At 71.5% G+C, this 54,412-nt stretch carries 54 protein-coding genes (1 of these 54 cut by a window edge); 23 read left to right on the top strand and 31 right to left on the bottom strand.

Features of this window, described 5'->3' with window-relative positions; translation table 11 throughout:
- Window positions 1-2,447: the 3' portion of a heparinase II/III domain-containing protein gene (locus ASG63_RS06320; RefSeq protein ID WP_056213216.1), read on the top strand. It extends 295 nt beyond the left edge of the window; 2,447 of the gene's 2,742 nt are visible here — the last part of the coding sequence; its start codon lies beyond the left edge, outside the window; it ends in the stop codon at window positions 2,445-2,447.
- 63 nt (window positions 2,448-2,510) lie between these two features.
- Here the strand turns inward: ASG63_RS06320 and ASG63_RS06315 are convergent, their stop codons facing one another.
- The 6 genes from ASG63_RS06315 to flhA form a co-directional block, all read right to left on the bottom strand.
- Complete coding sequence (locus tag ASG63_RS06315; protein ID WP_056213214.1) at window positions 2,511-2,957, bottom strand: hypothetical protein; 447 nt, start codon at window positions 2,955-2,957, stop codon at window positions 2,511-2,513.
- Between the two features lie 15 nt (window positions 2,958-2,972).
- Window positions 2,973-3,302, bottom strand: coding sequence for a hypothetical protein (locus tag ASG63_RS06310; protein ID WP_056213212.1), 330 nt, complete (start codon window positions 3,300-3,302; stop codon window positions 2,973-2,975).
- Window positions 3,303-3,308: 6 nt separating this feature from the next.
- On the bottom strand, window positions 3,309-3,800 hold the full coding sequence (locus ASG63_RS06305) for a rod-binding protein (RefSeq protein WP_056213211.1): 492 nt from the start codon (window positions 3,798-3,800) through the stop codon (window positions 3,309-3,311).
- A gap of 87 nt (window positions 3,801-3,887) precedes the next feature.
- A complete protein-coding gene (locus ASG63_RS06300; RefSeq protein WP_056213209.1) occupies window positions 3,888-4,289 on the bottom strand; it encodes a hypothetical protein in 402 nt (133 codons plus the stop codon).
- A 4-nt stretch (window positions 4,290-4,293) separates the two neighbouring features.
- Window positions 4,294-5,064: a flagellar biosynthesis protein FliR gene (fliR, locus tag ASG63_RS06295; RefSeq protein ID WP_056213207.1), complete on the bottom strand. Its 771-nt coding sequence runs from the start codon at window positions 5,062-5,064 to the stop codon at window positions 4,294-4,296.
- The gene (gene flhA / locus ASG63_RS06290; protein WP_056213205.1) at window positions 5,061-7,142 is read right to left on the bottom strand and encodes a flagellar biosynthesis protein FlhA; all 2,082 of its coding nucleotides are present in this window, start codon (window positions 7,140-7,142) and stop codon (window positions 5,061-5,063) included. Before flhA ends, fliR begins: the two co-directional genes overlap by 4 nt.
- A gap of 247 nt (window positions 7,143-7,389) precedes the next feature.
- Between flhA and ASG63_RS06285 the strand changes: the two genes are divergently transcribed.
- From ASG63_RS06285 to ASG63_RS06270, 4 genes are read left to right on the top strand one after another with little or no spacing between them, the layout of a single operon-like run.
- On the top strand, window positions 7,390-7,641 hold the full coding sequence (locus tag ASG63_RS06285) for a hypothetical protein (protein WP_056213202.1): 252 nt from the start codon (window positions 7,390-7,392) through the stop codon (window positions 7,639-7,641).
- A gap of 48 nt (window positions 7,642-7,689) precedes the next feature.
- Window positions 7,690-8,451 (top strand): 5-oxoprolinase subunit B family protein, encoded by a 762-nt coding sequence (locus ASG63_RS06280; protein WP_056213199.1) that lies wholly within the window; start codon window positions 7,690-7,692, stop codon window positions 8,449-8,451.
- A complete protein-coding gene (locus ASG63_RS06275; RefSeq protein WP_082559197.1) occupies window positions 8,451-9,521 on the top strand; it encodes a biotin-dependent carboxyltransferase family protein in 1,071 nt (356 codons plus the stop codon). The genes ASG63_RS06280 and ASG63_RS06275 overlap by 1 nt, the downstream gene beginning before the upstream one ends.
- Window positions 9,522-9,570: 49 nt before the next feature.
- Complete coding sequence (locus ASG63_RS06270; RefSeq protein WP_082487887.1) at window positions 9,571-10,353, top strand: 5-oxoprolinase subunit PxpA; 783 nt, start codon at window positions 9,571-9,573, stop codon at window positions 10,351-10,353.
- On the opposite strand, the gene ASG63_RS06265 is transcribed toward ASG63_RS06270, so the two are convergent.
- The 11 genes from ASG63_RS06265 to ASG63_RS06215 all read right to left on the bottom strand — a co-directional run bounded on the left by ASG63_RS06265 (window position 10,326) and on the right by ASG63_RS06215 (window position 20,092).
- Window positions 10,326-10,592, bottom strand: coding sequence for a flagellar biosynthetic protein FliQ (locus tag ASG63_RS06265; RefSeq protein WP_056181443.1), 267 nt, complete (start codon window positions 10,590-10,592; stop codon window positions 10,326-10,328). The genes ASG63_RS06270 and ASG63_RS06265 overlap by 28 nt on opposite strands.
- A 55-nt stretch (window positions 10,593-10,647) precedes the next feature.
- The gene (flgD, locus tag ASG63_RS06260; protein ID WP_056213421.1) at window positions 10,648-11,067 is read right to left on the bottom strand and encodes a flagellar hook assembly protein FlgD; all 420 of its coding nucleotides are present in this window, start codon (window positions 11,065-11,067) and stop codon (window positions 10,648-10,650) included.
- A 28-nt stretch (window positions 11,068-11,095) separates the two neighbouring features.
- Window positions 11,096-11,569 (bottom strand): flagellar biosynthesis repressor FlbT, encoded by a 474-nt coding sequence (flbT, locus tag ASG63_RS06255; RefSeq protein WP_056274198.1) that lies wholly within the window; start codon window positions 11,567-11,569, stop codon window positions 11,096-11,098.
- Window positions 11,570-11,577: 8 nt separating this feature from the next.
- Window positions 11,578-11,925, bottom strand: a complete 348-nt coding sequence (gene flaF / locus ASG63_RS06250; RefSeq protein WP_056213195.1) for a flagellar biosynthesis regulator FlaF — start codon at window positions 11,923-11,925, stop codon at window positions 11,578-11,580.
- A 143-nt stretch (window positions 11,926-12,068) separates the two neighbouring features.
- Window positions 12,069-13,118, bottom strand: coding sequence for a flagellar hook-associated family protein (locus tag ASG63_RS06245; RefSeq protein WP_056213193.1), 1,050 nt, complete (start codon window positions 13,116-13,118; stop codon window positions 12,069-12,071).
- A gap of 5 nt (window positions 13,119-13,123) precedes the next feature.
- Entirely contained in the window at window positions 13,124-15,019 is a 1,896-nt protein-coding gene (gene flgK / locus ASG63_RS26360) for a flagellar hook-associated protein FlgK (RefSeq protein WP_056213191.1), read from the bottom strand.
- Window positions 15,020-15,151: 132 nt separating this feature from the next.
- Entirely contained in the window at window positions 15,152-16,390 is a 1,239-nt protein-coding gene (locus ASG63_RS06235; protein WP_056213189.1) for a flagellar hook protein FlgE, read from the bottom strand.
- Between the two features lie 142 nt (window positions 16,391-16,532).
- Window positions 16,533-17,858: a flagellar protein export ATPase FliI gene (fliI, locus tag ASG63_RS06230; protein WP_056213188.1), complete on the bottom strand. Its 1,326-nt coding sequence runs from the start codon at window positions 17,856-17,858 to the stop codon at window positions 16,533-16,535.
- Between the two features lie 4 nt (window positions 17,859-17,862).
- Entirely contained in the window at window positions 17,863-18,588 is a 726-nt protein-coding gene (flgF, locus tag ASG63_RS06225) for a flagellar basal-body rod protein FlgF (protein ID WP_056213184.1), read from the bottom strand.
- Between the two features lie 6 nt (window positions 18,589-18,594).
- Entirely contained in the window at window positions 18,595-19,371 is a 777-nt protein-coding gene (locus ASG63_RS06220; protein WP_056213182.1) for a DUF1217 domain-containing protein, read from the bottom strand.
- Window positions 19,372-19,540: 169 nt separating this feature from the next.
- Entirely contained in the window at window positions 19,541-20,092 is a 552-nt protein-coding gene (locus tag ASG63_RS06215; RefSeq protein ID WP_056213179.1) for a hypothetical protein, read from the bottom strand.
- Window positions 20,093-20,232: 140 nt separating this feature from the next.
- Here ASG63_RS06215 and ASG63_RS06210 point away from each other — a divergent pair, with 140 nt between their 5' ends.
- Together ASG63_RS06210 and ASG63_RS06205 are read left to right on the top strand one after the other, a co-directional pair.
- Window positions 20,233-20,526 carry a PilZ domain-containing protein gene (locus ASG63_RS06210; RefSeq protein ID WP_056213176.1) on the top strand — a complete coding sequence of 98 codons (294 nt, stop codon included), beginning with the start codon at window positions 20,233-20,235 and terminating at the stop codon, window positions 20,524-20,526.
- Window positions 20,527-20,859: 333 nt separating this feature from the next.
- Window positions 20,860-22,263 carry a flagellin N-terminal helical domain-containing protein gene (locus ASG63_RS06205; protein WP_056213173.1) on the top strand — a complete coding sequence of 468 codons (1,404 nt, stop codon included), beginning with the start codon at window positions 20,860-20,862 and terminating at the stop codon, window positions 22,261-22,263.
- 118 nt (window positions 22,264-22,381) lie between these two features.
- On the opposite strand, the gene ASG63_RS06200 is transcribed toward ASG63_RS06205, so the two are convergent.
- From ASG63_RS06200 to ASG63_RS06185, 4 genes are all read right to left on the bottom strand, one after another.
- Window positions 22,382-23,056 carry a response regulator transcription factor gene (locus tag ASG63_RS06200; RefSeq protein ID WP_056213171.1) on the bottom strand — a complete coding sequence of 225 codons (675 nt, stop codon included), beginning with the start codon at window positions 23,054-23,056 and terminating at the stop codon, window positions 22,382-22,384.
- Window positions 23,057-23,449: 393 nt separating this feature from the next.
- Window positions 23,450-25,687, bottom strand: coding sequence for an FUSC family protein (locus tag ASG63_RS06195; RefSeq protein ID WP_082559196.1), 2,238 nt, complete (start codon window positions 25,685-25,687; stop codon window positions 23,450-23,452).
- A 155-nt stretch (window positions 25,688-25,842) separates the two neighbouring features.
- Window positions 25,843-26,583 carry an aquaporin Z gene (aqpZ, locus tag ASG63_RS06190; RefSeq protein WP_056213419.1) on the bottom strand — a complete coding sequence of 247 codons (741 nt, stop codon included), beginning with the start codon at window positions 26,581-26,583 and terminating at the stop codon, window positions 25,843-25,845.
- 539 nt (window positions 26,584-27,122) lie between these two features.
- Complete coding sequence (locus ASG63_RS06185) at window positions 27,123-27,500, bottom strand: hypothetical protein (protein ID WP_056213166.1); 378 nt, start codon at window positions 27,498-27,500, stop codon at window positions 27,123-27,125.
- Between the two features lie 421 nt (window positions 27,501-27,921).
- Between ASG63_RS06185 and ASG63_RS06180 the strand changes: the two genes are divergently transcribed.
- The 3 genes from ASG63_RS06180 to ASG63_RS06170 all read left to right on the top strand — a co-directional run bounded on the left by ASG63_RS06180 (window position 27,922) and on the right by ASG63_RS06170 (window position 32,120).
- The gene (locus tag ASG63_RS06180; protein ID WP_056213164.1) at window positions 27,922-28,752 is read left to right on the top strand and encodes a PRC-barrel domain-containing protein; all 831 of its coding nucleotides are present in this window, start codon (window positions 27,922-27,924) and stop codon (window positions 28,750-28,752) included.
- Complete coding sequence (locus tag ASG63_RS06175; RefSeq protein WP_056213162.1) at window positions 28,749-30,101, top strand: MFS transporter; 1,353 nt, start codon at window positions 28,749-28,751, stop codon at window positions 30,099-30,101. Before ASG63_RS06180 ends, ASG63_RS06175 begins: the two co-directional genes overlap by 4 nt.
- A gap of 255 nt (window positions 30,102-30,356) precedes the next feature.
- On the top strand, window positions 30,357-32,120 hold the full coding sequence (locus ASG63_RS06170) for an ABC transporter ATP-binding protein (protein ID WP_056213159.1): 1,764 nt from the start codon (window positions 30,357-30,359) through the stop codon (window positions 32,118-32,120).
- 207 nt (window positions 32,121-32,327) lie between these two features.
- On the opposite strand, the gene ASG63_RS06165 is transcribed toward ASG63_RS06170, so the two are convergent.
- Window positions 32,328-33,542, bottom strand: a complete 1,215-nt coding sequence (locus ASG63_RS06165) for a polyhydroxyalkanoate depolymerase (RefSeq protein WP_056213157.1) — start codon at window positions 33,540-33,542, stop codon at window positions 32,328-32,330.
- A gap of 374 nt (window positions 33,543-33,916) precedes the next feature.
- Between ASG63_RS06165 and ASG63_RS06160 the strand changes: the two genes are divergently transcribed.
- Complete coding sequence (locus tag ASG63_RS06160; RefSeq protein WP_056213154.1) at window positions 33,917-34,573, top strand: glutathione S-transferase family protein; 657 nt, start codon at window positions 33,917-33,919, stop codon at window positions 34,571-34,573.
- Window positions 34,574-34,787: 214 nt separating this feature from the next.
- On the top strand, window positions 34,788-35,057 hold the full coding sequence (locus ASG63_RS06155; RefSeq protein ID WP_056213152.1) for a hypothetical protein: 270 nt from the start codon (window positions 34,788-34,790) through the stop codon (window positions 35,055-35,057).
- A 104-nt stretch (window positions 35,058-35,161) separates the two neighbouring features.
- Here the strand turns inward: ASG63_RS06155 and ASG63_RS06150 are convergent, their stop codons facing one another.
- Together ASG63_RS06150 and ASG63_RS06145 are read right to left on the bottom strand one after the other, a co-directional pair.
- Entirely contained in the window at window positions 35,162-36,592 is a 1,431-nt protein-coding gene (locus tag ASG63_RS06150) for an ATP-binding protein (protein WP_056213150.1), read from the bottom strand.
- A complete protein-coding gene (locus ASG63_RS06145; protein ID WP_056213417.1) occupies window positions 36,589-37,317 on the bottom strand; it encodes a response regulator in 729 nt (242 codons plus the stop codon). Before ASG63_RS06145 ends, ASG63_RS06150 begins: the two co-directional genes overlap by 4 nt.
- A gap of 298 nt (window positions 37,318-37,615) precedes the next feature.
- Between ASG63_RS06145 and ASG63_RS06140 the strand changes: the two genes are divergently transcribed.
- The 4 genes from ASG63_RS06140 (at window position 37,616) to ASG63_RS06125 (ending at window position 40,395) form a co-directional block, all read left to right on the top strand.
- Window positions 37,616-37,894, top strand: coding sequence for an accessory factor UbiK family protein (locus ASG63_RS06140; RefSeq protein ID WP_056213148.1), 279 nt, complete (start codon window positions 37,616-37,618; stop codon window positions 37,892-37,894).
- A gap of 303 nt (window positions 37,895-38,197) precedes the next feature.
- Window positions 38,198-38,701 (top strand): YbjN domain-containing protein, encoded by a 504-nt coding sequence (locus ASG63_RS06135; protein ID WP_055957499.1) that lies wholly within the window; start codon window positions 38,198-38,200, stop codon window positions 38,699-38,701.
- Entirely contained in the window at window positions 38,698-39,525 is an 828-nt protein-coding gene (gene proC, locus ASG63_RS06130; RefSeq protein ID WP_056213146.1) for a pyrroline-5-carboxylate reductase, read from the top strand. The genes ASG63_RS06135 and proC overlap by 4 nt, the downstream gene beginning before the upstream one ends.
- A gap of 66 nt (window positions 39,526-39,591) precedes the next feature.
- Window positions 39,592-40,395 carry a hypothetical protein gene (locus ASG63_RS06125; RefSeq protein ID WP_056213414.1) on the top strand — a complete coding sequence of 268 codons (804 nt, stop codon included), beginning with the start codon at window positions 39,592-39,594 and terminating at the stop codon, window positions 40,393-40,395.
- A gap of 4 nt (window positions 40,396-40,399) precedes the next feature.
- Here the strand turns inward: ASG63_RS06125 and ASG63_RS06120 are convergent, their stop codons facing one another.
- Complete coding sequence (locus tag ASG63_RS06120) at window positions 40,400-40,753, bottom strand: cupin domain-containing protein (RefSeq protein ID WP_056213144.1); 354 nt, start codon at window positions 40,751-40,753, stop codon at window positions 40,400-40,402.
- A 745-nt stretch (window positions 40,754-41,498) separates the two neighbouring features.
- On the opposite strand from ASG63_RS06120, the gene ASG63_RS06115 reads away from it, so the two are divergent.
- Complete coding sequence (locus ASG63_RS06115) at window positions 41,499-41,930, top strand: hypothetical protein (protein WP_056213142.1); 432 nt, start codon at window positions 41,499-41,501, stop codon at window positions 41,928-41,930.
- Window positions 41,931-42,033: 103 nt separating this feature from the next.
- Here the strand turns inward: ASG63_RS06115 and ASG63_RS25030 are convergent, their stop codons facing one another.
- From ASG63_RS25030 to ASG63_RS06105, 3 genes are all read right to left on the bottom strand, one after another.
- Window positions 42,034-42,171, bottom strand: a complete 138-nt coding sequence (locus ASG63_RS25030; protein WP_156389601.1) for a hypothetical protein — start codon at window positions 42,169-42,171, stop codon at window positions 42,034-42,036.
- 98 nt (window positions 42,172-42,269) lie between these two features.
- A complete protein-coding gene (locus ASG63_RS06110; RefSeq protein ID WP_056213140.1) occupies window positions 42,270-43,409 on the bottom strand; it encodes an HPP family protein in 1,140 nt (379 codons plus the stop codon).
- 217 nt (window positions 43,410-43,626) lie between these two features.
- Window positions 43,627-44,853, bottom strand: coding sequence for an App1 family protein (locus ASG63_RS06105; RefSeq protein WP_056213138.1), 1,227 nt, complete (start codon window positions 44,851-44,853; stop codon window positions 43,627-43,629).
- 207 nt (window positions 44,854-45,060) lie between these two features.
- Between ASG63_RS06105 and gntA the strand changes: the two genes are divergently transcribed.
- From gntA to ASG63_RS06085, 4 genes are all read left to right on the top strand, one after another.
- Window positions 45,061-45,759: a guanitoxin biosynthesis heme-dependent pre-guanitoxin N-hydroxylase GntA gene (gene gntA, locus ASG63_RS06100; RefSeq protein ID WP_056213136.1), complete on the top strand. Its 699-nt coding sequence runs from the start codon at window positions 45,061-45,063 to the stop codon at window positions 45,757-45,759.
- A complete protein-coding gene (locus ASG63_RS06095; protein ID WP_244476400.1) occupies window positions 45,749-46,372 on the top strand; it encodes a DUF1989 domain-containing protein in 624 nt (207 codons plus the stop codon). The genes gntA and ASG63_RS06095 overlap by 11 nt, the downstream gene beginning before the upstream one ends.
- A gap of 95 nt (window positions 46,373-46,467) precedes the next feature.
- Entirely contained in the window at window positions 46,468-47,241 is a 774-nt protein-coding gene (gene rnhA / locus ASG63_RS06090) for a ribonuclease HI (RefSeq protein ID WP_056213133.1), read from the top strand.
- Window positions 47,238-47,873 (top strand): DNA-3-methyladenine glycosylase, encoded by a 636-nt coding sequence (locus tag ASG63_RS06085; RefSeq protein ID WP_056213130.1) that lies wholly within the window; start codon window positions 47,238-47,240, stop codon window positions 47,871-47,873. Before rnhA ends, ASG63_RS06085 begins: the two co-directional genes overlap by 4 nt.
- Here ASG63_RS06085 and ASG63_RS06080 read toward each other — a convergent pair.
- The gene (locus tag ASG63_RS06080) at window positions 47,839-49,530 is read right to left on the bottom strand and encodes a HAMP domain-containing methyl-accepting chemotaxis protein (protein WP_056213128.1); all 1,692 of its coding nucleotides are present in this window, start codon (window positions 49,528-49,530) and stop codon (window positions 47,839-47,841) included. The two genes, ASG63_RS06085 and ASG63_RS06080, sit on opposite strands and share 35 nt — an antisense overlap.
- A gap of 446 nt (window positions 49,531-49,976) precedes the next feature.
- On the opposite strand from ASG63_RS06080, the gene ASG63_RS06075 reads away from it, so the two are divergent.
- On the top strand, window positions 49,977-50,195 hold the full coding sequence (locus tag ASG63_RS06075; RefSeq protein WP_156394088.1) for a hypothetical protein: 219 nt from the start codon (window positions 49,977-49,979) through the stop codon (window positions 50,193-50,195).
- A gap of 357 nt (window positions 50,196-50,552) precedes the next feature.
- Entirely contained in the window at window positions 50,553-52,688 is a 2,136-nt protein-coding gene (locus ASG63_RS06070; protein WP_056213124.1) for a carbohydrate porin, read from the top strand.
- Window positions 52,689-52,710: 22 nt separating this feature from the next.
- Here ASG63_RS06070 and ASG63_RS06065 read toward each other — a convergent pair whose 3' ends face one another.
- The gene (locus ASG63_RS06065) at window positions 52,711-53,004 is read right to left on the bottom strand and encodes a hypothetical protein (RefSeq protein WP_156389599.1); all 294 of its coding nucleotides are present in this window, start codon (window positions 53,002-53,004) and stop codon (window positions 52,711-52,713) included.
- A gap of 130 nt (window positions 53,005-53,134) precedes the next feature.
- On the bottom strand, window positions 53,135-53,764 hold the full coding sequence (locus ASG63_RS06060) for a recombinase family protein (protein WP_056213119.1): 630 nt from the start codon (window positions 53,762-53,764) through the stop codon (window positions 53,135-53,137).
- Window positions 53,765-54,412: the final 648 nt, after the last annotated feature.

The raw sequence follows: 54,412 nt of genomic DNA, 5'->3' as shown, positions 1-54,412 counted from the left end.
TCGACCGGACGCTCCTCGACCCGCATGGCACCTGGATCGCCGGCCCGGCCGCCCTGCCGCCCGAGACGCACGGGGCGCGGGCCGGGCGCCTCCAGCTCGCCTTCCGGGTCCCGGCCCCGGCCACCCGGATCACGGTGACGCTGCGCTCCTGGCGCAACAGCGCGCCGTTCGCAGTCTCGGAAGCGCGTCTCGCCCAGGGGACGGATCTGGCACCGTCGCCGGCCCTGATCCCCCGCGCCCGGCACCGCCTCGGGCCGGAGCCGGCCTGGCGCGACCACGCCCTGGTGCCGGGCTGCGGCCTCGTGCTGCGCGGCCAGCTCCACACGCCGCAGCCCGGCACCCACGCGGCGCTCGCCCGCATCGTCTACCGCGATCGGTCCGGGGCGGAGCTCGCCCCCCCCTATCCCGGGACCCTCTCGGTGCCGGGGCTCGGGGCCCTCGTCGACCTCTCCGCCCACCAGCAGGCCCGCCGCTTCACCCTGGAGCTCCAGCCCCCCGCCGGGGCGGCGCGGGTGGCGGTGGGCTTCGCCACCTGGGAGGCGGACGGGCCGGAGGCCGAGCTCCTCGCCCCCCCGGAGCTGGCCCTGGAGGACCGGATGCGGCTGGAGAGCCTCTGCGCCGACGACCTCCTCGCGGCCCCGGATTTCCTCGCCCGCCTGGCCGAGCGCTTGTCCCTGCCCGGGGCCGCCTTCGCGGGCTGGTGTCCGCAGCCCGAGGCGGTGGCCGCCGTGCCGGCGGTGCTCGCCCGCGCCCGGGCGATCCAGCGCGGCGAGGGCCACCGCGCCGCCGGCCTCGACCGGGCCCTGCGCCTCGCCGGCCAGCCCGCCTGGACCCTGCCGGAGGCGCCGGACTGGACCGAGGATCCCTTCCGCTCGGTGCCCTGGCGCCTGGAGTACCAGTCCCTGGCCTGGCTCGCGGCGCTGGCCGAGGCACCGGGCGGCGCGGCCACCGCCGTCGGCCTCGCCCTGTCCTGGTCGCGGGCCAACCCCTGGGGGGCGCCCACCGACGGCCTCGCCCTGCACCCGGCGGCCCTCGCCGCCCGCACCGAGACCTTGGTGCGGCTCCTCGCCCGGGCCGGCAAGCCCGGCGGCCCGGCCTCCCTCACCCTCACGGGCGAGGCGGTGCGGCACGGCTTCGCCCTCGCCGAGATTCTGGGCCAGAACACCTTCGGCCGCTCGATCCACCAACTCCAGGCGGCGGCGGCCCTGCGCATCGTCGCCCGCGCCCTGCCGCTGCTGCCGCTCGCGGCACACTGGCTCGCCCTGGCCGAGGCCGCCCTCGAGACCGGCCTCGCGCCGCTCCTCGACGCGGAGGGGCGGTTCTCCGACCCCGCCCTGCACCCGCGCCTCGAGCTCCTGACCCACCTGCGCGCCCTCGGGCTCGGCCTCGACGCCGACGACCCCGCCGAGTCGGCGCTCAGGGGCCGCCTCGACCGGCTCGTGGCGTCCGGGCTCCCGGCGGTCGCCGGTCTCCTCGATCCGACCGGGCGCCTGCCCCCGTTCGGGGACGCGCCCGCCGGCGAGGATGCCGCCGGCTGGATCGGGCGCCTCGGTGCGCAGGCGGGTCGCGCGCTCAGTGCGACGCGCTGGTCCGGAGACGCGCGACCGCGACGCGACCGTCCCGGTATACCACGCGTCACCCTGGAGCCCGCCGCGGGCCGCGTCGACCCGTCCTCGGGCATGATCGCGCAGCGCCACGACGCCCCCGGCCGCGGCTGGGGCCATTTCGCCTGCACCTTCGCCAGCCAGGGCCAGGGTCCCGGACCCGGCCACCGGGACGTCGGCTCCTTCGTCTACGCCTGCGAAGGGGTGCGCTGGATCGTCGAGGCCGGCGGGTCGAGCCAAGTCGAGAGCGGCGCCGCCCGCCACCACCTCCTCTCGGGGGCCGGCCACAACGTGGCGGCCCTCGACCAACGCGAACCGATGGCGGGGCCGGCCCTCTACCTCGGGGCCGAGCGCCTCATCGGCGCCACCGCCCACCGCCTCGCCACGCAGGTCCACGGTCCCGACGTCGCGCACCGGCGCGTTTTCCTCGTTCTCGACGACCTCTCCGGACTGGCGGTGTTCGACCGCTTCAGCGGGTCGGGCAGCCTCAGCTTCGAGGGCGCGGTCCACCTGTCGCCGGAGATCCTGCTGGCCCTGGCGGGTCCGCGCCGGGCCATGGCCCAGGCCGGGCGCCACCGGCTCTCGCTCTCCCCCGTGACGGTCGCCGGGCGCTGTGCCGGCCTGACTCTCCGCAACGGCTGCAACGCCCATCCGGGGGCCCTGCGGGGCTTCGTCGCCGCGGCCGCCGGCGGCCTTCAGCCGACGAGCGTGCTCGGCTACGCCTTCGCCGGTGCCGGCACGGTCTGCGGCGGTCTCGCCCTCGCGGCCGATGCCGATGCCGACCGGCGGCTCACCGCCCTCCTGGACGAGCCCGCCTTCGAGCGCCTGCTGGCGGAGGCGTGAGGCCCATCCTCGGGCACGGACTTCGCATGAGGAAGGGAGGTCCCTTCGGGATCGGACATCCCTTCAGGAACGGACTTCGCGCTTGGCGACGAAGTTGAATTCTTCGACCAGCACGTCCTTGACCACGTCGGAGCCGAGGCGGGCGTTCACCTGCTTGCGGATCTCGGCAAGGCGCTGGGTGACGTTGTAGCGGGACAGGCGTTTGAAATCGATCGCCGGGTCCGTATAGATCTGCCGGAACGTCTCATCGACGACGAAGGCATTCGGCGGCACAGAGAGCGTGTGCATCAGCCGCGCATCGGCAGTAAAGACCAGGACGGCGACGATGTAGCCCTGTACTTTGCCATCGACGACCATCGGCACATTGATGGGTGGCAGTTTCTGGTACTGGAGACCTTCGAGGTAAGGCTCGGTTTTCTTGGCGAACAGCCCCGCCCCCCAGGTCACCGCGGCGTAGCAGGACAGGATGGTGAGGCCGCAGATCCACAGGCCGGTGACGAGGATGCGCATGGCGGGGAGCGGACCTCAGCGCCGGACGTGGCCGGAATAGGTGCCGTCGGATTCCGCCGCGCGCAGGGACTCCGCGACGATGCCGGAGATCTCCTCGACGGCCCGCAGGTGCAGGCCGACGGCGTCCTGATTGCGCTCGAGGGCGCCGCGCAGACGCAGCAGCTGGTCGAGCACCGGCGTGTCGAGTTCGGCGGGATCGAGGTCGCGGGTCAGGCGGGTCAGTTCGAGGAGGCTCTGGCTCTTGCGACGGTTCACCGCCTCCTGGTCGACGGGGTGATGCGCCAGCAGGGCCTCGGTCTCCGCCGTCACGGTGGCTTCCAGGCGCTTCAGGGATGCGAGCAGCATGGGGTTTCAGCTCTCCGAAGTCTTGGTCGACGCGGTCTTGGTCGACGGCGCGACGGCCGCCGCGGGCGGGTTCAGCGGACGCGCCGCCTCGAGCATCCGGGCGATGCCGACGCCGCCGGCCCGGGCGACCTGCGTTCCGACCTGATCGGCGAGCATCGACTTCCAGATCCCGCCGGCATTGCCCTTGCCGAAGACGGCGCTGGCCTTCGAGGGCATCATGGTCTCGACGAACTGGCGCAGGACGAAGGCCTCGAACTGCTTGTAGGGATCGCCCGCCTTGCCGGCGCCCGAGACCGCGTTGTCGGTCTGCAGGGCGGTCAACGTCCCGCGAGCGTCGAGGGGCATGTGCACCGAGACGCCGGCCATGCGGTAGGCATCGCCGAACGCCGCCGGATCGGTCCCGGGGGCCGACAGCTTCGCGGCGGCCTCCTGCACGCGGCCGGGATCGGCGGCGCGGGCCACATCGAGGACGATGTCGGAGGGAGGCGAGATGCTCATGGCAGGCGCTTCAGCGGGTTCGGGGAGCCGGTCCCCGGAAGGCATAGGCGCCCTGGCTTTCGGCAGGCTTGCATCGTGGCCTGGGGATCAGTCGAGCGGCCTTGCCCCGCGTGCGGTCATGAGGTCGAGCTGCTCGAGCAGGGCGTGCTGCTCGCGCTCGTGGTCGCGCAGCTTCAGGAGGCTGTCGGCCTGGCGCTCGGCGCGCTTTTCGGCGAGGCCGCGGGCCTTCAGTATTTCAGACAGTCGTGTCGAGGTCGCGCCGAGTTCGCTCGCCTCCGTGGCGAGGGCGCGCAGGCGCCGCGCGGCGGCGTCGAGGAACAGGCCGTGCATGGTCTCGCCGGCCAGGGTGGCCAGCATGGCCGCCCGGTCGGCCTCGACCCGGGCGGTCCGGGCGCGGTTGGCGGCGAGGTCGCGCTCGGCGAGGCCCCGCATCTGCTCCTGGACCTTGAGCAGGCGCTGAGCGCGCAGGAGCCGGAGGCGGGTGGTCATGGTCTCAGCCCCGGCGCAGGTAGTCGAAGTAGCCCATGACGAACTGCATCATGAACTCGTTGCTGATGAGGTACAGCAGCATCAGGCCACCGGCCATGATGAACGGCGTGGCGATGAAGTAGACCGGGATCTGCGGCACGAGCTTGTTGATGAAGCCGGCGGCCAGGTTCACCGCCACCGCGTAGACGAGGAACGGCGCGGTGATGCGCAGGCCCAGCACGAAGGCGGTGGTCACCTGGTCGACGATGCGCACCAGGGCGACCTGCGAGCCGATGCCCTCGCCGGGCGGGATCCGGCCGTAGGAATCGACGAGGCCGCGGAACAGCTCCCAGTGCAGGTCGGCGGCGAACAGCAGGGCGGCGGCGGCCATCATGATCATCGCCTCCACCGCCGGCACCGGGTCCATGCCCTCGGCCACCGACCCCGGCATGCCGCCGAAGCCCACCATGGTGGCGGCGGCGTTCACCACGGTCTCGAGGACCACGTAGTAGATCCGGCCGAGGAAGCCGAGGACGAGGCCGGTCAGGCTCTCGGTGACGATCCAGCCCAGGGTGGCGCCGGGGTCCTGCGCGGCGAGCTTGCCCTGGAACAGGGGCAGCAGCATCGGGGTCAGGGCGAGCGAGACCGCCAGCGCGATCAGGAGGCGGACCTGCGCGGGCACGCGGGGACTGGAGAAGCCCGGCACGATGAGGAGGCAGGCGCCGACCCGGCAGAAGATCAGGAACACCCCGAGAAAGCTCTCGGGGCCCAGCACCGCCAGGAGCGGCGCCGTCACGAAATCGTCCCGAGGGAGCGGATCTCGACCCCGCGCGCGATCTCCAGGTGCGAGAGGACGGCGAGCGTCGGATAGAGCCGCTCGATGATCATGCGCACGTAGGGGCGGGCGTCCGGCGCGGTCACGAGGGCGAAGTTGCGGGTCTCGCGCATCTGCTTGCGGATCGCCTCCGACGCCTCGGTGCCGAACTGCTCCACGAGGCGCGGGTCGATGTCGAACTCGATGACCTCGCCCTTGCCGTCGCGCTTCAGGCTCTGGTGGAAGGAGAGGTCCCAGGCGCTGCCGAGGCGCAGCACCGCGAGCACGCCGTTCTCGGCGAGGTCGCCGCAGATCTGCTGGGCGATGCGCATGCGGACGTGCTCGGCGATCTGCTCGGCCCGGCGGGCATGGGGCGTGATCTCGGCCACGGCCTCCAGGATGAGGTGCAGGTTGCGGATCGAGACCCGCTCGGAGAGCAGGAGCTTGAGTACTGCCTGCAGGCCCGAATAGGAGATCTGCGAGGGGCAGATCTCGTCGAGCAGGCGCTTGTACTCGGGGTCGAGCCGGTCGAGCAGGTTGCGCATGTCCTTGTAGGACAGGAGCGTGGGCAGGTTGTTGCGGATGACCTCGGAGAGGTGGGTCAGCAGCACGGAGGAGCCGTCGATCGGCTCGAAGCCGCCGCGCCGCACTTCGCCCGCATAGGCGTCGAGGACCCAGCGCGCCTTCATGCCGAAGGCGGGCTCGCGGACCTCGTCGCTCGGCACGTCCGGCACGGGCCCATCGCCGGTGACCACGAGGAGCTCGCCCGGGCGCAGTTCCTGGGTCGCCACCACGGTGCCGTGGATGAGGATCTGGTAGCATTTCGGCGGCACGGCGAGGCTGTCGGTGAGCTTGATGTCGGGCACGACGAAGCCGTACTGGCGCGCGAACTTGCGGCGCATCTTGGCGACCCGGTGCGACAGCTCGGACTGCGTCCCCTGGACCTGGGCCGCGATCTGGCGCCCGAGGCAGAGCTCGATCTCCGGGGTCTTCAGCGACTCCTTGACGGATTCGCGCAGCGCGACCTGCTTCTTCTCCTCCTCGGCCTCCGCCTTGGCATCGACGATCGCCTTCTGGGCGGCGAGCTTCTTCGGGATCGCGTAGGCGGTGAAGGCCATCAGCCCGGAGAGCGCCATGAAGGGCACGAAGGGCAGGCCCGGCACCAGGGCGAACAGGAACATGAGGGCCGCGGCCACCGAGAGGGCGCGCGGGTAGGCCCCGAGCTGGCCCATCACCGCCTGCTCGGCGGTGCCCCGCGTGCCGCCCTTCGAGACCAGGAGGCCGGCGGCCAGCGAGACGATCAGGGCGGGGATCTGCGAGACGAGGCCGTCGCCCACCGAGAGCTTGGTGAACACGTCGGCCGCCTGGCCCAGTGGCATGCCGTGGCGGGTGGTGCCGATGATGATGCCGCCGAACACGTTGACGGCGATGGTGATGAGGGAGGCGATGGCCTCGCCGCGCACGAACTTCGAGGCGCCGTCCATGGAGCCGAAGAAGGCGCTCTCCTCCTCCAGCTCGCGCCGGCGGTGCTGGGCCTCCTTGTCGTCGATCAGGCCCGCGTTCAGGTCGGCGTCGATCGCCATCTGCTTGCCGGGGATCGCGTCGAGGGTGAAGCGCGCGCCCACCTCGGCGATGCGGGTGGCGCCCTTGGTGATGACGAGGAAGTTCACCGTGATCAGGATCAGGAAGACCACGATTCCGATGACGAAGTCGCCGCTCATCACGAACTGCGAGAAGCCCTGGATGACGTGGCCGGCCGCCGACACGCCGTGCTGGCCGTTGGCCAGGATCAACCGGGTGGTGGCGATGCCGAGGGCCAGGCGCAGCAGGGTCGCGATCAGCAGGACGGTGGGGAAGGCCGAGAATTCCAGCGGTTTCTTGATCCAGAGGGCCACCATCAGGATCAGCACCGACAGGGCGATCGAGAAGGCGAGCCCGATGTCGAGCAGGATCGCCGGCACCGGCAGGAACAGGATCGCCAGGATGGCGACGATGCCCGCCGCGAACCCGATGTCCCTCTGGGACCGGCGCTCTCCTGCGATCGTGGCGCTTGCCGCCATGGCGGATCCTCAACCCCCGTGAATCAACACGGGCTTGTCGCGCCGCAAGCTTGCGCGAGGGTCGCCTGGCATCGGGCACGGCCTCGGAGACGCGACCGAACGGGCGCGACGCGCGTTGAGGGGACGTCGATTCCGCCGCGCGGGTGCGCGCGTGCTAAGATCATTGTCTGCATCGGCGCCGCGCGTTGGGATTTCGAACCCAGCGGGCGTCGCCCGTCCCGTGTCCCTGGAAAGTCCCGATCGCCCCATGCCTGATCTACGCCTCGTCCTCCCCCTCCTCGGTGCCGTCCTGGTTTCGGGCACCGCGTCGGCCGAACCCACGCCGATCCGCGAGCTGCTCAAGCTCTCCTGCACCGGGGACTACCTCGAGCACTGCAGCATGCATCCCCCCGGCGGACCGGAGGTCGAGGCCTGCTTCCGGCAGAACCTGCGCAAGCTCTCGCCGGACTGCGCCCGGGCGATCCGGTCCTACCAGCGCGAGAAGAAGTCCACCCGCTGAGGGCCGCCCGCGCTGGGCCCCCCGCCGCAACCGTCTCAGGATCACCCCGTGTCGCAGGCCGAGGCCAGCACGCCGACCGATCCGGACGCCGTCCGGTTCCGCGATGCCGGCGAGGCGGCGCTCGTCGTCGAGTTCGGCGCGCGGGTCGATCCGGCCCTGAACGCGCGGGTGCTCGCCCTGGACGCGGCCCTGGCGCAGGACCCGGTCGCCGGCATGCTGGAGACGGTGCCGACCTATCGCTCGCTGATGATCCACTACGACCCGCTGGTGCTCGACCGCGACGCCCTCGCGGCCCGGGTGGGCGGCCTCCTCGACCGGCCCCCGGCAGGATCGCGCCCCGGCCGCACCTGGACGCTGCCCTGCTGCTACGATCCGGCCTTGGCGGAGGATTTGGCGGAGGATCTCGGGGCGGTCGCCGACTGGGCCGGCCTGGCGCCCGCGGATGTGGCCGCGCGTCACGCAAGCGGCACCTACCGGGTCTACATGTACGGCTTCGCGCCGGGCTTCGCCTATCTGGGCGGCCTGCCGGAGACCCTCGCGATTCCCCGCCGCCGGACGCCGCGTCCGCCCCATCCCGCCAACGCCCTCCTGGTGGGCGGCGGCCTCGCGGCGGTGGCGACCGTCCCGATGCCCACGGGCTGGTACGTCGTCGGCCGGACCCCGGAGCGGCTCTATTCCGAGGCCCGCCCGCAGAGCTTCCTCGTCGAGCCCGGCGACGGCTTGCGCTTCGAGCCGATCGACGCGGCCACCTTCGCGGCCCTCGAGGCCCGCGCGGCGCGCGGGGAGATCCTCGCGCGGAGGGACCCGTGATGGACGGACCCGTGACGGAAGAGCCCGTGAAGGAGGAGCCCGTGAAGGAGGAGCCCGTGACGGCGCAGGCCACGCTTCGGATCCTCTCGGCCGGGGCGGGCGTCACCCTGCAGGATGCCGGCCGGCACGGCTATCTCCGCTACGGCATCACGCCGGCCGGGCCGATGGATCCCCTCGCCCACGCCACCGCCAACCGCGCCCTCGACAATCCCCCGGGCGCCACCGCCATCGAGGTCTCCCTCGGCGGATTGTCGCTCACGGCGGAGGCGACCGCCCTCGACGTCGCCCTGGCGGGCGGCGACCTGCGCATCGACCTCGACGGGCGCCCCCTGCCCGGCGCCGTCGCCCTCACCCTGCGGCCGGGCGCGCGGCTCACCCTGCGGGCGGGCCGGGCCGGGGCCTGGTGCAGCCTGGCGGTGGCGGGCGAGATCGCCGTGGCGCCGGTGCTGGGCTCGACGGCGACCCACACCCGCTCCGGGCTCGGCGGCCTGCACGGTCGCGGCCTGCGGGCGGGCGACGCCCTCGCGGTCCGGGCCGCGCGCGCCTCGGTCGGCGACCCGTGCCGCCTCGCGGCGCCCTGGCTGCATCGGCCGCCGGACGTGATCCGCGTCGTCCTCGGACCGCAGGACGATCTGTTCGAGGCGTCCGCCCTCGAGACCTTCCTGGCGGGTGCCTGGCGGATCGGCCCGCGCGGGGACCGCATGGCCAGCTTCCTCGAGGGCCCGTCCCTCCGGGCTCGGACCCACGACATCGTCTCCGACGGCATCGCCATGGGGGCGATCCAGGTCCCGGGCTCGGGCCAGCCCCTGGTGCTCATGGCCGACCGCCAGCCCACCGGCGGCTACCCGAAGATCGCCACGGTGATCGGCGCCGATCTCGGCCGCCTGGCCCAGGCCCAGGCGGGCACGGCGTTGCGCTTCGCCGCCGTCGACCGCGCGCAGGCGGTGGCGGCGCGGCGGGCGGAGCGCGACGTCCTGATCCCCGACATCCCGCGCCAGCCCGTCCTGCGCACCGACTTCCCGTCCGAATTCCTGCTCGGGACCAACCTCATCGACGGCGTCGTCGGTTAGGATCGCGCCGCCAGCGGCCGGGGGTCGCGCCGAGCCGGGGATGCGCCAGATGCCGACCATCGACCTGAATGCCGATCTGGGGGAAGGCTTCGGCGCCTATCGCTGCGGCGACGATGCGGCGATGCTCGCCCTGGTGACCTCGGCCAACGTCGCCTGCGGCTTCCATGCCGGCGACCCCGAGATCATGGCCGAGACCTTCGCCCTGGCGCGGGCGCGGGGCGTCGCCGTGGGGGCGCATCCGGGCTTTCCCGACCTCGCCGGCTTCGGGCGCCGGCCGATGCCGTTCGGCCCGGCCGAGATCGAGCGGCAGGTCGCCTACCAGGTCGGCGCCGCGCAGGCGCTGGCCGCCCTGGCGGGCCATCGCCTGACCTACGTCAAGGCGCACGGGGCGCTGGCCAACCGCGCGGCGGCGGAGCGGGACGTGGCGGATGCGATCGCGCGGGCGGTGCGCGCGGTCGATCCCGCCCTCGGCCTCCTGGCCATCGCCCGGACCGAGCAGGTCGCGGCCGGCGAGGCGGCGGGCCTGGCCGTCCATGCGGAGATCTTCGCCGACCGCGGCTACACAGAGGCGGGCCAGCTGATCCCGCGCGGCCAGCCCGGCGCGCTCATCACGCAGGCCGAGGCGGCGGCGGACCGGGTCCTGGCGATGGTGCAGGCCGGCGGCCTCCTCACGGCGGAGGGCTCCCTGCTGCCGACGCGGATCGACTCGGTCTGCGTGCACGGCGACAGCGCGCATGCGGTGGGCCTGGCGCGGGCGGTGCGGGCGCGGCTGGAGACGGCCGGGATCGTCCTGCGGGGCCTCGGTCAGAACCCGGTGACGATGCGCCCGTAGGTGGCCTCGGCGAAGGTGTAGATCTGCGCCCCGATGAAGGAGCTGGTCACGAGGAGCACCAGCAGGATCACCACGATCTTGGGCACGAAGGTGAGCGTGACCTCCTGGATCTGGGTCAGCGCCTGGAGCAGCGCCACCAGGATGCCGATCAGCATCGCGGCGCCGATCGCGGGTCCCGCCGCGACGATCACGGTCCAGATCGCGGCGCGCACGAGTTCGAGGGCGTCGACCTCGTTCATCCGGGGAGCGGCCTTGTCCTGTGGGGTTTCGCGTCCACTCTACGCCGGAACGCCGTCACTGCGACAGGGAAATGCCCTGCGCCAGGAGCACGTCCTGGCCGTTGGTGAGGCGGGCCAGGGCGCCCTCGCTGGTGATCTTCACGGACTGGACCTCGCCCGTGACCGTGCCGTCCGAGGACGTGATGGTGCGGCCGATGATCTGGTCGGCCTGCGACAGGAAGCTCGAGGAGAGCAGCGAGTCGAGCTTGGTGTTGGTCTTGGTCGCCTGCTCCACCTGCGAGAAGGTCGCCAGCTCGCTGACATAGGCCGTGGAATCCATCGGCTTCGTCGGATCCTGGTTCTTCAGCTGCGTCATCAGCAGGGTGAGGAAGGTGTCGGCGTTCATCGAGGCGGCGATGCCGGTCGCGGACTTGGTGGCGGCGGCGGTGGCGGCCGTCTGGGATGTGGCCGTGCTGGGGACGCTGGCGACGCTCATCGGCGGGCCTCCTGGTTCGATGGCCCGGTCAGGCCGGGTGGACGGGGGATACGACGGGCGCGGCCCGCAGCACCGGTGCGGCGGCCCCTACCGGAGCGGGGGCGGCCGAGGGGGCGGCCGAGGGGGCGGCCATGAGGGCGGCTTCCGCCGCGTAGAGCCCGCGGATCAGCTTGAGCGCCTCGATCAGCCGGCCCGCCTCGACGAGCCGGCCGGCGCCGAGGACGCCCTCGCGGATCTCCGGATCGGCGACGACGGCGAGGAGACCCGCCTGCAGGGTGCGGCAGAGCTCGCGGGCGCCGTCCGCGTTGGCCGGATCGATCACCAGCGCCTGGACCGCGAAGTAGAGCTGGCGCAGGGGCGTGGTCGCCGCCTCCGCCTGCAGCACGTGGGTCTCGAGCAGGAAGGTGGCGTCGTTCAGAAGCTCCAGGGAGACCTTCCGATCGACGCGCAGGACCGCGCCGTTCACGTAGACGCGCTCGCCGGCGCGCAGGGACAGGCGCATGGTCCGGCTCACCGCAGGCCGTCCCGGATCGAGGTGTTGACCGCGATGAGCGCCGACAGGGCGCGGTCGGGCTCGGCGATGACGGCGTTGGCCTCGTGCATGCTCCACAGGCCGATGGAGACGAGGTCGGCGCGCAGGTCCGGCGGCAGGCCGTTCTCCTCGCTCTGGAGGTCCTCGATGAGCACGCCCCAGAGGCTCTGCAGGAAGCCGGCCGCCATGGCGCGATCCGGCTGCTGGGCATCGGGCCGGTCGGCGATGCGCAGCAGGTCGAGCGCCCGGTCGAAGGCGGCGCGCTCGCGCTCGCGCGCGATGGCCGGGGCCTCCTCCAGGATCTCGGCGTAGGAAAACTGGTACATATCGGTCCTGTCCCGTGTATCCGCGGCCCGCCGCGCCCGGGCGCGGATCGGACCGATGAGCCGTTGGGGCCGACGGAGCCTTCCGGGGAAGGCGCCCGCCGCCGGGTCGTGACGGGGCTCGGTCGTCCGGGCCCCGCGCCGCGCTAGAGGTAGTTGACGAGGGAGAGCTGCCGCAGCTGCGCGGTCAGGGCGTAGGAGATCTGCACCTGCGTCGACAGGCGGTCGACCCGGGTCTTGGCCTCGGCCCGGTCCACGCCCTCCATGTCCATGATCTGGGCGTCGAGCAGCGAGGCCTGCGACTCGAGCCGGGTGTTGGCCGCCGCGATCGCGGCCTGCGAGCGGCCGAGATCGGCCTGGAGCGTGATCAGGCCCTTGCTCGCCTCGCCCAGCAGCCCGGCGACCCGCGTGGTCAGGACGCCCTGGGCGGCCGCCGAGAGGTTCGCGGACCCGAGTTCGGAGGCCATCACGTAGGCCATGGCGAGCTTGCGCAGGGCCGGTGCGTTGGCGCTCGCCGACGTCTCCACCGTCTCGCTGAGCGAGATCTGGTTGGTCAGGGGCGCGGTGCCGGCCGCGGACCAGGTCGTCCCCCACGACGCTTCGGCGAACAGGCCCTGGAAGGCCGGCCCGTCGAGGAAGGCCGCCATGTCGCCCTCCGTGATCGCGCTCACGCCGGCGCTGTCCTGCGACAGCCCGAAGGCCGCGCGGAAGGCCGCGTCGACGGCGGTCTTCGCCGGGGAGGCCGGACTCGTCGCGTAGGTGGACATCGGCGCCGCGGCGGTCCGGGTGCCGCCGAAGACGTACTGGCCGCCCGCGGAGGTGTTGAGGAGCGCGGTCAGGGTGCCGAGCCGGTTCGCCGCCATGTCCTTGAGGACGCCGGCCCGCTTGTCCTCGGGGACGCCCGTCAGCGCCGTCAGGGTGGCGTCGGCCCCGTCCTGGATCTGCTTCAGGACGGCCTGCGAGGTGCCGAGCCGGAGGCTCGCGGCGTTGTTGCTGTCGCGCAGGGCGGCGAGCTCGGCGCTCTTCTGGCGCAGCCCGACGGCGAGGCCGGTGCGGCTGCCGAGCGCCAGGCCGACATCGGCATAACGGCCGGTGACGATCTCCTGGTTGGCCTGCGCCATGTCGGACTGCATGCGGGCCACGCCGATGCGCGGCGTGTTCCAGAAGCTCAGGGTGGAGAGGGCGTTGGTCCGCATGGGGTCTATCGCACCGCGTCCATCAGGGTTTTCAGGAGATCGTTCACCAGGGTCAGCAGCTTGGCCGAGGCGGTGTAGGACCGTTCGAGCGCGAGGGTCGTCGCCGTCTCGTCGTCGGTGTTGACGCCGGTGGCGTTCGAATAGGCGTCGGAGGCGCGGGCGAGCAGCGTCGACTGGTAGTTCGACTCCGCGGTGGCGGCCTGCCGCTTGCCCGCGAGCCAGCCCACGGACGCCGTGGCGAAATCCTGGAGGCTGCCGCGGCTGGGAAGATCCGCCGAGGCGTCGAAGGCGCGGTCGGCCGTCAGGACAGAGGCCAGCGTCCGCAGACGGCCCGCGAAGGCGGTGCCGCCGCTGGCCGCCGGGTTCGACCGGTAATCGGCCCCCGCGATGCCGCCGTCCCGCAGCAGCGCGACGTCGCCGCCGCGCTGCGGATCGACCGAGGCGTTGACCCGGAGCCGGGCGGCCAGCCCGGTGGCGGCGAAGGGACCGCTCGGCACCGACCCGCCGGCATCCGCCGCGAACAGGCCGGCCGCCCGCGGCGGGACCCCGCCCGTAACGCCGAAGCCGACATCGACCAGCGTCCGGCCGGCCGTGGCGTCCAGGTTCTGGACCGTGAGCTGCGCGGCGGCCCCCGAGGCCGCCGCGGCGGTGAAGGTGAGGCGCCCGGCGCCGTCGAGGGCGGCGGTGACCTTGCCGGAGAGCGACGGCGTCGCGGTGTCGGCGGCGATCCGGCCGTTGATCGCGGCGACGAGCTCGGCCGGGGTCACCCGGGACGGGTCGGCGGCCGCACCCGCCATCGTGCTCGCGTTCAGCACGATCTTGACGGCGGAGCCGTCGGCGAGGCTAAGGGCGAACGCCACTTCGTTGGCGCCGCCGAGATCCGCCGTCCCGGCCGTGCCCGCGGCGGCCCCCGGGCGGAACGCCTCCGTCGTGGCGAGGGCGCCGAGGGCGCTCACCTGGCGCGTCGCTTGGTTCAGGACGCGGGTCCCGGTCTCGGCGAAGGCGTCGATGAGGCTGGCGGCGATCCCGTCGAGCTGGGATTCGTAGCGGGTCGCCACGCCGTCGCGCAGCTCCGCCAGGCCGGCGATGCGGCCGGACTGCACCGGCATCGGGGAATCGGCGCCCGTCACCGGCACGCCGTCGACGATGACGGCGGCCCCGGTGGTGCCGGCCGGGAAGGCGGCGGTGGGCGTGAAGGCGACGCGCCGGGCGCTGCGCTCGAACAGGGGGACGCCGCTGTCGGTGTAGATCGCGACGTCGTTGCCGGCGCGCACGACCGTGGAGATGCCGATCTCCTGGGACAGGCCGGCGAGGATGCGGTCGCGGTCGTCGAGGGCGTCGGTCACGTCGCTGCCGTTCGCGGTGCCGCGGGTCACGACCCGGTTGGCGGCCTCGAACTGGGACAGGAGGTCGTTGATGCGCACGACCGACTCGGCGAGGCCGGCATCGGCCTGCGCGCGCACGGTCTCGACGGCCGCCGCGCTGCTGTTCAGGCTCGTCGCGAGGTCGCGCGCCCGGTCGACCGCGTCGCGCGCCAGCGCCACGTCGTCGGGCTGGTTGGCCGCGGCCTTCAGGGCCGCGTTGAGGGCCCCGAGGCGCGCGGCCGGAGAGGTGCCGTCGCCGGTGTCGCCGATGGTCCCCTGAAGGGTGGCGAGACCGTCGAGCACGGCCTCGCTCGCGGCCACGGAGGAGGTCCCGGCGAGCTTGCGGTCGAACAGGGCGACGTCGGTGGCCCGCTGGATCGAGACCGCGCTGCCCCCGCCGGCCGCCACCAGGTTGGCGATCTTGCGGGTGTAGAACGGATCGCTCGCCCCGGCCGTGTTGCGCGCGGCGACGGCGATCTGCGTCGAGGTCGCGAGTAGCGAGGTCCGGGCGGAGTTGAGGGCGAGGGCGAGGCCCATCGGGTGTGTCCTGGAAAGCGGGCGGATGGTGGGCGGCGGGCGCCGCCGCACCGGGGGGGCGCGGCGGACGGGGCGTCGAGGCCCGGCGCCGGAGCCCGGTGCCGGAGCCCGGTGCCGGGCTCCGGCGTGGCCTCAGCGCTTGAGGTTCATCAGGGTCTCGAGCAGCTCGTTGCCGGTCATGAACACCTTCGAGTTGGCGGTGTAGACGGTCTGCGACTCGATCATCGAGGTCAGCTCGGTGCTGACGTCGACGTTGGACTGCTCCAGGGCGCTCGCCTTGAGGGTGCCGAGGCCGCCGAGACCGGCGAAGCCGATCTGGAGGTCGCCGGAGTTCAGCGACGGCAGGTAGACGTTGCCGGCGCGTGGATCGAGATTGTCGGGGCTCTTCACCTCGGCGATCGGGATCTTGAAGGCCTCGAGGCGGGTGCCGTCGGCGTAGGTCGCGTAGACGAGGCCGTCCGGGCCGAATTCGGTGCCGGTCACGGCCGAGGGCGCCTTGCCGTTGGCGGTGCCCTTGAGGGCGTCGGCGCCGGCGAGCTGCGTCATGCCGCTCATGTCGAGGGTGAAGGGCTCGCCCCCGGGAATCGTGAAGCTCGCGGTGGTCGGGCCGGAGAGCTTGCCGTCGGCGTTGAAGACGAACTGGATCGGCGCGGTCAGGGCCGTCTGGTCCGGTCCATAGACCGAGGCGGTCCAGGTGTTGGGGAGGACCGGCGGAGTGGCGGCCGCGTCCGCGGGCGCGTGCTTCAGGTAGATGTCGAGGGTGACGCTGTTGCCGAGCTTGTCGTAGGTGACGAGCGAGGTCTTCTTCGAATAGTTCGTCGGCGACACGGTTCCGCCGAGCGTCGGCGTGTCGGCCGCGAGGTTGCCGCCCATCGTCGCCTTGGTGGAGGGCGACGCCCGGAGGCCGAGGCTCGCCATGTTCACGGGCACCAGCCCGTCGGTGCTGTTGAGGGCGGGGGTCGGCGCCTGGCCGTCGACGAGGCTGTAGCCCATCAGGGTGAAGCCGCCGGCGTTGACGAGGTTGCCCGTCGGCCCGTCCACCACGAAGTTGCCGGCGCGGGTCAGGTAGGACGCCTTGTTGTCGTCCTGCACCACGAAGAAGCCGTTGCCCTGGATGGCGAGGTCGGTCTTCGAGGACGTGAAGGTGACCGGGCCCTGGGTACCGATCGACCGGCGGATCGTGGTCTCGACCGCGCCGGAGGTGTAGTTCGCCGTGGAGCCGCCATCGATCAGCAGGGACGAGAACTCGGCCGCCGAGCGCTTGTAGCCCGTGGTGCTCGAGTTCTGGACGTTCTCGGCGACGGTGGAGATGCGGTTCGACTGCGCATTCATGCCGGAGACGCCGGTGCGCAAAACGCTGATGAGACTCATGACGTCACCTCGAAGAGGGGGATCGCGGCGCGGCGCGACGGTGTGGCGGGCACTAAAGGAAGGCAGGCTTGCGCGGGGCTGGGTGGCCGCGCGCGCGGGGGATGGAACGGGGTGGATGGGGCAGCGGGCGGCATGATCGGCCTCACGTCCGCAGGAACTGCGCGAGCTCCAGGAACGCGTCCTGGCTCGCCGCCATGCCGGGTTCCTGACGCAGAGCCTCGTAGATCCGCGGCACGAGGAGGATGGCCTGGTCGAGCTCGGCATCCTCGCCGGTACGGTAGCCGCCCATCAGGCGCAGGTCGCGGGTCTCCTCGAACCGGGCCATCATGGCCTTGAGGCGCCGGACGAGCTCGCGCTGCTCGGGCGTCCAGACTTCGGAGGCCAGGCGCGAGATCGACCCGAGGAGGTGCACGGCCGGATAGCGGCCCTGCTCGGCGATGGCCCGGTCGAGGACCACGTGCCCGTCGAGGGTGCCGCGGATCGAATCCGCCACGGGATCGTTGTGGTCGTCGCCGTCGACGAGCACCGAGAACACGCCCGTGATGGTGCCGGCGCCGTCGAGGCCGGGGCCGGCCCGCTCGAGGAGGCGGGGCAGGTCGGAGAACACGCTCGGCGGATAGCCCCGCGCCACCGCGGGCTCGCCGGCCGCCAGGGCGACGTCGCGGGCCGCGTGGGCGTAGCGCGTGACGGAATCCACGATGAGCAGCACGGATTCGCCGGCGTCGCGAAACGATTCCGCGATGGCGAGCGCCATCTTGGGCGCCTGACGGCGCATCATCGGGCTCTCGTCCCCGGTGGAGACGACGATGACGGACCGGGCCCGGTTGGGCGCCATCGCGCCGTCCAGGAATTCGCGCACCTCGCGGCCGCGCTCGCCCACCAGGGCGACGACGACGCTGTCGAAGCCGGTGGCCCCGGCCAGCATCGCCAGCAGGGTCGACTTGCCGACGCCGGAGCCGGCGAAGATGCCGATGCGCTGGCCGAGGCAGAGGGGGGTGAACAGGTCGAGGGCGCGAACCCCGGTGCGCAGGGGCTGCGTCACCCGCGCCCGCTCCATGGCGGGGGGCGGGGCGGCTTCCAGCGGCACGGCGCGGGCGCCCGGGACGAGGTCGCCGAGGCCGTCGATGGGGCGCCCGAGGGCATCGATCACCCGGCCCTTCCAGCTCGGGTCCGGGCGCAGGGTCGGGTCGCCGAGGCGATAGGCCAGGGTTCCGATCCCGGCCTCGATCCGGGAATCGAACGGCTTCACGGTCACGCCGCCCGCATCCACGCGCACGACCTCGCCGATCTGCTCGCGGCCGTTGGCCAGGAAGCCCATGCGGTCGCCGAGGGTCATGAACGGCGCCACGCCGGCGACGCGGGCCGCGCTGGCGGTGACCTCCTGGATCGGGCCGCCGACGCGCACCAGGGGCAGGGCCTCGCGGCCCCTCGCCAGGGCCGCGCCGAGGCGGTCGAGGAGATCGGGCATCGGCTCAGCCCTGGGGGCTCAGGGAGCGGATCGCCCCGGAGAAGGTGGTCTCGGTCTCGGCGCTGAGCGTCGCCGCGCTCTCGAAGGCGCGCTGGATGGTGATGAGCTTCGTCATCTCCAGCACCGGGTTGACGTTGGCGCCCTCGACATAGCCCTGGACCATGCCCATGCGGGTGAAGTCCTGCACCGGAACCGCCGGCAGGCTGGTGCTGACGCCGTTCGGCTCGGCGCGGGTGATCGTGGTCTTCGGGTCGAGGGTGAAGAGGCCGATGGCCCCGACCTGGTTGATGCCCTGCGAGACGCTGCCGTCGCGCCCGATGGTGGGCGGGCCGGCCTGCGGATCGAGCAGGATCGGCGCGCCGCCGGGATCCAGCATCGGCTGGCCGGTGAGGCTGCGCAGCTGGCCCAGCGCGTCCATCGTCATGCGGCCGTCGCGGGTATAGACGGGGCCCTTGGCGCCCCGCACCGCGAACCAAGCCTCGCCCTGGACCGCCACGTCGAGGGGGCTGTCCGTCTTGATCGTCGGCCCGGCCCGCTGGGAGATGTAGGTGTCGCCGGAGGAGGCGAAGGCGACGGCGCCCTTGGTGGCCTGGGCGAGGAGCGCGGTGAACTTGGTGTCCTCGGCGCGGTAGCCGCTGGTGGACAGGTTGGCGACGTTGTTGGCGACCGCGTTCAGCCGCTTGTCGAGGGCGATCTGCGCCGAGAGCGAGACGTAGAGGGCGTTCTGCATGGCGCCTCAGCTCCCGAAACGAATGCGCTGGAGGCTGAGGAGCAGACTCGCGTCGAGGCCCTGCGCGGTGGAATCGGCGAACAGGTTGAGGACGGGGGCCGACGCGGCGTTGTTCTGGGCATCCCAGATCGCGGTGAAGCGCTGCACGAAGCGCTGCAGCTTGTCCGGGTCCTTGAAGCTCGCGAGATCCACCCTCTTCTCGATGATCGCCGCCTGGCCGGCGATGCCGTCCGCGCTGGAACTGTCGGGCAGGCCCAGGACGGTCTTGACCACCTGCGACAGCGCCGGATCGCCCAGAACGCCGTAGCCCGAGGAGACGGTGGGCGCCATGCGGGCGAAGTACAGGGCGAGACGCACGCCGGCATCCTCGCTGCCCGCATCGGTCTCCAGGCTCTGGCGCAGGTAGGCGGCGGTGGTGTCCGTGGTGGCGGCGGGCAGCGTCGTCGTGAAGGCGCCGTAGGTGTTGAAGTCGAAGGCCTTGGCGAAGGCGACGTAGCGGTCGTCGGCGAGGCGGTTGGCGAAGGCTTTCGAATCCGAGACCCCTTCGGTCAGCACCTTGCGCATGAACGCCTTGGCGTAGGTCATGTCCTCCAGGCCGTAGGCCTTCATCGCGTAGGCGTAGAGGCGCCGGTCGCCGAGAAAATCGTCGATGGATTTCACGTCGCCGATCTTCGCCTTGTAGTAGGCGGTCTCGCGGGCGACGTCGGGCTGCGCGGCCTTGCGCGCCAGGGTGCCGTCGAGGTCGCGGGCGATCAGGCGGTAGCTCGTGAAGGTGCTCGTCATGGCAGGGCGCGATCGCTCGTGCGGCGCGGTGGCATCGCCGGATTGCAAAGAGAGGGGCGGGACGGCCGGGCGCCCGAGGCGTCGCGGAACGGAGCCGGGGCGGCCCCCGTCCGGCCTAGGCCGCGGGGCTTGCCGGAGGCTGGCGCCGAGACCGGGCCGCGGGCGGCCGTCACAGCGGGGTCGGCCCGATGATCGTCTCCGAGGTGATCACGACCCAGCCGGACCCGGTGGCGCGGATGGAGAGGATGCGGCCCGCGCCCGGCAGGACGGCGCCCGGCACCACCTGGCGCAGGCCCTCGGGGCCTTCCACCAGGGCCGCGCCCTCCGTCACCCGGCGCAGGACGTAGCCCCGTGCCTTCGCGGCGGAGTCGCCCCGCGGCTCGTCGGCGCGCGGCGGGACGGGATCGGGCAGCGCGCCGGTGGTGGTCGGATCGAGGTCGAGGGCCGCCTCGCGGACGGGGGTCGCCGTCCGCTTCCAGGCGAAGCCGCCGCCCACCGCCGGCAGGAACGGCTGGACCGAATAGGTGTTCGAGGCGCCCGTGATCGCGAAGGCCGCGAAGGTGCCCGAAACCACGGCGAGGCCGAGGCAGAGTCCGACGGCGGCGCGCTCCACGGCGGCCGCCCGGGACCGGCGCAGGATCTCGGCCCCGGCGGAGGGACGGGTGTAGCCGGGACGCGGCGAGAGCGGGGTGGCGGCGCGACGGGAGAAGGTCGGGGTCATGGCCATCGCAAGGGGAGCCGGCGGACGAGCCAAAACACTCACATGTTATAGTTACCAAGCCGTTAAGATCCGGCCCGGATCGACAGTCCGGAAACCCGCTGTTAAGCCTGCCCGCAGGTCGCGGACGGGACGGCGGGACGATGGCGGATTGGCAGGAGGCGGTTGCCCGGGGAGACCGGCCCGCGCGCACGCCCTCGCCGAAGCGCTTCCGCGTGATGCAGCAGGGCCGCATCGTCCTCGGCCCGGAGAGCCTGGTGCCCTGCATCGTCCGGGACCTCTCGCCGAAGGGCGCGAGCCTGCGCCTGCCGCGCCCGACCCCCCTGCCCGAGCGCTTCGATCTCGTCATAGCCGGCCACGAACTCCGGACCGTCGCGGTCCGGCTGCGCTGGCAGCGCGCCGACTTCGCCGGCGTGACCTTCCTGGCCCAGGACTGAAACCGTCCCCCTCGGGGGTGCGTCCCGCGGGCCTGCGGCACATCCGGGCACAGGCCCGGGCGATCGGCCTTAAGCTCCTGCTAAGCCGGACCGGGCATAGTCGCCTCATCGGCAAGCGACTGTCCCGGATCGGGACGGAAGCCCCTCGATACGAACGCGGTGGATAGGTTTCGTGGACCTATAGACATGATGTCGTCCCACCGGTCCGGTGAAACTCCGGGATGTATGAAGCAATACTCGACCTCTCCTGAGAGAGATCTTTAGCCCTCGGGGCGTATTGCTCGGCTACGCACACGAATTCCTTGCAATTCCTGCCAACCGGACATCCTCGCAATGACCAGCCTGCTGACCAACAACGCCGCCATGACGGCGTTGACGACCCTGAAAAGCATCAACACCCAGCTCGACATGACCAGCAACCGGGTCTCGACCGGCCAGCGGGTTTCGAGCGCCGCGGACAACGCCGCCTACTGGTCGATCGCCACCACGGTCCGCACCGACAACGCCTCGCTCGGTGCCGTGAAGGACTCCCTCGGCCTCGGCTCCTCGGCGGTGGACACCGCCTACAACGGCCTGAACTCCGCGATCTCCGATCTGCAGAACATGCGCGCCAAGCTGCAGACGGCCCTGCAGCCCGGCGTCGACCGCGCCAAGGTGCAGGTCGAAATCGACGCCATCCAGAACAAGATGGACAGCACCGCCAAGTCGTCGGTGTCGAGCGGCCAGAACTGGCTCTCGGTCGATTCCTCCGCATCGACCTATCAGAAGGATCGCCTGGTCATCGCCGGGTTCTCGCGTGAGGCCGACGGCGACATCGCGTTCTCGACGGTCAAGATCAACGTCAACGAGATCAAGCTCTACGACGCCAACGCGGGCACCAGCGTGGACGTGCCGGGCACGGCCGCCCAGGTGTTCGGCTCCCAGACGATGACCGGTCTGACGGCCTTCCGTCCGGCGGACGCAACGCCCGCGAACCGGGGCACGGCCGATTTCTCGGGCGCCGCCACAGTCGCGCTGGACATCCGCGTGGACGGCTCCGCCACCGCGGCCGTGATCACGCTCAACAAGGCCAGCCTCACCTCGGCGGTCTCGAACCTGGCCCGCGTGACCACCGATGAGCTGCTCTCGGCGATCAACAACCAGATCGCCGGCTCAGTCGATCTGGCCGGCAAGGTCACCGCCGGTCTCGACACCCAGGGCCGCCTCACGTTTACCCGGAGCACGGTCGGTTCGCCGGAGTCCCTCCAGGTGAACACCACCGCAGCCAACACCGTCGACCTCGGCTACGGTGGCGCGACGGCCACCGGAAAGCTGGCAACCGGCACGGATGCGACCACGGTGGTGAGCAAGGGTATCCTGGACACGGCCGGCGGCACCTACACCACCCCAGGGGTCACGGGTAACTACACCGTCGCCGATTTCGACATCTCGAAACTGGTCGGGACCGCCGGCGACGCCGACCTCAGCAGCATCATCAACATGGTCGACAAGGCGATCGCCAAGGTCACCGATGCCGGCACCAAGCTCGGTGCCAACAAGACCCAGATCGACGGCCAGAAGTCGTTCATCGACACCCTGATGAAGGCCAACGACCGGACGATCGGCACCCTCGTCGATGCCGACATCGAGGAGGAGTCCACGAAGCTCAAGGCCCTGCAGACCCAGCAGCAGCTCGGCGTGCAGGCCCTCAGCATCGCCAACGCCGCGAGCCAGAACGTCCTCTCGCTCTTCCGCTGAGCCGAACGGCGCCCCGGAACTCCGGGGCGCTCCACGCAAGACAGGCCACGCCTCCGCGAGGAGGCGTGGCCTTTTGCATTCCGGAGGGTGCGCGACCGCGGCGGGACCCGGGCGCGGATCAGCCCACGAAGGTGTAGCCGGCCAGCCGCTTGGCCTCGATCGGGTCGTAGCCGAGGCGCATCCGCAGCTTCTTGCGCAGCTTGCTGATGTGGCCCTCGACCACGCTCTCCTCGACGTCGGTGCCGTGGTCGGCATAGACCGCGGTGAAGATCTGCGCCCGGCTGAGCTGCCGGCCGCGATGGCCGGCGAAATACTCGAGGATGTGCCGCTCGCGGCGCGGCAGGATCAGGCTGATCCCGTCGATCTCGGGGTCGCGGCCGTCGGAGAACACCTTGAGGCGGCCGCTGCGATCCTGGGCGGCAGGCGCCTGGATCTCGCCGCGGATGCCGCGCCGGCGGATCGCCTCGGCCCGCGCCAGGATCTCGCGGACATGGACCGGGCGGCGCACGACGTCGTCGATGCCGGCGGTGAAGAGGTCGAGGGTCTGCTCCAGGGAGCGGGTCTCGTTGAGGGCGATGATGGGCGCCTGGGAGAAGCTGCGGATCCTGGCGGTCCGGCTGGCGCGATCGGCGCATTCGCCGAGCACGATCCCCTGGAGAGCATCGGCCGGGTTTCCGGCGAGCCAAGCCAGGAAGTCGTCTGCATTCGTGCTGCGTGCCGGAACCGCCTGCGCGTTGAAACCCGCCACGTACTCGGCGGCCACCGAGTGCCTCTCATCGACAACGATATACATTTCAGCGCCCCGCCGAAAACGAACTGTCTTGCAAGCCCACCGGACGATCACCTTGGAAGCGGAGCGACTTCGTTGTTCGCCCTTGGCATCCAGGTTTTACTTGATGATGACTTCGCAGCGGCCTCTCTTGAAGAGGATCTATTCGCTGCCGTCCGTCGCCTTGCGTTAAAAAATGTTTCTTTAAGGAAATGGTTAATTTTGGATTAAGTGGTTCGGCGTCCTGTGATCCCGGTCCGATTTTCGGGCCTCTGGGATACCAGGGACGGCCTCGGACGGGCCGGATGTGGCAAATCGATCACGGTTTCGCGAGCGGCCCGGCACGCGCGCCGCACCGCACGAATCGTGCGGCCGGCCGGCGGGCCTGGTTGGGGGCGCCGGACGATGGGCCGGCGCCTACCCGCGGGCGCTCCGCGCCGCGGCGGGCGCCAGGGTCTCGCCCAGCAGTTCGATCTGGGCGACGAGGCGGGTCAGGCCTTCGCTGCGAGGCACGGCGGGCATGGGCGGTGGCGTCTCCTCGCCTTCGCCCCCGAGGCTCGCCAGGGTCGCGGTGATCCAGCCGCTCCAGGCCGCGAGGGCCTCGGGTTCGGCCACCTCGACGGCGTAGCGCAGGGCCGTGAGGCGGGCCGAGATCCGCCGCAGGGTGGCGTCCGCCACCATGGCGGATTCCACCTGCGGGTGTCGCCCGGCCCGGGGCTGCTGCAGGGCGCGGGCGAGCGCGGCTTCGAGGTCGTTGAGGGCGAGGCCGGCACCCCGGGCGGCCTGGGCCCGCAGGCCGCTGGCCTCCGCCTCGGGTCCGGCGCAGAGAACCGCCCGGGCGAAGGCCGCATGGGCCCGCACCGCCCTGCGCAGCTCGAGGCGCACCTGGTCGGGCTCCCAGATCGGCCAGAGCACGAGGGCGCTCGCCACCGCGATCAGACCGCCGAGGAGGGTGAGGAGGGCGCGCATGCCCGCCACCTCCCAGGAGCCGTGCCCGGGCTCCACCACCTCGACGAGGAGGACCACGAGCGGGGTCAGGCAGGCGATGAAGACGCCGTAGCTGACCTGCCGGGCGGCAAAGCCGATGATGCTCAAGGGAAAGACCAGGGCGGCCAGGACCAGGGGCGAGGTGGCGAAGCTCGCGAGAATGGCCCCGATCAGGCCGCCGAGCACCGTGCCGCCGATCCGCTCCAGGGCCCGCTGCCAGGTGGCGGCGTAGAACGGCTGCATCGTCAGCACCACCGTCATGGTGAGCCAGTGGGCGAACGGTCCGGCCCAGACCAGGGTCGCCCAGAGGGCGGGGGCCGCCACCACGGTGGCGCGCACGGCGTGGCGCAGGTTGGCGGAGGCGACGGTGAAGTTGGTGCTGAGCGGCCCGAGGAGCCGGGTTCCGAGGGGGAGGCTCGCCCGGCCCAGCAGGGCGCCGCCGGGCCGGTAGCCGTCCGGCGTCGAGAGCTTGGCGCCGATGCGGACGCGGTCGAGGATGCGGGTGGCGAGATCGTGCAGCCCGCGGTCATGGGCGAGGCGCCGGGTGCTGCGGTCGATCGCCCGGTCCAGGCGGGCGAGGTCGATCACGCTGTCGTCGCGGATGGCCCGCGCGATCACCCCGAGGAGCGGACGCAGGCGGCGCAGGAAGCGGCGGACCATGCGGCGCCGGCGCGGGTCCGGCTCGCCCTCGATCAGGTCCGAGACCGCGATCAGGGCGGCGAAGATCTGCTCGGCCGCCTCCAGGCGGATCAGGGCCTGGGCCGTGCGGTCGGAGATGCGCTCGCGGCTGCGGGCGAGGTCGACGATCACCGTGCGGGCCTGCTCGATCGCCTCGCGCACGCCCCGGCGATGGGCTCGGGCGTGGCGGTCGAAGGCCTGCAGGTCGAAGGTCTGGCGGTCGAAGATCTGGCGGGCGCCGCCCCGGGCGGCGGTCCTGGTCTCGAGCGTCTCCGGCCAGGCCAGGGAGGCGAGGTCCTCGAGATCGTCGCAGAGGCGGGTCAGGCGGCGCCAGACCTCGGCCACCGCGCGATGCGTCGGGCGGTAAGGGTGAAGCCGCCATAGGAGGAGCGCCAGCAGCGTCGCCCAGAGGCCTCCGGCGGTGAAGACCAGCCCGGCCACCAGGGCCTGGTCGGGCGTGAGCGGCCGGTCCAGGGCGAAGCACAGGACGAGGACCAGGACGTTGCCGGCGGCCTGGGCCTGCACCCCCCAGACCCGGGCATAGGTGCAGCCGAAGATGACGATGCCGGCGAGCGGCACCACCGGCACCGGCCCCAGCGGCTGCATCAGGCCGAACAGCCCCCAGATCATTCCGCCGAGGAGGGAGAAGACCGTGAGCACGAGGAGGCGCGAGCGCATCGGCCCGCCCGCATCGGCGAAGCACGCGAGATTCGCGGCGAGCGCCACGGTGAGGAGCGGCGGCCAGGGAAACCATTCGTGCAGCAGGATGACGAGGCCGAAGGCCAGGGCCGCCCGCACCCCGTCGACGAGGCTGAGGCCGCGGGGGTCGAGGCCGATCGGCAGGCGCGTGAGGTCGAGCCCCGGATTGGTCAGCGTCCCGCGCCCCCGCAGGAAGGCGGCCGCGCGCATCCGCCGGCGTCGGCCGGCCGCGGGGCCGGTCGGGGCGGGATCGGACGGGCCGGGAGCGGACCGGGCGGAAGAGGAGGGCATCGCGGACGAGGGGGACTCCCGGCGGGCGCAGGCCCGCCATACCTCCGCGATCTAGGGCGTCTGCGCCCCGCGTGGAACCGCCGGGCTCGGCACGGGAGCCCTGCGTGACGCGGGAGCCTTCCGTCGCCCGCAGCGCCCGGCGCCGGTGGCCGGGGTCAGATTGCGCTGCCCTTCTCGACCACCGTCGTGTCCACGACGTCCGCGGGCTCATAGAGCCAGCGCGTCATGGCGCCCGCCGCCATCGCACCGACGATCGGCGCGAGCCAGAACAGCCAGAGCTGCGCCACGTATTCGCCGCCCGCGATCAGGGCCGGACCGGTGCTGCGCGCCGGATTGACCGACGTGTTGGTCACCGGGATCGAGATCAGGTGGATCAGCACCAGGGCGAACCCGATCGGGATGCCGGCAAAGCCCGTCGCAGCCCCCTTCGAGGTGGTGCCGACGATGATGACGAGGAAGAAGAACGTCGTCAGGACCTCGGTGACGAGGCAGGCCGCGAGGTTGTATCTGCCCGGGCTGAGATCTCCGTAGCCGTTCGCCGCGAACCCGTTCGGGACCCAGCCGGCCTTGCCCGAGGCGATGGAATAGAGAACGCCGGCCGCCAGGAGCGCGCCCGTCACCTGGGCGACGATGTAGGGCAGGACGTGCCGGTTGGCGCAGCGATGGGCCGACCACAGCCCGAGGGTCACGGCCGGATTGAAGTGCCCGCCGGAGATGTGCCCCACCGCGTAGGCCATCGTCAGCACCGTCAGTCCGAAGGCCAGGGCGACCCCGAGGAAGCCGATCCCGAGTTCGGGGAAGGCCGCCGACAGGATCGCGGCGCCGCAGCCGCCGAAGGTCAGCCAGAACGTTCCGAAGAACTCGGCGGTCGCCCGCCGCATCGTATCGTGATCCATGACGATGCCTCCCGCTCGCAGGGTCGCGAGGCACTCGTCCCATGGCGGGTTCGCCGCCATCGCCGGCACGACGCGAGACCGAATCTCCTCCGCCGCCGCGCGAGCGGCGCACCATCTCAGGATTACACAGTCGCAGGACGACAGCAACGAAGCCGGACAATCAAATTGTCACGCATCCGCCCAGGGCCGAAACCTTTCGTGTTTCAGTTGTCGGCGACCGCGAACCGGACCGAAGACTGAACAGGACCGGGGGAAGGCCGGCGCGCGGGCCATCCCCCACGGGGTGACGTCCATCAGTCACGGCGTCGGGTCCGCATTGTTCGGACGCCGCGCGGATCTCCTCGCACTCCCGTCGGGTAAGGGCCGGAGCCTCCGCGGGTTTCGGTTCGGGGTCTGGAGGCGCGCCCCGACGCTGCGCGACACCCGCGCGAATCCGGCCCCCGCGAGGCTGGGCGGCGTCGCGGGGCCGAACCTTCGGACGTGGACGTTCCGTTCCGACCTCGGCCCTCAGGTCCCGGTCGTCAGAACGAACCCGGTCGTCAGAACTTGCCGCCGAGACCGACGCTGCCGCCCTGCCCCATCTGGGGGGCGAGGCCGCCGGAGCTCGACCGGCTCGTGGTCTCGCCCTCGATGTCCTCGCGGCGGATCCGGCGCTCCTCGTTCGCGGCAGCGCGGCTCTGGCCACCGGCGGAGCTCGGCAGGTTGAGGCGGCGCGTCGGCGCGGTCTGCAGCGGGCCCCCGTCGGGGTCGACCTCGGCGGAGCGGCTGCGCTGGGGACCCGGCACCGCGCCGCGCATGGAGGGCGGCGGCCCGACCTCCGTCTCGGGCATCACGCCGCCGCCGCCGCCGAGCGCTTGGCACCCGGCGAGCGCGGCGGCAACGAGCGCGACGGCGCAGGCTCTGGACGGAAGGGACATCGGGTCTGGTCCTCGGTAACACCGGCGACCGCATTCGGACGCCCACGCAAGCTATTCGCCTCTGTACGACGCAGATTTGTCGAAAACCAGACACGCTCCGGTGCGCAAGAGGATTGCGGCCACGCTTGGCCCGGTGCCAGAGTGCTGGTCTCGGAACCCAGATCGGTCGCAGCCCGGTCCGTTTCTTGCGCGCGATCGCGTCGTCCTGCTGTCCCCGGGGTCCGTTTCATCCCTCCCCGGGGATCGGCAGGAAGGGCCGCCGCTCGCGCGTCCCTTCCTGCCGCCCATCCACAACTTCGCCTTGGTCCACGCGCAATGAGGCCGGAACCGCCCGTCAGGCGGAACCCGCCGCCCAAGCTTCCATTGTGTCAGGCCGGCGAGACGCACCATTCGGGGAACGCGCGTGTTCAGAACTGTCCGGATGATCGCCACTGCGACGATCACCCTGTTGGCCGCCTCCGCGGCCGCCGAGACCCCGGCCGCGCCGGGCAAGGACGCCGCGCCGAGCTCCGGCGAGGTGACGACGGGCTCGTCCACGCCGCCGGCGTCCGCCCCGGTCCCGACTCCGGCGCCGCCAACCCAAGCTCAGCCGGCTCAAGTGCAGCCGGTTCAAGGGCCCGCGCAACCCGCTCCGGTTCCTGCCCCGGCGCCCGCCCAGCCGGCGGCGCCCGGGACGCCGCCCGTGGCCGGCCCGCCCGCGCCGAGCACGCCCGCCGCCGGGGCGCCCGCGACGGGCACGCCCGCCACCGTTCTCGACACCCAGGACTACGAGGGCGTCCTCGGCAAGGCTGTGCGCAGCTCCACCGGCGAGGATATGGGGCGGATCATCGACATCATCCTCGACAAGGACGGGCGTCCGCGCGCGGCCATCATCGATTTCGGCGGCTTCCTCGGCGTCGGCTCCCGCAAGATTGCGGTGGACTGGCGCGCCATGCGCTTCACCACCGACGGCAAGGCGAGCCGGCCGGTGCTCCAGCTCAGCCGCAACCAGGTCCGCGTCTCGCCGGAATACAAGCCGGGCGAGCCGATCGTGGTGCTCGGCCCGGCGAGCCCGGCCGCCCCGGCCGAGGGCGAGCAGGCGGCGGCCCCGGTCCAGGGTCCGCTCGCGCCGCCGGCGCCCGTCGCGTCGCCTCCGGCCGCCGGTCCCGCCCCGACGACCGCGCCCGCCGCCACGATGCCGCCCGCCCCGGTCGCCGCGCCGGCGCCTGAGAAAGCGCCGGACAAACCGGCCGAGAAGTCGCCGGATCGATGACGGTCCCGCTTCCGAAGGATCGCCGGGCCCTCAAGCCGCGGGAGGTGGCGCGTCCGGAGTTCCGGCCGCGGCCGCTCCCGCGCCGCGACGCCCTCACGGACGACGCCCCGTCGGCGACGGCAGCGGAGAACCCGGCCGACATGAAGGTGATCTCGCGCCGGAGCACGCGCGGCCTCGACGGGTTCGCGTTCTTCGTGGCGAACCTCCAGACCGGCTTCGGCCCGTTCCTGGCCGTCTACTTCACCCAGGCGAAGTGGACGCAGTCCGATATCGGCTTCGCGCTGACCGTCGGGAGCCTCGTGAGCCTGCTCGGCCAGGTGCCCGGCGGCGCCTTCGTGGACGCGGTGCACGCCCGCCGGTTCGCCGCCGGCTTCTCGGTCGTGGCCATCGCGCTGAGCGCCTTCGCGCTGGCGATGTGGCCGAACTTCCTCGTCGTGCTCCTGGCCATGGCCGCCCACTCGGCGGCGAGCTGCATCCTCACCCCCGCCATCGCGGCGATTAGCATCGGCCTCGTCGGGCATGCCCGGGCGGGCGAGCGGCTGGGCCGCAATGCCAGCTTCTCGGCCCTCGGCAATGCCGTGGCCGCCGCCGGCATGGGCGCCTGCGGCTACTACCTCTCGAACGACGCGGTGTTCTACCTGACCGCCGCCCTGATGGTGCCGACCCTGATCGCGCTGTCGCGGATCCGGCCGGAGGAGATCGACGGGCCGGCCCACGTCAAGGCGAGCGGGACCGCCGGCGCGGGCCAGGGCGAGGCCGGCCTGCGCGCCCTCCTCACCAACCGCGCGCTCCTGTGCTTCGGCGCCTGCATGACCCTTTTCTTCCTCGCCAACGCGGCGATGCTGCCGCTCGTGGGCAGCATGCTGACCCTGCGGGCCAGCGAGACCGCCACGGCGCTGATCGCCGCCTGCATCGTGGTGCCCCAGGTCGTCCTTGCGGTGTCGGCGCCCACCATCGGGCGACTGGCCGAGCGCTGGGGCCGCCGCCCGCTGCTGCTCCTCGGCTTCGCCGCCCTGCCGATCCGCGGGCTGCTCTTCGCCTACGTCGACAGCCCGGAACTCCTCGTGGCGGTGCAGGTCTTCGACGGCATCTCGGCGGCGGTGTTCGGCGTGATGGTGCCCCTCGTGGTCTCGGACGCCACCCGCAAGACCGGCCACTTCAACCTCGCCCTCGGCGCGGTCGGCACCGCCATGGGCATCGGCGCCGCCCTGTCCACCTCGCTCGCCGGCGTGATGGCGGATCGGCTCGGCAGCCACACCGCGTTCCTGGGCCTCGCGATCGTGGGCTTCGCGGCCTTCGCCCTCGTGGCGCTCATCATGCCCGAGACGCGCCGCGACCCCGCGGTGTAACCTCGGGCGGGTCTGCGGACGGATCCGGGCGGCATCGAATTCGCTTGCCGCTCAAGCGACGTTCAGGTTTGCACGCTAAAACGCGCAAACCTCCGCCAGACACTGCAACGCTTGCGTCCGCTTCGCGTTGCGAGTCCGGGGGGCTCCGAAACCTGTGTGGGGCACGCGCGGGAAACCAGGGTCCGCGAGGACGCCTTAACAGTAGCCGGTCCACCCTACGTCCGGGCGGGCCTCGAAACCGGGACGGTCACCGCGATGGAAGACCTCTGCGTTTATGCCGATAGGCCGTTCGCCTTCGTGGGACGCTATCTGCGCCGGCGCGCCCTGCCGCACCTCGTCATCCTGTGCGCCGTGCTCGGCGCCGTGGGCTTCTCCGTCAGCACGGACTATGCCCTGAAGGGCGTCGTGGATGCGCTGAGCAAGGGCCCGCAGGCCGGCCTGATCTGGGGCGCCCTCGCCCTTCTCATCGCCTTCATCGCGGCCGACAACATGCTCTGGCGCGTGGCGAGCCTCGTCGGCTCGTTCACCTTCGTGGGCGTCACCGGCGACATCCGGCGCGACCTGTTCCGGCACATGACCGGGCACTCGCCGACCTTCTTCGCCGACCGGCAGCCCGGCACCCTGGCCTCGCGCATCACCGCCACCTCGAACGCGATCTTCACGGTCGAGAACATGTTCGTGTTCAACGTGATGCCGCCCTGCGTCGCGGCCTTCGGCTCGATCCTCTACATCGCCACCGTCAACCTCACGATGGCCCTGGTGCTGGCCGGCATCTTCGCCGCCGTGGTGCTGCTGATGTTCAAGATGGCGGCGGCCGGAAAGCCGCTGCACCACGACTTCGCCGCCAAGGCCGCCTCGGTGGACGGCGAGATGGTCGACCTCGTCGGCAACATGCCGCTGGTCCGGGCCTTCTCGGCCTTCAAGCGCGAGTATACCCGCTTCGACGGGACCATCGGCCAGGAGATGCGCTCGCGCCGCTCCTCGCTGCTCTACCTCGAGAAGCTGCGCATCGTGCACGCCATCCTGACGGTGCTGGCGGTGCTCGGCCTGCTCTACTGGGCGATCACCATGTGGGAAGCGGGCCAGGCGACCAACGGCCAGGTCGTGCTCGTCTGCACCCTCGGCATCCGCATTCTCGCCGCGACCCGCGACCTCGCCGTGGCGCTGGTGGACGCGACGCAGCACACCGCCCGTCTCTCGGAGGCGCTCCACACGCTGCTGCAGCCCCACGACCTCATCGATCACCCGGAGGCGGAGCCGCTCACCGGCACCGGGGCCGAGATCACCTTCGACCACGTCGCCTTCTCCTACCCGGACGGGCGCGGCGTCTTCACCGACTTCGACCTCGTGATCCAGCCGGGCCAGCGGGTCGGCCTCGTCGGCAAGTCGGGCGGCGGAAAGTCGACCCTGTTCTCCCTGCTGCAGCGCTTCTACGACGCGCAGGGCGGCCGTCTCCTGATCAACGGCCAGGACATCCAGCGCATCACCCAGGAATCCCTGCGCGAGGCCATCACGGTGGTGCCGCAGGACGTCTCGATGTTCCACCGGACCCTGCGCGAGAACATCCGCTACGGCCGGCCCGATGCGTCGGACGAGGACGTCTGGAAGGCCGCGGCCGCCGCCCACTGCACCGACTTCATCGACGCGCTGCCCGAGGGCTTCGACACCATCGTGGGCGACCGCGGCGTGAAGCTCTCCGGCGGGCAGCGCCAGCGCATCGCCATCGCGCGGGCCATCCTCAAGGACTCGCCGATCCTGCTCCTCGACGAAGCGACCTCGGCCCTCGACGCCGAGTCCGAGGAGGCGATCCGCCATGCCCTCGCCAATCTGATGAAGGGCCGCACGGTCATCGCGATCGCGCACCGCCTCTCGACCCTGAGGGACTTCGACCGGATCGTGGTGCTGGAAGGCGGCCGTATCATCCAGGATGGGTCGCCCGACAAGCTGACGCACCTCGACGGCTTCTACCGCGAGCTGATGAAGAAGGAATCCATGTCGATGGCGCTCGCCGCCGCCTGAGGCGCGCGGGACGACGCACCCGACCCGTCGACACCGACTGGCGCCCTCCCCCCCCCGCGGGGAGGGCGTTTCGCCGTTGGGATGCGAAGCCGGCCCCGCTGGGCGGGCTCCTGGGCGCGCACCGCGATCCGAGCGGTTCGGCCGCGCGCGAAACCGTTCGGCGCGGTCGCCCGCGCCGTCGGGATGGTCCGGCGGGACGCCGTCGGCTCAGTTGTGCGACTGGATGAAGTTGCGCACCAGCGGGTAGGTCTGGCTCTCCCACTTGCGGCCCGAGAAGACGCCGTAATGGCCGACGCCGGCCTGGAGGTGATGGCTCTTCATGTGGTACGGCAGGCTGGAGCAGAGGTCGTGCGCCGCCATGGTCTGGCCCACGGCGCAGATGTCGTCGCGCTCCCCCTCGACCGTCATGAGCGCGGTCTTGCGAATGGCGCCCATGTCGATCGGATTGCCACGATAGGTCAGTTCGTTCTTGGCCAGGGTGTAATCCTGGAACACGGTCTTGACCGTCTCGATGTAGAACTCCGCTGCGAGGTCGAGGACGGCGAAATACTCGTCGTAGAAGCCCTCGATCTGGCGCGCCTTCTCGGTCTCCCCGTTGGCGAGATGCCAGAACAGGTCGGCATGGCCCTGGACGTGGCGCTTGGCGTTCATCGAGACGAAGGCCGAGACCTGCATGAAGCCCGGATAGACCCGCCGCCCGGCGCCCTTGTGCCGCTCGGGCACGGTGGCGATCAGGTTCTTCTCGAACCACGCGATCGGCTTCGAGGTGGCGAGGTGGTTCACCGAGGTCGGCGAGATCCGGCAATCCACCGGGCCGGCCATCAGCGTCATGCTGCGGGGATGCGCCACGTCCTTCGAATGCGCCATCACGGCCGCGGCGGCCAAAGCCTGCACGGCCGGCTGGCACACGGCGACGAGATGGGCCCCCTCCCCGATCACCCCGAGGAACTGCACGAGGTGGTCGACATAGTCGTCGAAGCCGAAGGGGCCGGCCTCGAGGGGCACGTCGCGGGCATTGTGCCAGTCGGTGATGTAGACGTCGTGATCGGGCAGCAGGGTGCGCACCGTGCCGCGCAGCAGCGTGGCGAAATGGCCCGACAGGGGCGCCACCACGAGGACGCGGGGCTGATCGGTGTCGATGTCCTTCTTGAACCGCAGCAGGGTCCCGAACGGCGTCGCGAACGCCGTCTCCTCGGTCACCGGCACCTCGCGGTTGCCCACCGTCACGCTGTCGATGCCGTAGGCGGGCCGCGAGAAGGTCAAGCCGGCCCGCATCATCATCCGGGCACCGGCCGACCACCAGCTCAGCGGCTCCTTGAAGCCGGCCGCGGTCCAGGGCGAGACGGCGTCGTGGACGAGCCGTCCCCAGGCGCGCGTCTGCTCCGCCAGATCCGACTGGGCATCGAAGGCACGATAGAGCATGCAGCCCGAACTCCTACGCGAACGGTCAAATCGCAGATCGTCCGCGGCAAGCGGGCGCGACGGCAGAGCCGCCGACGATGGGGCGCTAGGCTGCGGCAGGCTGGGCCCGGACGCAACGGCCTTAACGTGTGATATCCTGCGGTTGTTGTGCGTATGCATCACCGGAGACATGTCGCACGTCGCATCGGAATAACAGGTGAACAACGGATCGCCGGTGGTCGTGACTGTGAAAGGTCAACCGTCACGCTGGGAAAAAGCTCCCGTGTCCGCCGAGCATGCGGCGGGTGAACCGGAAACATCCTGCGTGTCGGGGCCTCGGGCGGCACAAGTCTTGGATCACGTGTCGGCGAGGGACCAACAGGGGGGACGGATCGATGCCCGCGGCAACGCTGACGATTTCAAGCCGGAACTACTCGTCGTGGTCGCTGCGGGGTTGGCTGGTCTGCCGCATGGCCGGCCTCGACTTCGAGACGGAGCTTCTGTCGGGGAACGACGCCTCCACCCGGGCGGAGCTGCTGCACCTGTCGCCGTCGTTCCTCGTGCCCCGCCTGGTCCACGGCGAGATCATCGTCTGGGACACTCTCGCCATCGCCCAGTATCTCAACGAGATCCGTCCCGAGGCGGGGTTCCTGCCGCCCGATGCGGTGGCGCGCGCCCATTGCCGCTCGATCTCGGGCGAGATGCATGGCGGCTTCATCAACCTGCGCTCCGCGCTGCCGATGAACCTCAAGGCGCGCCACGCCAACTTCAGGGTCTTCAACGGCGCGCGCGGCGATATCGAGCGCATCATCACGATCGTCGACGAATGCCTGGGGCGCTACGACGGCCCGTTCCTGTTCGGCGAGACGCCGAGCCTCGCCGATGCCATGTACGCCCCCGTCTGCACGCGGTTCCGCACCTACGACGTGAGCCTGCCGCGCCGGACCGAGGCCTATCGCGACACCATCCTGGCCTGGCCGCTGATGACGGAATGGGCGGCGGACGCGGCGCGGGAGCCCGACGAGATCGAGGAACTGGACATGGAGTTCTAAGTCTCGAGCTCCGAGGCCCCGAGGTCCGAAACTCCGCGTTCCGAAGCGCCGCGACGTCGGGGCCACAAGGGTCCGGGGCGCCGCGTCGGCGCCCCGCCGTGCCTACGTGCGCGGTGGCACGTCGTCCCGGTCGGACGCGTCCCATATCACGCTCACCGCAGTCGAGACGCAGGGACATACGGTCCTCGCCTCCCACAAGAGTGATATTCTTTCGATGAAACATCGTCTTTTCGCCCTCGCCGCCGCGACTGTTCTTGCCGTTGCGGCCCCGGCGACCGGCAGCTTCGCGCTCGATCGCGTCGCGCCGACCTACGGCGATGTGCCGGCGTCGCGCTACGACGACATCACGACGGGGTCGATCCGCTCCTACGACGTCCCGGTGACCGGCCGTTGTGCGGACAATTCGGCGAGCCAGGGCAACGCCAACCAGCAGAACTTCCCGGTCCAGCAATACGGCCAGACCTCGGGCGGCCCGCGCTGCTGACGCCCTGACGGGGTGACGCAAGCCGGCGCGGAGCGCCCGGCCTCGCGGTAAGGCCCGCCCCGGGAGGGGCGGGCCTTCTTTGCTTCTGCGCCCCTCCGGCGCGATCAGGCGGCGGCGGCGCGGTGATCCGCATCGACCATGACGCCCGCTGGGGTCGCCTGGGCGGTGGCGGCGCGCGGCAGTTCGATCCGCGCCGTGAGGCCCCGCGGGGTCCGGTTGCGCAGAGTGAAGCGACCCTCGTGCGAATCCGCGATGGCGAGCACGATGGACAGGCCGAGGCCGAAGCCGCTGGCGGTGTCGAGGTTGCGCGCCCGGTCGCCACGCACGAAGGGCTGGAGCATCGCGTCCCGCTCCGCCTCCGGGATGCCGGGGCCGTCGTCGCTGACCTCCACGGCGACGCCGCGCTCGGTCTGGGTCACCGTCAGCCGCGCCGCGCCGCCATACTTCACCGCGTTGTCCACGAGGTTCATGATCGCGCGCTGAAGCTCCTCCGGTCGGCCCTGGACCAGCACGTGGCGGGTCTCGGCCACCCGGACGTCGGCGCCGATATCGGCGAACTCGTCGGCGACGGTCTGGACGATGGAGGCGAGGTCGATCAGCATCTTCGCGCCCCCCTCCGGGCCGTGGCCGTCCCGCACGAAGGACAGGGCCGCCTCCACGAGGCCGTTCATCTGGTCGAGGTCCCGCAGGGTCATGGTCCGCGCGTGATCGTCCTCGATGAACTCGGCGCGCAGGCGCAGGCGGGTGATCGGGGTGCGCAGGTCGTGGCTGATGGCCGCGAGCATCTGGGTGCGGTCGTCGATCAGGCGCCGCACGCGGGCCCGCATCCGGTCGAGGGCGCGGGACAGGGCGACGACCTCGCGCGGGCCGTTCTCGGGCAGATCCACCAGGTTCATGCGGGTGCCGAACACGTCCGCGGCCTCGGCGAGGCGCGCCAGGGGCGCCGTCAGCGCCCGCGTGGCCCAGAGGCAGATCAGCGAGACGGCCACGCCCAGGAACACGAAGGTGAAGATGATCGCGCCCTGCCGCATGGGCGGGCGGTCGTCGTCCGGCACCAGGGCGGAGAGCCGGGCGCCGCCCGGCGTCGCGAGGCCCACGCGCACGCCCGTGGGCGCCTCCGCCGGTCGCTTGGCCGCCGACAGGTCGGTGATGGCGAGGGGGCGTCCGAAGCCGTCGCGCAGGCGCTGGACCACGAAATGATCGCCGATCCGATCGCCGCCGGCCGGCTCCGTGGCGGCCCCGGAATCGGTCGCGTCCCAGGGCTCGATCCGCAGGGTCGGCAGCATCCGGGCGGCGTTGGCCAGGAGCGCCGGGCGATCGGCCGGGCTCGCACCGTCGAGGAGGCGGGCGACGGTGGCGAGGCGGTTCGCGGCGACGCCGGGATGGTCGTCGGGCCGCCAGGGCTCGCGCAGGGTGAAGAACGCCAGCGTCGCCATGGCGTGGGCCAGGACCACGGCGGCGACGATGAGCAGGGCGATCTGCCCGGCGACGCTCGACGGCACGAGGGTGCGCAGGCGGCTCCAGGGGGGCCTCATGTACGGGTGACCTCGGGCGTGAAGAGATAACCACCGGAGCGGATGGTGCGGATGATCTCCGGGTTGCGCGGATCCGGCTCGATCTTCTGGCGGATGCGGCTGATCAGGACGTCGATGCTGCGCTCGAACGGGCCGGCGGCGCGCCCCTGCGTCAGGTCGAGGAGCTGGTCGCGGGAAAGCACCCGGCCGGGACGCAGGCAGAGGGCGTGCAGCAGGTCGAACTCCGCCCCCGTGATGGCGATGCGCGCGTCCTCCGGGCTGAGGAGCTGGCGCAGGGAGACGTCGAGGGTCCAGCCCAGGAAGTGGAGGCGGCGTACGCCCTCCTCCGCCTCGGCCTCCGTGCCCGAGCCCCGCCGCAGGATGGCGCGGATGCGTGCCAGGAGCTCGCGCGGGTTGAAGGGCTTGCCAAGATAGTCGTCGGCGCCGATCTCGAGGCCGATGATGCGGTCGATCTCCTCGGCCTTGGCGGTGAGCATCAGGATGGGGATGCGCGAGGTGGCGCGCAGGCGTCGGCACAGGCTCAGGCCGTCCTCGCCCGGGAGCATCAGGTCGAGCACGACGAGGTCGACCCGGGCATCGGCCAGGACCTTGTCCATGGCTGCCCCGTCCCCGGCGAGGCTGACCCGGCACTCGTTGGCGCGCAGGTAGCGGGCGACGAGGGCGCTGATCTCGCGGTCGTCCTCCACGAGAAGGATGTGCGGATGGGTCGTGGTCGTCTGCGTCATGGTCCCGAGCATCGCGGCTCCCTCCGCATCCGGGGCCGGTGCCCGGCTCTCCTGCGGATCTGTCAACGCGCGACTATGCGCCGGCACGCCCGGAGTTCGAAGGGCCGGCGGGGCAGGATTTTGTAAACGCCTGTTTCGCCCGGCCCCATCGGACAACGGCGGAAACATTCCCGTCGGGGCTCCCGAAGCACCGGCGCGGATTGCCGGGACGCGCGGGGATTCTTATGTCGTGCCGCACAGGCGCCGGTCTCGTGGCCGTCACGGACGGATGGCGGCCTCATTGCTCCGGGAGACGACGATGCAAGGCTCGAATCGGCTGTTCGACGATTTCGCCCGCCTGATGACCGATGCCGCCGGCGCCGCGCAGGGCGTGCGCCGCGAGGCGGAGACGGTGTTCAAGGCCCAGGTCGAGCGCCTGATCCGCGACATGGACATCGCCTCCCGCGAGGAGCTCGACGTGCTGCGCGACCTCGTCTCGGCGCTGCGCAGCCAGAACGACGCCCTGGCCGCCCGGATCACCGCGCTCGAGGCGAAACTCGGCCCCGAGCCCGTGGCCGGAGCCAGCGAGGCGATCTGATTCCAGGTTGATTCGCGGGGGCTCCGGCCCCGCCACGCTTGTGCACAGGAAGGAACGGTGGACGGTCGCTTTCCTGTTCACCGGCTTCCCGGGCCGCTTTGAAACGCGAGTCCGGCACGGTCTATAGTGGGTCATGACCTGATTCGCTCCTGCCCCGAAACGCCCTGAACCGAACAGAATCGTTCCCTGCCACACCCGTCCGGGTGGGCGTGGAGCAAGTCCGGAACAGAGGGCCGACGGTCACCGGAGCGCGTTTCACAACGACTTCGCCGATCTTCGACGAGATCGACACACTGGACCGCCATGACCCAACTCCACATCGAAGATCACGATCGGCACGAGCATCCCCTCGACATCGTCGAGCGCCTCGCGTCGCTGCGCGACTGGATCTTCGACCGGGCCGAGACCGACGAGATGTCCGTCTCCGTCGCCGGGCGCTGGGCCGACTACCACGTGGCCTTCACCTGGATCGAGGACGTGGAGGCGCTCCATGTTGCCTCCGCCTTCGACCTCAAGGTGCCGGAGCGCCGGCGCACCGAGATCCTGACGCTGGTCTCCCTGGTCAACGAGCAGCTGTGGGTCGGGCATTTCGACCTGTGGTCCACCGACAACGTCGTGATGTTCCGCCACTCGCTGCTGCTGACCGGCGGCGCGGCCCCGACCCAGGGCCAGTGCACCATGATGCTGAAGTCGGCGGTCGATGCCTGCGAGCGCTATTACCAGGCCTTCCAGTTCGTGCTCTGGGCCGGCAAGTCCGCCCGCGAGGCCCTCGACGCGGTGCTGTTCGAGACCGAAGGCGAGGCGTGAGCGCGCCCGTCGACGCCGCCCTCCCCGCCTCCCTCACCCTGGTGGGGGCCGGCAAGATGGGGGGCGCCATGCTCTCCGGCTGGCTGGCGGGGGGGCTCGACCCCGCCCGGACCACGATCCTGGATCCGCAGGCCTCCCCCGAACTGCAGGCGCTCTGCGCCGCGCGCGGGCTCGCCCTGAACCCCGCCGCGCCCCCGGTCGCGGAGGCCCTCGTGCTCGCCATGAAGCCCCAGGGGCTGGAGGCCGCGGCGCCCGCGCTGGCGCCGCTGATCGGTCCCGGAACCCTGGTGGTGTCGGTGCTGGCGGGCAAGACCATCGCCAACCTGCGCGACCGCCTGCCCGGCGCCCGCGCCATCGTGCGGGCGATGCCGAACCTGCCCGCCAGCATCGGACGGGGGGCCACCGGCGCGGTGGCCAGCCCGGAGGTCGATGACGGGCAGCGGGCGCAGGCGCACGCGCTCCTCGCCAGCGTCGGCCTGGTGGAGTGGCTCGACGACGAGGGGCTGATCGACGCCCTGACGGCCGTGTCGGGCTCCGGGCCCGCCTACGTCTTCCTCCTGGCCGAGGCGATGGCCGAGGCGGGCATCGCCGCCGGCCTGCCCGCGGACATGGCCACGCGCCTCGCCCGCGAAACCGTCTCGGGGGCCGCCGCGCTCCTCGCGGCCGATCCCCGGGATGCCGCGCGTCTGCGCCAGGATGTGACCTCGCCGGGCGGCACCACCGCCGAAGCCCTCGCGGTGCTGATGCGCAGCGGCGGCCTGCCGGACCTGATGCGCGAGGCCGTGGACGCGGCGCGGCGCCGCGCCGGGGCCCTCGCGGGCTGAGCCGGACCTGACGATCCGGCCGCGGGACCCTACATGAAGGCCTGATTGGACGAGGATCGCACGACCATGGCCAAACGCCCCGGCTCTCCCAAGCCCGAGACCCAGACGACCGAGACGGACTCAGCCGACACCCTGCCGGTGGCGACCGCAGCGCCCGAGAAGGCGCTGCCCCCGCGCGAGGCGGCCGTCGAGGCGCTGATGCGCCTCGCCGCCGAGCAGCCGTGGAACGACATCGAGATCGGCGACATCGCCCGGGAGGCCGGCCTGACGCTGGCGGAGTTCCGCGACCTGTTCCCCTCGAAGGGCGCCGTACTCGGCGGCCTGTCGCGCCTCATCGACCGCGCGGTGCTGGAGGGCGACACCGCCGATCTCGCCGACGAACCGACCCGCGAGCGCCTGTTCGACGTGCTGATGCGCCGCCTCGACGCGATGACGCCCTACAAGGACGCCCTGCGCCGGATCTCCTACGCCCTGCGCGGCGATCCGCTCTCGATGCTGGCGTTGAACGGCGTCGCGCTGAACTCGCACCGCTTCATGCTGGCCGCCGCCGGCATCAACACCGAGGGTCCGCTCGGCCGCCTCAAGCTCCAGGGCGTGGTCATTGCCTTCGCCCGCACGGTGGAGGTCTGGCTGGACGACGACGATCCGGCCCTGGCGCGCACCATGGCGCGCCTCGACAAGGAGATCCGCAACGGCGAGCGCTTCATGGAGCGCGCCGACGATGCCCGCCGCCTCACGGCCCCCTTTCGGGCGCTCGGCCGCTCGCTGCTCGACCGCGGCGGCCGCGCGCGCCGGGAACGGCACGCGGCGGACGACCGCAACGAGGATGCGGGCAATCCCCTCGGCGGCGACCCGGCCGCGGCGATCTGAGGCCCTAGGCCCCGGCCGGGCAATCGGTCTCGCCAAGATGGACGGCGAGCCAGACCGTCGGCCGGTCGGGATCTGTGAAGGTGACGCGGTGCACGCACCCGGCCGGGATGAACAGGGTATCGCCCGGCCCGAGCGCGACCTCTGAGTCCGCCAGCGCGACGCGGGCTGCACCCGCGAGGAGCAGCACCCACTCGTCGTGGGCTTGGCGATAGGGCTCGTCCGGCGGCGTGACCTGGCCCTGCGAGACGATGCGCTCGATCCGGCAGCCCGGCCGCGCGAGAAGTTCGGTGAAGACCTCGCTCGCCGCGGCGTCGGGCAGGTTCGCGAGCAGGTTGCCCGCGTGGGCGAGGCGGGTCATGCGGCGGATCCTGATCGTTTGGGCGACTGAAGAAGGGTTCCGACATGAGCGGCCGGAACCGGATTTGCCCGACTGGCCCGTGAGGGTCCGCCATGGACGGGTGTCGGCCCCTCTCGTCGTTTTGCGGACCTGATCCTAACATCGCCTCGGCCTCAGGATAGGCCAACAGTCCGCGTGAAGGGCTCAGCCCATTCGTCGTCGTCTGATCATTCCCCGACTTCCTGCCCGAGAACGCGGACAAAGGGCGCTGAGGAAGGAAGGATTCGATGACGGCTACGCTTCCGTCGAGCGGCGCTTGCCCCCGCGCACTCCCCGACCGCCCCAACCTCGAACACCTGCGAAATGAAGCCAAGTCTCGGTTGAAGCAGATGCGTGCCGCCGATCCGACAGCGCAGCTCGCGATGGTGCAACGCGATCTCGCCCGTGACTACGGTTTCCCCAGTTGGCGCCGGCTCCGGGCGGAGGTCCGGCGGTTGACCGAGGGGCGGACGGAGACCGACAAAGACCGCATGGAGCGGCTCAGGATCGGGCAGGCGCGTCCACGAACGGAAGTCCGGATCGATCCAAAGGTCGAGGACGGATACGTCGGCTTCTACGAACTGACTCCCAAGACCATCATCGTTGTACAGCGGGACGCGAACGATCTCATCGTTCGCGTCACAGGACAGTCGTTTTACTCGATCATCCCGGAAAGCAGTCGAAAATTTTCTATCGAAATCGCAATATCCAGGCACAGATCAGCTTCATGGTCGGTCCGGATGGCACCGCGACTGCCGCCATCCTTCATCAGAACGGGCTTGAACAGACCTCTCCGCGGATCAGGGAAGACCGGGCGAACGCCACCGAGGCACGGCGGGAGGCGCGGCAGGCTGCGAATACGCCGGCCCCTGGAAGTGAAGCGGCTCTGCGTCGGATCATCGAGGCGACTCAGCGGGGCAGCCCGGAACTCGCGCGCATGAGCAAGCCGCTCGCACGGGCGTTCAAGGAGCAGTTGCCGGACAACATGAGGACGGTGAGGTCCTGGGGCGACCTCGTGTCGATCGCCTTCAAGGGCATCTCTCGCGTCGACGACAGCGATGTCTTCACCGTCAAGTTCTCTGCCGCGCACAGCGAATGGCGGCTCTCCATGAACGACCCGGAGACGATCGAGAGCGCCAGTTTCCGATTGGCTCCCTAAGACAGGTGCACGGTGCGGGGCGTGCGTCGACCGGCGACGGCGGGGCCCCCTGCCGTCGTAATGGACCACGCAGCCGGCCGGCACGCCTGCCGGCCATCATCCGTCAGGCCCGGCCGAGGAGCCGATGGACCTGCCAGGTCAGCATCATGCTGGCCACCATCAGGGTGGCGTACAGGAGGTGGAGGAGAAGCGGCGCGTCGTGCATCGGCTCGAACCCGTGGGCTTCGGTGCGAGGGAGCACGTCTCCTCGCAACAACCGCGCCACGCGCCCGGGACCAAGCGCCGGGCCAAGCGCCCGGGGCGAAGTGTCGGACCAAGTGCCGCCGGCCCCTGCCCCGCTCAGGCCGCCGCGGCGGGGTTCGCGTCGAAAGCCTTGGCGGAGGCGAGGCGCGTCAGCACGGCGAGCAGGTCGGTCTGGGTGATGATCCCGTGGATCCGGCGGTCCTCGCCCGTCACCACCACCGCATGCGCGTGCCCGTTGGTCAGGGGCTCCACCAGGCTCAGCACGGGCTCGGCCGCCCGGGCCGTGTGCGCCTCGGACATCACCTGCGCGAGGCTGCCCTCCCCGCGCAGGGCCAGTTCGCGCAGGCCCAGGGTTCCGGCGAGGCGGCCCGCCTCGTCCACCACCGGCAGGGTCCGGATGTTGTGCCGGAGCAGGAGGTCGCGTGCCCGGGCGAGCGACTCGTGCAGGCCGATCGTCACCACGTCGCGGGACATCACCGCGCCGCAGTCCAGGGCCCCGTGCGCCCGCACCAGGGCCTGGCTCTCGACCTCCCGCAGCAGCCGGTCGAGGTCGCTGCGGTCGATGTCGAGGGTCTCGTTGAGGTTGAGGAGCGCGGCGTCGACGTCGCGGGCGTTGAAGCCGACCCGGATGGGGGCCGGCAGGTCGGTCGTGCCGTGCAGGTTGGCCGGGGGGGCCGACGGGACGTGCGGATAGGTGCGCCCGGAAATCCGGTGGAAGGCGATGCCGAGGCTGACCAGGATGATGGAGTTCAGGCAGACCGGCACGAAGGGGAACAGGAAGCCCGAGGAGGCGATGGCCGGGCCGCCGATGAGCGCGGTGAGCGCCGCGGCCCCGCCCGGCGGATGCAGGCTGCGCGTGAACGACATCGCCGCGATGGCCAGCGAGACGCCGACCCCGATGGCCAGCACCGGATTGGGGATGAAGTGGGCGGCGGTCACGCCGATCAGGGCCGAGATCGTGTTGCCGCCGATGATCGGCCAGGGCTGGGCCAAGGGGCTCGCCGGCACGGCGAAGAGCAGCACCGCCGTGGCCCCCATGGGCGCCACGATAAGGGGAATGTATGGGCCTTGCCCGACCATCCAGCCGGTCACGAGTCCCGTCAGGGCGATGCCGATGAGGGCGCCAAGGCAGCCGATCAGGCGCTCGCGCAGGGTGGCGCCGGCCAGGATCGGCCGGAACAGACGGGCGCCGAGCAGCGCGCCGGCCGGGCGGTCGGGACCGGTAGGGTCTGACATCCTCTCCCCCTCGCTCGCGATGCGCGCGCTGCACGAGCGAACGCTGAAAATGCAGGCCGACGTCTCTGGTATACCAGTGCGACCTTACAGGGCGAGGTCAGAATTGCAAACGGTTCGGGCAGATTGCCCACCTCGACGGCAGAGCCCCGCGCAGGGCGGCGAGCGGTTTTCCGGAGACCGGCCCGGTTCGGCGCAAGCCGGCACTCCGATGGCGGGTTCAGGCCGGCGGATCGGACCGGCCGGGCTCGACGATGACGTTGGGCGGCGTCGGCCCGGCCCCGCCCAGGATCTTGCGCAGGCCGCGGGCGCGGATGCGGCCGGCGCGACGGCGGGTTTCCGGCACGGTCCCGTGTTCCCGCGCCACATCGGCCACGTCCGCGTGGGCGATCAGGCCGTGCTCGGCGGCATGCTCGGCCATGGCGAGGCTGTCGGCGGCCAGAACCAGGCTGCTGCCGGCCGCCTCCACTGCCTCGGCGAGCTTGGCGATCTCTTCCAGCCGGCCCGCATCCCGCGAGACGTTGCGGATATAGACCGCGGCCACTCGGCCGGGATAGGCCGCGACGATGCCCGCGTAGACCTCGGGATCGTGCTGGCCGCTGTCGCCGATGAGCACGAAGGGCAGGTCGTGGTAGAGCGTCAGCATGTGGTCGATGAGGTGGCGCTTGTGATCCTCGGCCCGGCGCGGCAGCGGGCTCGTCCAGGACAGACCCCATTCGCGCAAGAAGAGCACCGGCCCGACCGGGATCCGATGCATGACGAAGAATTCGCTGAGCATGTCGTAGATGCCCCACGGCGCCCGGGAGACGTAGAGCATGGGATTGCCCTCCGCCCCGCACGGCCCGGCATAGAGCGCCCGGTACAGGGCGGCGGCCCCCGGGAAGGCGACCCGGTTCTCGGCATCCTCCACGAACAGCCGCCAGAGCATCTTGACCTTGTTGGCCACGCCCGTGTGCATGATCGTGTCGTCGATGTCGCTGATCACCACCCGCCGGCAATCGACCGAGGGGATGAACACCTGCGCCTTCGCCCGCACGGGCTCGGGGCCGGCCAGATCGAGCTCCAGGCTGTGCCAGGAGGCCTGCGGCGGCGCGGGCAGGTTCGGGCGCAGGTGGACGCGGAAGTAGCCGTCCCGGTCGGTGACGACCTGCTCCTCGCAGCCGAAAAAGCGCGCGGTGAGCGCGGCACCCGCCACCGTGCGGCGGGTGATGCGGCGGCGGATGTCGCGCAGCTCGGCGGCCCAGCCCTCGTCCGGCGCGTCGGCCGCCCGGCTCGACTGCCGAAAGACCCGGCCGATGAGGAAGACCTCGTCGCGGGAGCCGTAGCCCCGATAAGTTTCCACCACCGTCCCGGCGCGGCCTTGAGACCGTCGAACCGGCTTGGCCAGCAGGCGCAACGCCTGCAGGGTGCCTTTCGCGAACCGGGCGACCCCCTGTCGGCCGGTCATGGTTGCGTCGTCATCGTCGTGGGCCCCGTCTCGACATCGTCGGTTCAATGCCCGGCGCCGGCAAAGGTTCGCCGCGGGGCATCGCCGCCGTCGCCGGGAGGGCTGTGGAGCATGCGTGCCATGCCGTCGCGCGAACGGAACTCGGCCATGTCCCTCCGGTTCACCCCATGCACCCTGCGTTCCGGGTGATGTCAGCGTCGAGTCTCCATGCATCTCCCCACCGACGACAGCGGCCATCCCCTGGCCGTGGAGTTCCAGGATTTCATCCGAAGCCAGCCCTTCCCCTGCGTCGGCGCGAAATCGGCCCTGTCGAAGGGCCAGATGAAGATCGTCGTGGCGCGCAGCATCGCCTCGAGCTGGGACGATCCCCGGCTCTATCCCGCCCTTCTCGCCTTCATCTGCCGCTACCGGGCCAAGCCCGACCTGTTCCAGAGCTTCGCCGTGATCTTCGAAGGTCCGACGGACCTCGGCGAGGAGGCCTTCGAGCGCCACCTCTGGGACCGCGTGCAGTCCCTGTCGGACAAGGACGCGTTCCTCGGCCAGCGCTACGACACCCGCGTCGAGGCCGACCCGAACGACCCGCACTTCTCGCTCTCCTTCGCCGGCGAGGCGTTCTTCGTGGTCGGCATGCATCCCGGTGCCAGCCGGCCGGCCCGGCGCTTCCCGCACCCGGTCCTGGTGTTCAACCTGCGCGCCCAGTTCGAGCAGCTGCGCGCCGAGGGGCGCTACGAGAAGCTGCGCAGCGCGATCCTCTCGCGCGACGAGGCGCTGGCCGGCTCGATCAACCCGATGCTCGCCCGGCATGGCGACGCCTCGGAGGCGCGCCAGTACAGCGGCCGCGCCGTCGACGCCGACTGGGTCTGCCCGTTCCGCGGCCGCGACGCGGAGGCCCGCGATGCCGCCTGAGCCCCGCCCGCACCCATCGACCATGCACGAGATCGCGCCGCGCTCCGGCGTCGCCTTCACCCTCGACAAGGGCGAGCGCCTCACCGTGATCGACCCGCAGGGCGAGCAGGTGGCCGACCTCCTCGCCTTCGTCCGCGGCGACCTCGACGAGGTGATCTCCTCGGGCCGGACCCTTGATTATGCCAGCCGGATCTACCTCACCACCGGCGACCCGATCTATTCCAACCGCTCGAATGTGCTCCTGCGCATCGTCGCGGACACGGTGGGCCGCCACGACTTCCTGCTGACCCCGTGCTCGGCCGACACCTTCCGGATCATCTACGGCGACACCCACCCGCACCGGGGCTGCTTCGGCAATCTCGCGGCGGCGCTGGCGCCCTACGGCGTCGTGCCGGACCGGATCCCGGTGGCCTTCAACGTGTTCATGAACGTCACCGTCGATGGCGGCACGGGCGACTTGAAGGTCGAGCCGCCCCTGAGCCGGGCGGGCGACCACGTCACCTTCGAGGCGGAATGCGACCTCGTGATCGGGCTCACCGCCTGTTCGGCCCTGCAATCGAACAACAACAGCTTCAAGCCGATCCGCTACCGCATCGACCCGGCCCGCCTCTGAAGCGGGTGCCCGACGGGGCCGCGCCCGTGCTATGGGCGGCGCCCGGCGCCCCCTCTCCCGGGGGGCCCCGTTGTGAACAGGTCGAAGCGAGTCCCATGCGAACCATCGTCTATGCCGACGGCGGATGCGATCCCAATCCCGGCCCCGGTGGCTGGGGCGTCGTCATCGAGGCCGAGAACGGCCGCATCGAGCTCTGCGGCGGCGACCGGGCCACCACCAACAACCGCATGGAGCTGACCGCGGCGATCAACGCCCTGCGTCACTTCCCCGAGGGCGCGCAGATCGAGATGCGCTGCGACAGCCAGTACGTCATCAAGTCGGTGACCGAGTGGATGCGCGGCTGGAAGGCCAAGGGCTGGCGCACCGCTACCGGCCCGGTGAAGAACGTCGAGCTGATGCAGGAGCTCGATGCCCTGGCGGCCCGGCGCGACGTGCGCTGGACCTGGGTCCGGGGCCATGCGGGCGAGGCCGGCAACGAACGCGCAGACCGGCTCGCGGCGCAGGGCCGGCGCGAGGCCCTCGGCCTGCCGCTGCGCCCGGAGAGCGGACCGGCACCGCTCACCGGAACGGCCGCCCTGCGCGCGGCGGTTGCCCCGGCTGTCTCGCAGGCGGTCTCGCAGGCGGCCTTGGCCACAGCGCCCGCCGCGTCCGAGCCCGCCCCGGCGCGCACGAGCGCGATCCCCCTCGATCTCGGCCTCGGCCTGGAGGTCTCGCGCGCCGCGAAAGCCTCCGGCCTGACGCCGCAGGCCTACGTGGAACGGGCGGTGCGGCTCGCCCTCGACCTCGGCCCCGAGGGGCTGGAGCGGGCCCGCGCCGACCTGCGCGGCGCCAAGGCTGCCAACGCGGGCAAGGGCGTCTCCACCCCTTGAGTCCAGCGGGCGATCCCCTCGGCGCACGCCTCCCGGCCGGCTTCTTCGCCCGCCCGGCGGCGGACGTGGCCGCGTCCCTCATCGGCTGCGACCTGCGGGTGGACGGGATCGGCGGGATGGTCGTCGAGACGGAGGCCTATGACCGGAGCGACCCGGCCTCGCACAGCGTCAACGGCCCGACCCGGCGCAATGCCAGCATGTTCGGGCCGCCGGGGCACGCCTACGTCTACCGCTCCTACGGCCTGCACTGGTGCCTGAACCTCGTCTGCGAGCCGGGCAGCGCGGTCCTGATCCGGGCGCTGGAGCCCCGCCACGGGCTCGACGCGATGGCGGCGCGGCGGGGGCTGTCCGATCCGCGCCTGTTCTGCGCCGGGCCCGGCCGCCTCTGCCAGGCGCTGGCCGTCAGCCTCGCGATGGACGGCCTGGCCCTCGACGCGCCCCCCTTCGCGCTGGCCGCCCCCGAGACGGCGCCGGCCTGGATCGCCGATCGCCGGATCGGTATCTCCCGCGCGGTGGAGACGCCCTGGCGCTTCCTGCTCGCCGGCTCGCGGGCCGTGAGCCGGCCGCCCTCGCGCCACGCGACGCCGGGCGGCCCCCTCACGCCGCCCGGACCGTCTCCAGGAAGCGCGTGACCTGCACGGTCAGGTGCTCCGACTGGGCGGTCAGGTCGGAGGCCGAGACGAGCACCTGACGGGCGGCGGCGCCGGTCTCCTCGGCCGCGTGGGCGACGCCCGAGATGTTCTCGGTGACCTCGCTGGTGCCGCTGGCGGCCTGGCCGACGTTGCGCACGATCTCCTGGGTCGCCGACCCCTGCTCCTCCACCGCCGCCGCGATCGAGGTCGTCACCTGGCTGATCTCGCCGATCCGGCCGCTGATGGTGCGGATGGCCCCGACCGCCTGCTCCGTCGAGGCTTGGATGCGGCCGATCTGCTCCTCGATCTCGTGGGTCGCCCGCGTGGTCTGGTTGGCGAGTTCCTTGACCTCGGCGGCGACCACCGCGAAGCCGCGGCCCGCCTCGCCAGCCCGCGCCGCCTCGATCGTCGCGTTCAGCGCCAGCAGGTTGGTCTGGCCCGCGATGGTGGTGATCAGCGCGACGACGTCGCCGATCCGCGCGGCGGCGCTGCTGAGGTCCTGGACGAGCCCGGCGGTCTGGGCCGCCTCCTCCACCGCCCGCAGGGCGAGGTTGGCCGAGCCGTCGACCTGGCGGCCGATCTCCTGCACCGACGAACCGAGCTCCTCGGCTGCGGCCGCCACGGTGTTGACGTTGGAGGCCGCCTCCTCGGCGGCGGCCGCCACCGTCACCGATTGATCGGTGGTCCGGGCCGCGTTGGTGCTCATCGCCGCGGCGGTCTCCTGCAGCGCGCCGGCCGAGGCCGACACCGTGGCGATGATCGAGCCGACCGCCACCTCGAAGCCGTCGGCGAGCTCATGCATGGTGCGCTGGCGCTCGGCCGCCGCCGCCGCATCGGCGATCTGCCGGCGCTCGGCCTCCTCCGAGGCCTTGCGGGCGACCAGGGCGCGGATCTCCTCCACCGCGCGGCCCACGGCGCCGACCTCGTCACGCCGGTCGCGCCCGAGGATCACCGCGTCGCTGTCCCCCCGCGCCATCCGGCGCAGGGCCTCGACCAGCTGGCCGATCGGACGGGTGATACCGAACACGGCGACGAGCCCAGCCGCGAAGAGGCCCGCGAGCAGGCCGAGGCCGCCGAGGAGCAGGGTGTTGGTCCGGGTCCGGTCCGTCATCGCCGCGAGATCGCGGGCGCCCGAGTCGACGAAGGTCCGGATGTCCCGGCCGAGGGCGCTTCCCTCCGACACCATCGCGTCGAAGGTCGGGTCGACGGTCTGGTGCAGCAGGACGAGGGCCTCCGTCTTCAGGCCGCTGCTCGCCAGGGTGCGCGCCTCGGAGCTGTCGGCCATGAAGCGGTTGACCTTCTGCTTCAGACCGTCGATGCGCGGCGCGAAGCTGGGAGCGGCATCCCGCAGTTCCGCCAGCACCTTGTTCAGGCGCTCGCTCGCCTCGTCGAATCCCTTGTCGGTCTTCTGCATCTCGTCGGGGCTGCCCTCGGCGATGTTGCGGAAGTTGAAGTAGCTCATCGTGAAGACCAGCCGGTTGACCGTCCGCAGGTCGGCGATCGCCTTCGTGTCATGGGAGACGAAGCGGCTGTAGGCCTCGTCGATCTGCGTCATCTGGGTGGTGGCGTACCAGAGGCAGCCACTGACGATGACCCCGATCAGACTGACCACCGCGATCAGTTTGGTGATGATGCTGAAGCGCGCGAGCAAAGCCACGAGAGATCTCCGGACCGGTATCGGTGCCAGAGCTAGCAGCGGGAAACTTAAGGCACCGCTAAAGCATCGTGACTGCTCATCGTTTGCGCTGGATTACGAAGTTATTGAATTATATTTACTTTCCGGATCGTATCTGAACGTCTCCGATTACGGACTTGATCCGGGCCTTATCCGAACCGGACCGGTGGCAATACCTCGACGAACGCGGGCCGCCGGGGGCGGAGGCCGGATCGGAGCGCGGACACAGGCGCGAAAAAAAAACCCGCCTCGGCGTGAGCCGGGCGGGGATGAGGTCTTCGAGCTTGGGTCGTCGGTGCAACGGTCGGCCGGCGCTATGGTTCCGGTCCGCGCCGTCTGAACCCGGGGGCGAAGGTCCGCGTTTCCCGCCCAAGGCCCGCCCGTCAGGCGAGCCGGACGCGTTGCGCGCCATCCGCCAGGGAATGACCATGCCCGTCACCGACGACCGAAAGTCCCAGTACCGCGCCGAGCGCGATCGTCTGATGGCGGAACTCGCCGCACGCGGGCAGGAGGCCCATACGGAGGAGCGCCAGTTCGAGGACGGGTACGCCCTGCGCAACATGGACGAGAGCACCCGGGAAGGCCTCCGCCTGCGCATCGGTGAATTGACGGCGCTCATCGAGAAGATCGAGACCGGCACCGCCTGACGGAGAGTGGATCGGCCGCCGCGACCGAAAAAGAAGCCCGCAGGGGCGATGCCCTGCGGGCCGAGACGGTCCGAAACCTTGGAGACGCCCAGGCTAGACCGCAGCCCCGGTGCCTGACATCCCCCAAATGGAGGGTGCCGAGCGGGTCATCCGATCTTCGCAGAGAACGGCTAAGGGATCGTCCCGACGGGCCGCGCTCCGGACGGTCGAACGCAGGGACGCGAGATCCCGCGCGGATCGCCCCTGCGCTGTTTGCGCAACAGTGGCCCCGATCCCGTCCCGGCTTGGATTAAACCATATTGTCATAGTTATAGCACCGTCTATACCCTGTCCTCGGACAAACGGCGCGGGGGCGGTATGACGAGAGCGGATCGCTATGGACGCGGCGGCCCTGACCGCGCGGGAACCGCCGGCCTCGCCCTGCTCACCCTGACGGCCGCTTCCGGCGTCCACGCCGCCGATCTCGGCGCGCCACGCCCCCTGGCCACGGCACCGGCCTTCGTCGATTGGTCGGGGCCCTATCTTGGGATCGAGGGCAGCGCCGGCAATTCCTACGGTGCCTACACCTTTCGCGACACCACGGTCGGCGGTCGCCCGGCCCGTCCGTTCAAGACGGGCGACGCCACCGGTCGGTCCGACCTCGGCCGCGACGCCACCACCGCCGTCGGCGGCCTGTTCGGCGGCTACAACTGGCAGACCGGCCCCTGGCTGTACGGGATCGAAGCCGATGTCGCGGGCGCGAACCTGAAGCGGCCGGTGCTCCTGCCCACCCCCGGCTTCGTCGGCGACGGCGATCCGGGCCTCGGCCTGATCCGCGCCAAGACCGACGTCTACGGCACCCTGCGCGGGCGCTTCGGCTACGCCTTCGAGCGGTCGCTGGTCTATGCGAGCTTCGGGCTCGCCGGCGCCAATGCCCGCATCCTGGCGAGCTATCCCGACCCCGGCACCGGCCGCGTCACCACCGCGCGGCGCGACCTCTCCTCGCTCGGCTTCACCCTGGGAGCCGGCGTGCAGTTCGCCGTGACCGAGAGCCTCGCCCTCGGGATCGACTACCGCTATCTCGACCTCGGCGGCAGCGGCCGCTTCGATCTCGGCGCCGTCCCGGGCCTCGGCCCGGTGGCGACGCGGCAGGATTCCTTCACCTCGCACCAGATGATGGCGCGCCTGTCCTGGCATCCGAACGGCTTCGTGCTGCCGCCGGAGGTCGAGGACGCCGCGCCGCACGATCCCGGCGACGGCTCCGGCGATCGGTTCTCGCTCCACGGCCAGACCACCTTCATCGCCCAGGGCGTGCCAGGCTTCCGCGCGCCCTATACCGGTCCGGCGAGCCTGATCGGCCATCAGGTCCAGTCGACTACCACCGCCACCGCCTTCCTGGGGCTCAAGCTCTTCGAAGGCACGGAACTCTACTACAATCCGGAATTCTCCCAGGGCTTCGGCCTGAGCCGGACCCTGGGCGTCGCCGGCTTCGTCAACGGCGAGGCGCAGAAGGCGGGCGCGCCGTTCCCGAAGCTGCGCTCCAACCGCTACTTCGTGCGCCAGACCTTCGGCCTCGGCGGCGAAACCGAGGACGTGCCGGACGGCCCGAACCAGGTCGCCACCCGGCGCGACATCGAGCGGATCACCGTGGTGGCGGGCAAGTTCGCCCTCGGCGACTACTTCGACGGCAACGTCTACGCCCACGACCCGCGGGTGGACTTCATGAACTGGGGCATCTGGGCCTCCGGCGCCTACGACTTCCCCGCCAACCTACCCGGCTTCACCCAGGGCGTGATGGTCGAGTACAATCGCGCGGCGTTCGCGATCCGGGCCGCCTACACCCAGGTGCCCAAGGAGCCCTCCAGCGACGTCCTCGACCCGCGCGTCTTCCGCCGGGCCGGCACCACCATCGAGTTCGAGGAGCGCCACGTGCTGCCGGTCCTCGATCAGCCCGGCAAGCTGCGCCTCGGCTTCTTCACCAATGTGGGCAACTCGGCCGACTTCCGGGAGGTGGTGTCGCTGACCCAGGCCGGGCTCTTCGGCGACATCAACGATGCGGCCGCCGCCACGCGGGCCGCGCGGCGCAAGACCGGCTTCTACCTGAATCTCGAGCAGGCGGTGACGGCGGACCTCGGCGTCTTCGCCCGGTTCAGCGCCAATGACGGCCGCACCGAGAGCCTGTCCTTCACCGACATCGACCGGTCGGTGTCCGGCGGCGTGTCCCTCAAGGGCACCGCCTGGGGCCGGCCCGGCGACACGGTGGGCCTCGGCACCTCGATGAACGCGATCTCGCCGAGCCATCGCGCCTTCTTCGCCAATGGGGGCGTCGGCCTCCTCATCGGCGACGGCCGGCTCAACTATGCCCCCGAGCGCGCAGTGGAGGCCTACTACGCCTTCGCCCTGAACAGGACCCTGACCCTGTCGGTCAATTACCAGCACGTGGAGAACCCGGCCTACAACCGGGACCGCGGGCCGGCGGACTTCTTCGGCACCCGCATCCACGCGGATTTCTGACCCCCGGGGCGTCGGTCCGGCGTCAGGAGCGCGGCCGCTCCGGCTGGTCGCAGCGATAGGCCCGTCCGTTGACCGACGCGACCGGCACGAACCGGCCGCCCGCCGCCCGGCATTCGGCGACATGCGCGTCCATGGCCCACTTGTCGGCGAGGGCGAGGCTGAGCGGGACGACCGTGACCACCAGCAGCAGCGCGACCACGGCACAGACCGCCCAGCCAACCCCGCGGGGCGGCGGCTCCGGCGGATGGTAGCGCTCCGGCGGCAGCGGGGCGAGGAACGCGAGCGTGGTGAGCCCGAGGAGAGTGGCGGCGCCCATGGTCATCCCGCATCGGTCAGGCGCCCCAGACTAAGCCGATGCGGGCGCCCGGGGGAGGCGACCATACGAAGCAGCGCCCCCGGCCGAGCCCGGGGCTTCCGCCGGCCCAGACCTCCCGTCGGCCCGAGCCTCAGGCCCAGCGCGCCAGGGCCGCCTCCGCTTCCGCGGCGTTGTCGCGGATGCGGTAGACGGTCTGCCGGCTGAGGCCGGTCGCGACGGCGATCGCCGAGATCCCCCGCCCCTCGACGAGGGCGGAGCGCACCGCCTCGTACTGCGCCCGGCTGAAGCTCGGCTTGCGTCCGCGATAGACGTCGCTGCGCGCCCGCGCCTGGGCGATGCCGGCCTTCTGCGCCTCTCGCATGGCCTCCGCCTGGGCCTGGGCCGTCGCCGCCATGAAACCGATGAGGGCATCGCGCACGGCCTGCTGCATCGGATCCGCCGTGGCGCCGTCGAAGGTCAGCCGGTGGATGACCGTGCGCACCACGACGCCCCGGCGCATCATCTCCCGCAGGGTGTCGCAGACGTCGGCGTAGTTGCGGCCGAGGCGGTCGACCCAGCGCACCACCAGGACGTCGCCCCGCCGCAGCAGGTCGAACAGCCGGCGCCCCTGCGGCCGCTCGCGCAGGCAGGTGCTCAGGCCCGACACGCCGTCATCGGCCACGACCTCGTCGACGACGAAGCCCGCGGCGGCAGCCTGCGCCTCCTGATGGGCGATGGTCTGGTCTCCGGTCGAGACCCGGGCATACAGAATGGTCTTCATCGATCACGGCCGCACTCGGACATTCGGGCCCGCAGGACGACGCCCGTGCGGTGCCGTGTCAATCCATTCGACGGCGCAGGGACGAAGGTGCGGCGGCGTGATGCGGGGGTGGTTCGGCACCCTGGGGCTGCGTCCGTCGCCCCGCCCCGGCGCTACGGAGTACGGCTCTCGGCCGCCGTCACCGCGGATCCCGTTCAGCACGCGGTCGAGGTCCCGCTGGCGTTCAATGCGGATGTCCGGATCGGCCGTTGAAGCGTCCCCGCGGCACCGTCTGGCCGGTGGGCAGGGTGCCTCGCGACCGACGCCGAATGCGCGCGTCGCTTCGGCGAAAGTCGGCGTCCAGGGCATCCTTGGCTCGAGACTTACGGCACCTTTGTCCAAGATGTATTCATGATGCATCGAGACGGGGCGACCCCTCATCTCAGGTCCCACCGTTTAATCCTGTCTTCTACGTGCCTGGCCGCACGTCATGGCTGAGATCGAGGCCCCATATTGGGTTCAGACAGATGAAGCGAACCAAGAAAAACGGTTCGCACTGTATAGGAGCCCGATAGCCACAATGAAGACCCGTATCGCCGCCCTCGCCGCCGCCCTCGTCCTCGGCGTTGCTCCGATCTCGTCCGCCATGGCTTTCGAAAGGCCGTCCCG

Origin of the sequence: Methylobacterium sp. Leaf94, assembly GCF_001426045.1 — a bacterium.
Taxonomy (GTDB): domain Bacteria; phylum Pseudomonadota; class Alphaproteobacteria; order Rhizobiales; family Beijerinckiaceae; genus Methylobacterium.
Note: the sequence above shows the minus strand (reverse complement) of the source record. Positions and strands in the feature narration are given on the sequence as shown.

Bases quoted from the DNA above. Each gene is read 5' to 3' on its own strand.
- ASG63_RS06315 (WP_056213214.1), bottom strand. From the start codon at position 2,957: ATGCGCATCCTCGTCACCGGCCTGTGGATCTGCGGCCTCACCATCCTG.
- ASG63_RS06310 (WP_056213212.1), bottom strand. From the start codon at position 3,302: ATGCTGCTCGCATCCCTGAAGCGCCTGGAAGCCACCGTGACGGCGGAG.
- ASG63_RS06305 (WP_056213211.1), bottom strand. From the start codon at position 3,800: ATGAGCATCTCGCCTCCCTCCGACATCGTCCTCGATGTGGCCCGCGCC.
- ASG63_RS06300 (WP_056213209.1), bottom strand. From the start codon at position 4,289: ATGACCACCCGCCTCCGGCTCCTGCGCGCTCAGCGCCTGCTCAAGGTC.
- flhA (WP_056213205.1), bottom strand. From the start codon at position 7,142: ATGGCGGCAAGCGCCACGATCGCAGGAGAGCGCCGGTCCCAGAGGGAC.
- ASG63_RS06285 (WP_056213202.1), top strand. From the start codon at position 7,390: ATGCCTGATCTACGCCTCGTCCTCCCCCTCCTCGGTGCCGTCCTGGTT.
- ASG63_RS06275 (WP_082559197.1), top strand. From the start codon at position 8,451: ATGGACGGACCCGTGACGGAAGAGCCCGTGAAGGAGGAGCCCGTGAAG.
- ASG63_RS06270 (WP_082487887.1), top strand. From the start codon at position 9,571: ATGCCGACCATCGACCTGAATGCCGATCTGGGGGAAGGCTTCGGCGCC.
- ASG63_RS06265 (WP_056181443.1), bottom strand. From the start codon at position 10,592: ATGAACGAGGTCGACGCCCTCGAACTCGTGCGCGCCGCGATCTGGACC.
- flgD (WP_056213421.1), bottom strand. From the start codon at position 11,067: ATGAGCGTCGCCAGCGTCCCCAGCACGGCCACATCCCAGACGGCCGCC.
- flbT (WP_056274198.1), bottom strand. From the start codon at position 11,569: ATGCGCCTGTCCCTGCGCGCCGGCGAGCGCGTCTACGTGAACGGCGCG.
- flaF (WP_056213195.1), bottom strand. From the start codon at position 11,925: ATGTACCAGTTTTCCTACGCCGAGATCCTGGAGGAGGCCCCGGCCATC.
- ASG63_RS06245 (WP_056213193.1), bottom strand. From the start codon at position 13,118: ATGCGGACCAACGCCCTCTCCACCCTGAGCTTCTGGAACACGCCGCGC.
- flgK (WP_056213191.1), bottom strand. From the start codon at position 15,019: ATGGGCCTCGCCCTCGCCCTCAACTCCGCCCGGACCTCGCTACTCGCG.
- ASG63_RS06235 (WP_056213189.1), bottom strand. From the start codon at position 16,390: ATGAGTCTCATCAGCGTTTTGCGCACCGGCGTCTCCGGCATGAATGCG.
- fliI (WP_056213188.1), bottom strand. From the start codon at position 17,858: ATGCCCGATCTCCTCGACCGCCTCGGCGCGGCCCTGGCGAGGGGCCGC.
- flgF (WP_056213184.1), bottom strand. From the start codon at position 18,588: ATGCAGAACGCCCTCTACGTCTCGCTCTCGGCGCAGATCGCCCTCGAC.
- ASG63_RS06220 (WP_056213182.1), bottom strand. From the start codon at position 19,371: ATGACGAGCACCTTCACGAGCTACCGCCTGATCGCCCGCGACCTCGAC.
- ASG63_RS06215 (WP_056213179.1), bottom strand. From the start codon at position 20,092: ATGACCCCGACCTTCTCCCGTCGCGCCGCCACCCCGCTCTCGCCGCGT.
- ASG63_RS06210 (WP_056213176.1), top strand. From the start codon at position 20,233: ATGGCGGATTGGCAGGAGGCGGTTGCCCGGGGAGACCGGCCCGCGCGC.
- ASG63_RS06205 (WP_056213173.1), top strand. From the start codon at position 20,860: ATGACCAGCCTGCTGACCAACAACGCCGCCATGACGGCGTTGACGACC.
- ASG63_RS06200 (WP_056213171.1), bottom strand. From the start codon at position 23,056: ATGTATATCGTTGTCGATGAGAGGCACTCGGTGGCCGCCGAGTACGTG.
- ASG63_RS06195 (WP_082559196.1), bottom strand. From the start codon at position 25,687: ATGCCCTCCTCTTCCGCCCGGTCCGCTCCCGGCCCGTCCGATCCCGCC.
- aqpZ (WP_056213419.1), bottom strand. From the start codon at position 26,583: ATGGATCACGATACGATGCGGCGGGCGACCGCCGAGTTCTTCGGAACG.
- ASG63_RS06185 (WP_056213166.1), bottom strand. From the start codon at position 27,500: ATGTCCCTTCCGTCCAGAGCCTGCGCCGTCGCGCTCGTTGCCGCCGCG.
- ASG63_RS06180 (WP_056213164.1), top strand. From the start codon at position 27,922: ATGATCGCCACTGCGACGATCACCCTGTTGGCCGCCTCCGCGGCCGCC.
- ASG63_RS06175 (WP_056213162.1), top strand. From the start codon at position 28,749: ATGACGGTCCCGCTTCCGAAGGATCGCCGGGCCCTCAAGCCGCGGGAG.
- ASG63_RS06170 (WP_056213159.1), top strand. From the start codon at position 30,357: ATGGAAGACCTCTGCGTTTATGCCGATAGGCCGTTCGCCTTCGTGGGA.
- ASG63_RS06165 (WP_056213157.1), bottom strand. From the start codon at position 33,542: ATGCTCTATCGTGCCTTCGATGCCCAGTCGGATCTGGCGGAGCAGACG.
- ASG63_RS06160 (WP_056213154.1), top strand. From the start codon at position 33,917: ATGCCCGCGGCAACGCTGACGATTTCAAGCCGGAACTACTCGTCGTGG.
- ASG63_RS06155 (WP_056213152.1), top strand. From the start codon at position 34,788: ATGAAACATCGTCTTTTCGCCCTCGCCGCCGCGACTGTTCTTGCCGTT.
- ASG63_RS06150 (WP_056213150.1), bottom strand. From the start codon at position 36,592: ATGAGGCCCCCCTGGAGCCGCCTGCGCACCCTCGTGCCGTCGAGCGTC.
- ASG63_RS06145 (WP_056213417.1), bottom strand. From the start codon at position 37,317: ATGACGCAGACGACCACGACCCATCCGCACATCCTTCTCGTGGAGGAC.
- ASG63_RS06140 (WP_056213148.1), top strand. From the start codon at position 37,616: ATGCAAGGCTCGAATCGGCTGTTCGACGATTTCGCCCGCCTGATGACC.
- ASG63_RS06135 (WP_055957499.1), top strand. From the start codon at position 38,198: ATGACCCAACTCCACATCGAAGATCACGATCGGCACGAGCATCCCCTC.
- ASG63_RS06125 (WP_056213414.1), top strand. From the start codon at position 39,592: ATGGCCAAACGCCCCGGCTCTCCCAAGCCCGAGACCCAGACGACCGAG.
- ASG63_RS06120 (WP_056213144.1), bottom strand. From the start codon at position 40,753: ATGACCCGCCTCGCCCACGCGGGCAACCTGCTCGCGAACCTGCCCGAC.
- ASG63_RS06115 (WP_056213142.1), top strand. From the start codon at position 41,499: ATGGTCGGTCCGGATGGCACCGCGACTGCCGCCATCCTTCATCAGAAC.
- ASG63_RS06110 (WP_056213140.1), bottom strand. From the start codon at position 43,409: ATGTCAGACCCTACCGGTCCCGACCGCCCGGCCGGCGCGCTGCTCGGC.
- ASG63_RS06105 (WP_056213138.1), bottom strand. From the start codon at position 44,853: ATGACCGGCCGACAGGGGGTCGCCCGGTTCGCGAAAGGCACCCTGCAG.
- gntA (WP_056213136.1), top strand. From the start codon at position 45,061: ATGCATCTCCCCACCGACGACAGCGGCCATCCCCTGGCCGTGGAGTTC.
- ASG63_RS06095 (WP_244476400.1), top strand. From the start codon at position 45,749: ATGCCGCCTGAGCCCCGCCCGCACCCATCGACCATGCACGAGATCGCG.
- rnhA (WP_056213133.1), top strand. From the start codon at position 46,468: ATGCGAACCATCGTCTATGCCGACGGCGGATGCGATCCCAATCCCGGC.
- ASG63_RS06075 (WP_156394088.1), top strand. From the start codon at position 49,977: ATGCCCGTCACCGACGACCGAAAGTCCCAGTACCGCGCCGAGCGCGAT.
- ASG63_RS06070 (WP_056213124.1), top strand. From the start codon at position 50,553: ATGACGAGAGCGGATCGCTATGGACGCGGCGGCCCTGACCGCGCGGGA.
- ASG63_RS06065 (WP_156389599.1), bottom strand. From the start codon at position 53,004: ATGGGCGCCGCCACTCTCCTCGGGCTCACCACGCTCGCGTTCCTCGCC.
- ASG63_RS06060 (WP_056213119.1), bottom strand. From the start codon at position 53,764: ATGAAGACCATTCTGTATGCCCGGGTCTCGACCGGAGACCAGACCATC.